43 protein-coding genes (1 of these 43 running past the window's edge) are annotated in these 57,671 nt (G+C 71.9%); 18 read left to right on the top strand and 25 right to left on the bottom strand.

Annotation, left to right across the window (positions count from 1 at the left end):
* Positions 1 to 32: 32 nt before the first annotated feature.
* The 3 genes from pyk to pta form a co-directional block, all read right to left on the bottom strand.
* Positions 33 to 1,463 (bottom strand): pyruvate kinase, encoded by a 1,431-nt coding sequence (gene pyk / locus ACGF3J_RS07970; RefSeq protein ID WP_161329145.1) that lies wholly within the window; start codon positions 1,461 to 1,463, stop codon positions 33 to 35.
* 74 nt (positions 1,464 to 1,537) lie between these two features.
* Entirely contained in the window at positions 1,538 to 2,770 is a 1,233-nt protein-coding gene (locus ACGF3J_RS07975) for an acetate kinase (protein WP_393853632.1), read from the bottom strand.
* On the bottom strand, positions 2,767 to 4,860 hold the full coding sequence (gene pta / locus ACGF3J_RS07980) for a phosphate acetyltransferase (RefSeq protein ID WP_161329147.1): 2,094 nt from the start codon (positions 4,858 to 4,860) through the stop codon (positions 2,767 to 2,769). Before pta ends, ACGF3J_RS07975 begins: the two co-directional genes overlap by 4 nt.
* Before the next feature lie 197 nt (positions 4,861 to 5,057).
* On the opposite strand from pta, the gene ACGF3J_RS07985 reads away from it, so the two are divergent.
* Positions 5,058 to 6,083, top strand: coding sequence for an ATP-dependent 6-phosphofructokinase (locus ACGF3J_RS07985; RefSeq protein WP_064729906.1), 1,026 nt, complete (start codon positions 5,058 to 5,060; stop codon positions 6,081 to 6,083).
* A gap of 59 nt (positions 6,084 to 6,142) precedes the next feature.
* Here ACGF3J_RS07985 and ACGF3J_RS07990 read toward each other — a convergent pair whose 3' ends face one another.
* The 4 genes from ACGF3J_RS07990 to ACGF3J_RS08005 form a co-directional block, all read right to left on the bottom strand.
* A complete protein-coding gene (locus ACGF3J_RS07990) occupies positions 6,143 to 6,856 on the bottom strand; it encodes a helix-turn-helix transcriptional regulator (RefSeq protein ID WP_161329148.1) in 714 nt (237 codons plus the stop codon).
* A 98-nt stretch (positions 6,857 to 6,954) separates the two neighbouring features.
* Positions 6,955 to 7,794, bottom strand: coding sequence for a carbohydrate ABC transporter permease (locus tag ACGF3J_RS07995; protein WP_161329152.1), 840 nt, complete (start codon positions 7,792 to 7,794; stop codon positions 6,955 to 6,957).
* A gap of 14 nt (positions 7,795 to 7,808) precedes the next feature.
* The gene (locus tag ACGF3J_RS08000; protein ID WP_161329149.1) at positions 7,809 to 8,771 is read right to left on the bottom strand and encodes a carbohydrate ABC transporter permease; all 963 of its coding nucleotides are present in this window, start codon (positions 8,769 to 8,771) and stop codon (positions 7,809 to 7,811) included.
* Positions 8,768 to 10,138, bottom strand: coding sequence for an extracellular solute-binding protein (locus ACGF3J_RS08005; protein ID WP_393853633.1), 1,371 nt, complete (start codon positions 10,136 to 10,138; stop codon positions 8,768 to 8,770). The genes ACGF3J_RS08000 and ACGF3J_RS08005 overlap by 4 nt, the downstream gene beginning before the upstream one ends.
* A gap of 212 nt (positions 10,139 to 10,350) precedes the next feature.
* On the opposite strand from ACGF3J_RS08005, the gene ACGF3J_RS08010 reads away from it, so the two are divergent.
* Positions 10,351 to 10,890, top strand: a complete 540-nt coding sequence (locus ACGF3J_RS08010; protein WP_393853634.1) for a hypothetical protein — start codon at positions 10,351 to 10,353, stop codon at positions 10,888 to 10,890.
* 31 nt (positions 10,891 to 10,921) lie between these two features.
* On the opposite strand, the gene ACGF3J_RS08015 is transcribed toward ACGF3J_RS08010, so the two are convergent.
* Together ACGF3J_RS08015 and ACGF3J_RS08020 are read right to left on the bottom strand one after the other, a co-directional pair.
* The gene (locus tag ACGF3J_RS08015) at positions 10,922 to 11,608 is read right to left on the bottom strand and encodes a response regulator (RefSeq protein WP_393853635.1); all 687 of its coding nucleotides are present in this window, start codon (positions 11,606 to 11,608) and stop codon (positions 10,922 to 10,924) included.
* Positions 11,609 to 11,774: 166 nt separating this feature from the next.
* Complete coding sequence (locus ACGF3J_RS08020) at positions 11,775 to 13,442, bottom strand: ATP-binding protein (RefSeq protein WP_393853636.1); 1,668 nt, start codon at positions 13,440 to 13,442, stop codon at positions 11,775 to 11,777.
* Between the two features lie 154 nt (positions 13,443 to 13,596).
* Here ACGF3J_RS08020 and ACGF3J_RS08025 point away from each other — a divergent pair, with 154 nt between their 5' ends.
* The 4 genes from ACGF3J_RS08025 to ACGF3J_RS08040 all read left to right on the top strand — a co-directional run bounded on the left by ACGF3J_RS08025 (position 13,597) and on the right by ACGF3J_RS08040 (position 18,283).
* The gene (locus ACGF3J_RS08025; protein ID WP_393853637.1) at positions 13,597 to 14,991 is read left to right on the top strand and encodes a cation:dicarboxylate symporter family transporter; all 1,395 of its coding nucleotides are present in this window, start codon (positions 13,597 to 13,599) and stop codon (positions 14,989 to 14,991) included.
* 166 nt (positions 14,992 to 15,157) lie between these two features.
* Positions 15,158 to 15,556 carry a MerR family transcriptional regulator gene (locus ACGF3J_RS08030; RefSeq protein WP_122616302.1) on the top strand — a complete coding sequence of 133 codons (399 nt, stop codon included), beginning with the start codon at positions 15,158 to 15,160 and terminating at the stop codon, positions 15,554 to 15,556.
* Positions 15,557 to 15,567: 11 nt separating this feature from the next.
* On the top strand, positions 15,568 to 15,882 hold the full coding sequence (locus ACGF3J_RS08035; RefSeq protein ID WP_161326099.1) for a thioredoxin domain-containing protein: 315 nt from the start codon (positions 15,568 to 15,570) through the stop codon (positions 15,880 to 15,882).
* Positions 15,883 to 16,030: 148 nt separating this feature from the next.
* Entirely contained in the window at positions 16,031 to 18,283 is a 2,253-nt protein-coding gene (locus ACGF3J_RS08040; RefSeq protein ID WP_393853638.1) for a HelD family protein, read from the top strand.
* Positions 18,284 to 18,340: 57 nt separating this feature from the next.
* Here the strand turns inward: ACGF3J_RS08040 and glgB are convergent, their stop codons facing one another.
* From glgB to ACGF3J_RS08060, 4 genes are all read right to left on the bottom strand, one after another.
* Positions 18,341 to 20,827 (bottom strand): 1,4-alpha-glucan branching enzyme, encoded by a 2,487-nt coding sequence (gene glgB / locus ACGF3J_RS08045; RefSeq protein ID WP_393853639.1) that lies wholly within the window; start codon positions 20,825 to 20,827, stop codon positions 18,341 to 18,343.
* A gap of 41 nt (positions 20,828 to 20,868) precedes the next feature.
* Positions 20,869 to 22,263: a maltokinase gene (locus ACGF3J_RS08050; RefSeq protein ID WP_393853640.1), complete on the bottom strand. Its 1,395-nt coding sequence runs from the start codon at positions 22,261 to 22,263 to the stop codon at positions 20,869 to 20,871.
* An 88-nt stretch (positions 22,264 to 22,351) separates the two neighbouring features.
* Entirely contained in the window at positions 22,352 to 24,052 is a 1,701-nt protein-coding gene (treS, locus tag ACGF3J_RS08055; protein ID WP_384502989.1) for a maltose alpha-D-glucosyltransferase, read from the bottom strand.
* Positions 24,049 to 26,091, bottom strand: a complete 2,043-nt coding sequence (locus ACGF3J_RS08060; protein ID WP_393853641.1) for an alpha-1,4-glucan--maltose-1-phosphate maltosyltransferase — start codon at positions 26,089 to 26,091, stop codon at positions 24,049 to 24,051. Before ACGF3J_RS08060 ends, treS begins: the two co-directional genes overlap by 4 nt.
* A gap of 414 nt (positions 26,092 to 26,505) precedes the next feature.
* On the opposite strand from ACGF3J_RS08060, the gene ACGF3J_RS08065 reads away from it, so the two are divergent.
* Positions 26,506 to 29,124, top strand: a complete 2,619-nt coding sequence (locus ACGF3J_RS08065) for a glycosyltransferase family 1 protein (protein ID WP_393853642.1) — start codon at positions 26,506 to 26,508, stop codon at positions 29,122 to 29,124.
* A gap of 37 nt (positions 29,125 to 29,161) precedes the next feature.
* Here the strand turns inward: ACGF3J_RS08065 and ACGF3J_RS08070 are convergent, their stop codons facing one another.
* From ACGF3J_RS08070 to glgX, 8 genes are all read right to left on the bottom strand, one after another.
* The gene (locus tag ACGF3J_RS08070) at positions 29,162 to 29,671 is read right to left on the bottom strand and encodes a DUF1990 family protein (RefSeq protein WP_161328042.1); all 510 of its coding nucleotides are present in this window, start codon (positions 29,669 to 29,671) and stop codon (positions 29,162 to 29,164) included.
* A gap of 71 nt (positions 29,672 to 29,742) precedes the next feature.
* A complete protein-coding gene (locus tag ACGF3J_RS08075; RefSeq protein WP_393853643.1) occupies positions 29,743 to 31,380 on the bottom strand; it encodes a M4 family metallopeptidase in 1,638 nt (545 codons plus the stop codon).
* A 305-nt stretch (positions 31,381 to 31,685) separates the two neighbouring features.
* Entirely contained in the window at positions 31,686 to 33,737 is a 2,052-nt protein-coding gene (locus ACGF3J_RS08080; protein ID WP_393853644.1) for a M4 family metallopeptidase, read from the bottom strand.
* Between the two features lie 291 nt (positions 33,738 to 34,028).
* Complete coding sequence (locus tag ACGF3J_RS08085; protein WP_393853645.1) at positions 34,029 to 35,798, bottom strand: ABC transporter ATP-binding protein; 1,770 nt, start codon at positions 35,796 to 35,798, stop codon at positions 34,029 to 34,031.
* Entirely contained in the window at positions 35,795 to 37,567 is a 1,773-nt protein-coding gene (locus ACGF3J_RS08090; protein WP_393853703.1) for an ABC transporter ATP-binding protein, read from the bottom strand. The genes ACGF3J_RS08085 and ACGF3J_RS08090 overlap by 4 nt, the downstream gene beginning before the upstream one ends.
* A 28-nt stretch (positions 37,568 to 37,595) precedes the next feature.
* Complete coding sequence (locus tag ACGF3J_RS08095; RefSeq protein WP_161328037.1) at positions 37,596 to 39,467, bottom strand: ABC transporter ATP-binding protein; 1,872 nt, start codon at positions 39,465 to 39,467, stop codon at positions 37,596 to 37,598.
* Positions 39,464 to 41,305 (bottom strand): ABC transporter ATP-binding protein, encoded by a 1,842-nt coding sequence (locus ACGF3J_RS08100; protein ID WP_393853646.1) that lies wholly within the window; start codon positions 41,303 to 41,305, stop codon positions 39,464 to 39,466. Before ACGF3J_RS08100 ends, ACGF3J_RS08095 begins: the two co-directional genes overlap by 4 nt.
* 102 nt (positions 41,306 to 41,407) lie before the next feature.
* A complete protein-coding gene (gene glgX, locus ACGF3J_RS08105; protein WP_393853647.1) occupies positions 41,408 to 43,675 on the bottom strand; it encodes a glycogen debranching protein GlgX in 2,268 nt (755 codons plus the stop codon).
* Positions 43,676 to 43,830: 155 nt separating this feature from the next.
* Here glgX and ACGF3J_RS08110 point away from each other — a divergent pair, with 155 nt between their 5' ends.
* The 7 genes from ACGF3J_RS08110 to ACGF3J_RS08140 all read left to right on the top strand — a co-directional run bounded on the left by ACGF3J_RS08110 (position 43,831) and on the right by ACGF3J_RS08140 (position 49,907).
* On the top strand, positions 43,831 to 45,057 hold the full coding sequence (locus ACGF3J_RS08110; RefSeq protein ID WP_393853648.1) for an Ig-like domain-containing protein: 1,227 nt from the start codon (positions 43,831 to 43,833) through the stop codon (positions 45,055 to 45,057).
* 140 nt (positions 45,058 to 45,197) lie between these two features.
* The gene (locus ACGF3J_RS08115; protein WP_161328033.1) at positions 45,198 to 46,397 is read left to right on the top strand and encodes an Ig-like domain-containing protein; all 1,200 of its coding nucleotides are present in this window, start codon (positions 45,198 to 45,200) and stop codon (positions 46,395 to 46,397) included.
* A 97-nt stretch (positions 46,398 to 46,494) separates the two neighbouring features.
* Positions 46,495 to 47,262, top strand: a complete 768-nt coding sequence (locus ACGF3J_RS08120) for an enoyl-CoA hydratase/isomerase family protein (protein ID WP_393853649.1) — start codon at positions 46,495 to 46,497, stop codon at positions 47,260 to 47,262.
* A 262-nt stretch (positions 47,263 to 47,524) separates the two neighbouring features.
* Entirely contained in the window at positions 47,525 to 48,028 is a 504-nt protein-coding gene (locus tag ACGF3J_RS08125; protein ID WP_161329538.1) for an ATP-binding protein, read from the top strand.
* A gap of 98 nt (positions 48,029 to 48,126) precedes the next feature.
* Positions 48,127 to 48,738 (top strand): ADP-ribosyltransferase, encoded by a 612-nt coding sequence (locus tag ACGF3J_RS08130; protein WP_161329537.1) that lies wholly within the window; start codon positions 48,127 to 48,129, stop codon positions 48,736 to 48,738.
* Between the two features lie 93 nt (positions 48,739 to 48,831).
* The gene (locus tag ACGF3J_RS08135) at positions 48,832 to 49,047 is read left to right on the top strand and encodes an EF-hand domain-containing protein (protein WP_161329536.1); all 216 of its coding nucleotides are present in this window, start codon (positions 48,832 to 48,834) and stop codon (positions 49,045 to 49,047) included.
* Positions 49,048 to 49,172: 125 nt separating this feature from the next.
* Positions 49,173 to 49,907 (top strand): NADPH-dependent F420 reductase, encoded by a 735-nt coding sequence (locus tag ACGF3J_RS08140; protein WP_393853650.1) that lies wholly within the window; start codon positions 49,173 to 49,175, stop codon positions 49,905 to 49,907.
* A 4-nt stretch (positions 49,908 to 49,911) separates the two neighbouring features.
* Here the strand turns inward: ACGF3J_RS08140 and ACGF3J_RS08145 are convergent, their stop codons facing one another.
* Positions 49,912 to 50,469, bottom strand: coding sequence for a glycoside hydrolase family 25 protein (locus ACGF3J_RS08145; RefSeq protein ID WP_386932069.1), 558 nt, complete (start codon positions 50,467 to 50,469; stop codon positions 49,912 to 49,914).
* 178 nt (positions 50,470 to 50,647) lie between these two features.
* Between ACGF3J_RS08145 and ACGF3J_RS08150 the strand changes: the two genes are divergently transcribed.
* Both ACGF3J_RS08150 and ACGF3J_RS08155 read left to right on the top strand, forming a co-directional pair.
* Entirely contained in the window at positions 50,648 to 51,382 is a 735-nt protein-coding gene (locus tag ACGF3J_RS08150; RefSeq protein WP_161329534.1) for a D-Ala-D-Ala carboxypeptidase family metallohydrolase, read from the top strand.
* 78 nt (positions 51,383 to 51,460) lie between these two features.
* The gene (locus ACGF3J_RS08155; RefSeq protein WP_393853651.1) at positions 51,461 to 52,054 is read left to right on the top strand and encodes a TetR/AcrR family transcriptional regulator; all 594 of its coding nucleotides are present in this window, start codon (positions 51,461 to 51,463) and stop codon (positions 52,052 to 52,054) included.
* A 12-nt stretch (positions 52,055 to 52,066) separates the two neighbouring features.
* Here the strand turns inward: ACGF3J_RS08155 and ACGF3J_RS08160 are convergent, their stop codons facing one another.
* On the bottom strand, positions 52,067 to 53,098 hold the full coding sequence (locus tag ACGF3J_RS08160; protein WP_393853652.1) for an SMP-30/gluconolactonase/LRE family protein: 1,032 nt from the start codon (positions 53,096 to 53,098) through the stop codon (positions 52,067 to 52,069).
* Positions 53,099 to 53,269: 171 nt separating this feature from the next.
* Here ACGF3J_RS08160 and ACGF3J_RS08165 point away from each other — a divergent pair, with 171 nt between their 5' ends.
* Positions 53,270 to 55,078 (top strand): flavin-containing monooxygenase, encoded by a 1,809-nt coding sequence (locus ACGF3J_RS08165; RefSeq protein ID WP_393853653.1) that lies wholly within the window; start codon positions 53,270 to 53,272, stop codon positions 55,076 to 55,078.
* Between the two features lie 32 nt (positions 55,079 to 55,110).
* Here ACGF3J_RS08165 and ACGF3J_RS08170 read toward each other — a convergent pair whose 3' ends face one another.
* Positions 55,111 to 55,890, bottom strand: a complete 780-nt coding sequence (locus ACGF3J_RS08170; RefSeq protein ID WP_393853654.1) for an SDR family NAD(P)-dependent oxidoreductase — start codon at positions 55,888 to 55,890, stop codon at positions 55,111 to 55,113.
* Between the two features lie 160 nt (positions 55,891 to 56,050).
* On the opposite strand from ACGF3J_RS08170, the gene ACGF3J_RS08175 reads away from it, so the two are divergent.
* Positions 56,051 to 56,677: a TetR/AcrR family transcriptional regulator gene (locus tag ACGF3J_RS08175; protein WP_393853655.1), complete on the top strand. Its 627-nt coding sequence runs from the start codon at positions 56,051 to 56,053 to the stop codon at positions 56,675 to 56,677.
* 68 nt (positions 56,678 to 56,745) lie between these two features.
* Here ACGF3J_RS08175 and ACGF3J_RS08180 read toward each other — a convergent pair whose 3' ends face one another.
* Positions 56,746 to 57,671, bottom strand: the 3' portion of a protein-coding gene (locus tag ACGF3J_RS08180) for an L-serine ammonia-lyase (RefSeq protein WP_161327127.1). It continues 442 nt past the right edge of the window; only the last 926 of its 1,368 coding nucleotides appear in the window; its start codon lies beyond the right edge, outside the window; it ends in the stop codon at positions 56,746 to 56,748.

Here is a 57,671-nt window from a genome sequence, read left to right on the forward strand (position 1 = left end):
CTAAGCGCCGTACAGAGGCCGTGCGCGCTGTCTCAGCCGCGCCGCGTCTCGCCCAGGTGCAGGACGCGGACCATGTTGGTGGTGCCGGGGACGCCGGGGGGCGAACCGGCGGTGATCACGACGATGTCGCCGTCGCTGAACAGGCCGAGCCGGGCCGTCTCCTGGTCCACCAGGTCGACCATCTCGTCGGTGCTGTTCACGAACGGCACCACGTGCGGCTCCACGCCCCAGCTGAGCGTCAGCTGGTTGCGGGTCGACTCGTCGGTGGTGAAGGCGAGCACGGGCTGGACCGCGCGGTAGCGGGACAGGCGGCGGGCGGTGTCGCCGGACTGGGTGAAGGCCACCAGGCCCTTGCCGCCCAGGAAGTCGGCGATCTCGGCGGCGGCACGGGCCACCGAACCGCCCTGCGTGCGCGGCTTCTTGCCCGGCACCAGCGGCTGCAGGCCCTTGGAGAGCAGCTCCTGCTCGGCGGCGGTGACGATCTTCGACATCGTCTTGACCGTCTCGATCGGGTACGCGCCCACCGACGACTCCGCGGAGAGCATGACCGCGTCGGCGCCGTCCAGGATCGCGTTGGCCACGTCGGAGGCCTCGGCGCGGGTCGGCCGCGAGTTGGTGATCATCGACTCCATCATCTGGGTCGCCACGATCACCGGCTTGGCGTTGCGCCGGCACAGCTCGATCAGGCGCTTCTGCACCATGGGGACCTTCTCGAGCGGGTACTCGACGGCCAGGTCGCCACGGGCGACCATGACGGCGTCGAAGGCCGCGACGACGCCCTCCATGTTCTCCACCGCCTGCGGCTTCTCCACCTTGGCGATGACGGGGACGCGACGGCCCTCCTCGTCCATCACGCGGTGCACGTCGTCGACGTCCTTGGCGTCCCGGACGAAGGAGAGGGCGACCAGGTCGCAGCCCATGCGGAGGGCGAACCGGAGGTCCTCCACGTCCTTCTCGCTCAGCGCGGGCACGTTGACCGCGGCGCCGGGCAGGTTGATGCCCTTGTGGTCGGAGATGACGCCGCCCTCGATGACGATCGTCTTCACCCGCGGGCCCACGACCTCGGTGACCTTCAGCTCGACGTTGCCGTCGTTGATGAGTACCTGGTCGCCCTTGGTGACGTCGCCGGGCAGGCCCTTGTACGTCGTGCCGCAGATCGTCCTGTCACCCGGCACGTCCTCGGTGGTGATGGTGAACTCGTCACCGCGCACCAGCTCGACGGGGCCCTCCGCGAAGGTCTCCAGGCGGATCTTCGGGCCCTGGAGGTCGGCGAGGACACCGATGGCCCTTCCGGTCTCCTTGGCGGCGGCCCGCAGGCGGTCGTACCGCCCCTGGTGCTCGGCGTGAGTGCCGTGGCTGAAGTTGAAGCGGGCCACGTTCATGCCGGCTTCGATCAGCGTGACGAGCTGCTCGTGGGAGTCGACCGCGGGGCCGAGAGTACAGACGATTTTCGAACGGCGCATGGGTGCCATCCTATCGGTTTGTTTCGGCGCGGAATATTCCGTCTGGCGGAAAATACAAAAGGGCGGGATGCCGCTCAGGTGAGATTCTCAGAACCCGCCGAACCACCTGAACCAATTACCAGCGCGTAGGTCTGTGTCGCGATCTCCATTTCCTCGTCGGTCGGTACGACGGCCACCGCCACCCGCGCGTCCGCGGGTGAGATCAGCCGCGCCCCGTCGCCGCGTACGGCGTTCAGCCCGCCGTCGACCGCCAGGCCCAGCCCTTCCAGGCCCGCCACGGCGGCCTCCCGCACCGGCGCCGCGTTCTCGCCGACCCCGGCCGTGAAGGCCACCGCGTCCACTCGTCCGAGAACGGCGTAATAGGCGCCGATGTACTTCTTCAGCCGGTGAATGTAGATGTCGAAGGCCAGCCGGGCCCGCTCGTCGCCGGCGTCGACGCGTCGGCGGATCTCCCGCATGTCGTTGTCGCCGCACAGCCCGATCAGACCGCTCCTCTTGTTGAGGAGAGTGTCGATCTCGTCCGCGGACATTTCGCCGACGCGCATCAAATGGAAGATGACGGCCGGGTCCATGTCTCCCGAGCGCGTACCCATCACCAGCCCCTCCAAAGGCGTCAGCCCCATGGAGGTGTCCACGCACCGCCCGCCCCGCACCGCCGAGGCCGACGCCCCGTTGCCCAGGTGCAGCACGATCACGTTCACGTCCTCGGGCGCCCGGCCCAGCAGGCGTGCCGTCTCCCGGGAGACGTAGGCGTGCGAGGTGCCGTGGAAGCCGTAGCGGCGGATGCGGTGCGCGTCGGCGGTCTCCACGTCGATCGCGTAGCGGGCCGCGGACTCCGGCATCGTGGTGTGGAAGGCGGTGTCGAAGACGGCGACCTGCGGCAGGTCGGGGCGGAGCGCCTGCGCGGTGCGGATGCCGGTGAGGTTGGCCGGGTTGTGCAGCGGGGCGACCGGGATGAGCCGCTCGATCTCCGCGAGCACGGCGTCGTCGATCACGGTCGGCTCGGTGAACCGCCGGCCCCCGTGCACCACGCGGTGGCCGATCGCGGCCAGCTCCGGCGAGTCCAGGCCGAGGCCGTCCTTGGCCAGCTCCGCCGCCACGGCCTTCAGCGCGGACTCGTGGTCGGGGATGGAGCCGCTCCACTCACGGCTCTCGCCGCCGGCCGGCGTGTGCTTCAGGCGTGAGGTCTCCTCGCCGATCCGCTCGACGAGGCCCACGGCCAGCCGGTCGCCGCCGCGCATGTCCAGCAGCTGGTACTTGACCGACGACGAGCCGGAGTTGAGGACGAGGACGCGCGTGGGACTCACTGGTCGGAAGCCTTCTCGGTGGGGGACTGCTGGGCCTGGATCGCCGTGATGGCGACGGTGTTGACGATGTCCTGCACGAGCGCGCCCCGGGACAGGTCGTTGACCGGCTTGCGCAGACCCTGGAGCACCGGGCCCACCGCGATGGCGCCGGCCGAGCGCTGCACGGCCTTGTAGGTGTTGTTGCCGGTGTTCAGGTCGGGGAAGATCAGCACGCTGGCCTGCCCGGCGACCTCCGAGCCCGGCAGCTTGGTCGCGGCCACCGACGGCTCCACCGCGGCGTCGTACTGGATCGGCCCCTCGATCCTGAGGTCCGGCCGGCGCCCGCGGACCAGCTCCGTCGCCGCGCGCACCTTGTCGACGTCGGCGCCGGACCCGGAGGTGCCCGTCGAGTACGACAGCATCGCGATCCGCGGGTCCACCCCGAACCGGGCCGCCGTGGCCGCCGACTGGATCGCGATGTCGGCGAGCTGCTCCGCGTTCGGATCCGGGTTGACCGCGCAGTCGCCGTAGGCCAGGACCTTGTCGGCCAGGCACATGAAGAAGACGGACGACACGATGGAGGCGTCCGGCTTGGTCTTGATGATCTCGAAGGCCGGCCGGATGGTCGCCGCAGTGGAGTGCACCGACCCCGACACCATGCCGTCCGCGAACCCCTCCTGCACCATCAGCGTGCCGAAGTAGTTCACGTCCGACACCACGTCGTACGCCAGCTCCACGGTCACGCCCTTGTGGGCGCGCAGCTCGGCGTACTTCTCGGCGAAGGCGTCCCGCAGCTCGGAGACCGCGGGGTCGGTCAGCTCGGCGCCCTCCAGGTCGATGCCCAGGTCGGCGGCCTTCTTGCGGATCTGCTCGACCGGGCCGAGCAGGGTCAGCTCGCACACGCCCCGGCGCAGCAGCACCTCCGCCGCGTGCAGCACCCGCTCCTCGGTGCCCTCCGGGAGGACGACCCGGCGCAGGTCGGACCGGGCCTGCTCCAGCAGCTTGTGCTCGAACATCATCGGCGTGACGCGGTCGCTGCTCGGGGCGGAGACCCGGCTGCTCAGCTCGGCCGTGTCGACGTACCGCTCGAACAGGCCGAGGGCGGTCTCCGCCTTGCGCGGGGTGGCCGCGTTGAGCTTGCCCTCCAGGGAGAACAGCTGCTCGGCGGTGGGGAAGCTGTTGCCGGTCACCGAGAGCACCGGGGTGCCGGGGGCGAGGCGGGCGGCGAGGGTGAGGATGCCGTCGCCGGGCACCTCGTTCAGGGTCAGCAGCAGGCCGGCGATCGGCGGGGTGCCCGCGCTGTGCGCGGCGAGGGAACCGATCACCAGGTCGGCGCGGTCGCCCGGCGTGATGACCAGGCAGCCCGGGGTCAGCGCGGCCAGCAGGTTGGGCAGCATGGCCCCGCCGAAGACGAAGTCCAGCGCGTCCCGGGCGAGACCGGAGTCGTCGCCGAGGACCACCTGGGCGCCGAGGGCGTGCGCGATCTGGGAGACGGTCGGCGCGGACAGCGCGGGCTCGTCCGGCACCACCCAGCACGGCACCGGCAGCCGGTTCGCCAGCCGCTCGGCGATCTCGTCCCGGTCCTCGCGGGCGACCCGGTTGGTCACCATCGCCAGGACGTCGCAGCCCAGGGTGTCGTAGGCGCGGAAGGCGTTGACGGTCTCGGCGAGCACGGACTCCGCGGTCTGCTTGCGGCCGCCCACGACCGGGACGACCGAGGCGCCGAACTCGTTGGCGAGCCGGGCGTTCATCGACAGCTCGTCCGGGAACTGGGTGTCGGCGAAGTCGGTGCCGAGGACGAGGACGACGTCGTAGTCCCGGGCGACCAGGTGGAAGCGGTCGACCAGCGCCGAGACCAGCTCGTCGGTGCCCTGCTCGGCCTGGAGGGCGGACGCCTCCTGGTAGTCCATGCCGTAGACCGTCGCGGAGTCCTGGGAGAGCCGGTAGCGGGAGCGCAGCAGCTCGAAGAGGCGGTCCGGCCCGTCGTGCACGAGAGGGCGGAAGACGCCGACGCGGTCGACCTGCCGGGTCAGGAGTTCCATGACCCCCAACTCGACGACCTGGCGGCCGTCCCCGCGGTCGATGCCGGTCACGTACACGCTGCGCGTCACGCGTGCTCTCCGTTTCGTCTGGTGTCGGTCTGGCGGCGGCTGACCCGGGCACAAAAATCGCCCACTGGGGTGAGCGGAACCCTCTTGACAATACCTCTCTCAGTAGCTAAGGCGCCCGTCAGTGCCCCTCGCTCCCCGGGCCGTGGAACAATTGCATCGGCTCACCGGTGTCCACAGCGAGCAGGAGACACAGCACGATGCGTATCGGAGTTCTCACCGCAGGCGGCGACTGCCCCGGCCTGAACGCAGTGATCCGGTCGGTCGTGCACCGAGCGGTCGACAACTACGGCGACGAGGTCATCGGCTTCGAGGACGGCTACGCGGGCCTGCTGGACGGCCGTTACCGCACCCTCGACCTGAACGCGGTCAGCGGCATCCTGGCCCGCGGCGGCACCATCCTCGGCTCCTCCCGGCTGGAGCGCGACCGGCTCCGCGAGGCCTGTGAGAACGCCTCGGACATGATCCAGAACTTCGGCATCGACGCGCTGATCCCGATCGGCGGCGAGGGCACGCTGACCGCCGCCCGGATGCTCTCCGACGCCGGCCTGCCGGTGGTCGGCGTGCCGAAGACGATCGACAACGACATCTCCTCCACCGACCGCACCTTCGGCTTCGACACCGCCGTCGGGGTGGCCACCGAGGCCATGGACCGCCTCAAGACCACCGCCGAGTCCCACCAGCGCGTGATGGTCGTCGAGGTCATGGGCCGGCACGCGGGCTGGATCGCCCTGGAGTCCGGCATGGCCGCCGGCGCCCACGGCATCTGCCTGCCCGAGCGCCCCTTCGACCCCGCCGACCTGGTCAAGATGGTCGAGGAGCGGTTCTCCCGCGGCAAGAAGTTCGCCGTCGTCTGCGTCGCCGAGGGCGCCCACCCCGCCGAGGGCTCCATGGACTACGGCAAGGGCGCGATCGACAAGTTCGGCCACGAGCGGTTCCAGGGCATCGGCACCGCGCTGGCGTACGAACTGGAGCGCCGGCTCGGCAAGGAGGCCAAGCCCGTCATCCTCGGCCACGTCCAGCGCGGCGGCGTGCCGACCGCGTACGACCGGGTGCTCGCCACCCGCTTCGGCTGGCACGCGGTGGAGGCGGCGCACCGCGGCGAGTTCGGCCACATGACCGCGCTGCGCGGCACGGACGTCGTGATGGTGCCGCTCGCGGAGGCCGTCACCGAGCTGAAGACGGTGCCGAAGGACCGGATGGACGAGGCGGAGTCGGTCTTCTAGGGCCTGTCCTACAGGCCCCGGCCGCCGGCCCGGACCGCCGCCCGGCCGCCCGCCGGCGTTCACGGGTGCCTTTCGACCGCCGACCAGAAGTGATCCACGATCCGGTCCAGGAAGTCGCGGCCCCCGGCGCCGGCGTCACCGCCGCCCCCGCCCCAGCTGAGGGTGGAGGCCATGTGCCCCTGGTAGTCCTGGTGCAGCACCTGGAGGACGTTCTCCAGGACGCGCCGGTCCAGCGGGGCCAGCTTGGCGACCGGGCGCACATAGCCCTGCCAGCGGGTGCTCACGGCACTCGTCAGCAGGTCGGCCAGCTTCTCCTCGCGGCCCGTGACGGTCACGAAGTCCGGCAGCGACAGCCCCAGCACGTCGGCCAGCTGGGCGGACTGGCGGTCGGTGCCGCGCCAGTCGTCGGTCTCCTCCATCCGCAGGTAGGCCGCGAGCGCGAGCCCCACGGTCCGCGCCACGTCCTCGGGCGCGAGACCGCGGGCGACCCGGTGCTCGCGCAGGGTCTGCGGTCGGCCGATCAGCTCACCGGGCGAGCACCACAGCACCCCGGCGAGCGCGGTCAGCTCCGGGTTCCCGGGGGAGACCGTCCCCCGCTCCCAGGCGACGACGAGGTCCGGGGTGACGTACGGAAGTCCGTACGAGACCCGTATGTTGTGGGCGACGTGCTCGGGGCCCATGTTGAGGGCGGCACGCAGCCGGCGGGCGGCGAGGGCGTTGAACGGAGGGCCCGACTGGTTCGGGCCGGATGAGGGTCGGCGCACGCGCCACACCGTAGGGGTCCGGGGCCGGGCTGACTACGGGCTGTTCAGCCAGCGATACGGATTGTAGGAACGTACGGAGGCGCGCGGACCCTGGTGTACTCCGTCGCCTACCCCTTGACCGCCCCGCCCAGCGCGAACCCGCCGCCCAGCCGCCGGGAGATCAGCACGTACAGCAGCACGACCGGCGTCGAGTAGACGATCGAGAACGCGGCCAGCTGCCCGTACGCCACCATGCCCCGGTTGCCGAAGAAGTCGTTGATGCTGACCGAGGCGGGCATCTGGTCCGGGGAGAGCAGCAGCATGAAGGGGACGAAGAAGTTCCCCCACATCATCACGAACGAGAACACCGTCACCACCGCCACCCCCGGCCCCATCAGCGGCAGCACGATCCGCAGCAGCGACTGGAACGAGGACGCCCCGTCCGTCCACGCCGCCTCCTCCAGTTCCTTGGGTACGCCGTCCATGAAGTTCTTCATCAGCCAGATGGCGAAGGGCAGCTGGGAGGCGGCGAAGAAGAAGACCGTCCCCTGCATGGTGTCGATCATGTTCACCCGCACGAACAGCGCGTAGACCGGCACCATGATCGCCGTGATCGGCAGGCTGGTCGCGAACAGGATCGTCAGCAGGAAGGGCCGGTTGAGCCGGGACCGGAAACGGGAGAGCGGATACGCCGCGAGCGCCGCGCACACCACCGTCAGCAGGGTCGCTCCGCCGCACAGGATCAGGCTGTTGAGCAGCGGGGTGAAGGTGATCTCCGGGGTGAGGATCGCGTCGAAGTTGTCCAGGGTCAGCCCGTCGGGGACCTTCACCCGCAATCCCGCGTCCGGGTCCACGGCGGACAGCACCACCCAGGCCAGCGGCAGGACGAAGGCCGCCGCCACCACCAGCAGACCGGTGTCGGCCGCCAGCCTGCGCCGTGTGCGGCGCCTGGCGGGCGGGCGCGTCATGAGGGCCATCGGGATCAGACCTCCGTCCGGAGCAGGCGCAGGTACACGACCGAGAACAGCGAGCCGATCAGCAACAGCAGCAGCGCCACCGCCGTGCCGTAGCCGATCAGGCTGTTCTGGAAGGCCTGTTCGTACATGAACAGCGGCAGCGTCTGGCTCTTGCCGCTAGGACCGCCCCGGGTCATCACCCAGATCAGCCCGAAGACCGACAGCGTCTGGAGGGTGTTCAGCATGAGATTGGTGGCGATGGAGCGCCGGATCATCGGCAGCGTGACGTGCCACATGCGGCGCCAGCCGCCCGCGCCGTCCACCTCGGCGGCCTCGGTGACCTCCTTGGGGATCTCGTTCAGGGCGGCCGAGTAGACCAGCATCGAGAACGCGGTGCCCCGCCACACGTTGGCGAAGGACACCGCCAGGATCGGCAGCGTGAACAGCCAGTTCTGCGACGGCAGATGGAGCCAGTCCAGGACGGCGTTGAGGGTGCCCTCGCGGCGGAAGAAGGCGTAGAGCAGGAAGCCCGCCACCACCTCCGGCAGCACCCAGGCGGTGACAACGATGCCACCGGTGAGCGTGCGGACCGGCTTCGAGGCCCGCTGCATCAGCGTGGCCAGGGCGAGCCCCAGGGTGTTCTGTCCGATCATCGAGGACAGCACCGTGAACACCAGGGTCAGCCAGACCGCGTTGAGGAACGCCTCGTCCTGGAACGCCCGCTGGAAGTTCTCGAAGCCGACGAAGGACTCCTCGGCCTGCCCGGTCAGCTGGAGGTCGGTGAAGGCGATGACCACGCAGTAGGCGATCGGGCCGGCGAGGAAGAGCAGCAGCAGGACGACGGCGGGGGAGACGGGCAGGGCGCGCAGCAGGGACCGGCGGGCGGTGCCGGACCGCCCGCCCCCGGCCTTCCCCGGGACGGGAGCGGGCGGGCCCGGCGGATCCTTGGCGACCTCCGGACCGGCGTGCCGCGGCGCGGCCGCGGTCACCTGCTCACCACCTGGTTGTCGGTGGCCTCCTTGAGTGCCTCGTCGTACCCGCGCGCCGCCTCCTCGACCGACAGGTCGCCGGTCGTCACGCCCTCCATCGCCTCCTGGATGGCCACCGACACCTTCGGGTACGCCGGGTAGGCGGGCCGGTAGTGGGTGCTCTCGACCAGGTCGGTGAAGAACTTGATGCCGGGCTGGGCGGCGGTGTACGCGGGATCGTTCGCGACGTCCTCGCGGACCGCGATGCCGGAGTTGGCGATGTACCACTTCTGGGCGTTGGTCTTGGTCTGCATCGTCTTGACGAAGTCGAAGGCCAGGTCCGGGTTGGCCGCCTTGGCCGGGATCGACCAGGCCCAGCCGCCGGACATGCTCACCTTGCCGGGCGCCTGGCCGTTCTGCGTCGGCATGGCCGCCAGGCCCAGCTCCTTCGACCACTCGGGCCACTCGTGCCCGCTGCCCTCCAGCCAGTCCTGCGGCAGCCAGGAGCCGTCCAGGGCGATGCCGAGCTTGCCCTGCGGCAGCAGCTCACCGCGGACGGCGGTGCCGAAGTTGGGGTCGAGCGCGTCGGAGACCTCCGGGCCGAGCTTCTCCTTGTACACGCTCTCGACGAAGGCGAGGGAGTCCTCGAACCCCTTCCCCGCGGTGATCCACTTCTTGCCGTCCTTGTCGTACAGCGGGTCCGTGGTCCCGTCGTTCGTGCCGTACAGCAGCATCTCGAAGCCCTGCATGGTGGCCGCTTCACCGGCCGGCTTGCCGGTGTACACGTTGATCGGGGTGACGCCGGGGACCTTCTCCTTGATGGTGCGGGCGGCGTCGAGTACCTCGGCCCAGGTCTTCGGCTGCCAGTCCGCGGGCAGCCCGGCCTTGGCGAAGACGTCCTTGCTGAACCACAGTCCGCGGGTGTCGGTGCCGTCCGGGACGCCGTACGTCTTGCCGTCCTCGCCCGCGGTCGCCGCCTTGGCCGTGTCGATGAACTGGTCCCAGTCCTTCCACTTCTCCAGGTACGGGTCGAGGGGCTTCAAGTACCCGCTGGTGATGTCGGAGTTGATGAGGAAGGTGTCCTCGTAGACCAGGTCCGGCGCGGTCTTGGGGGAGCGGAGCATCTGCTGGAGCTTGGTGTAGTACTCCGCGTCCGGGGCCTTGATGGGGACGAGTTCGACCTTCTTCCCCGGGTTGGCCTTCTCGAACTGCTTCTTGATGTCGGCGAGATACGTGTCCATCACCTTGATGGAGTTGTCCGTCGACTGTTTGAAGGAGACCTTCACCGTGTCCGGATCGCTGCCGGAGCCGCTTCCGCAGGCGGCGAGCGCCGTGGAGGTGAGCGCGGTGAGGGTGAACAGAGCGGTGAACCGGAAGCTGGGACGCACGGGCACGACCTCCTACGGGCACGACACTGTGGCCGGGACGGCTGCTCGGCGAACGTAAGAGGAGTGGTCTAGTCAGGTCAATGCTCCTGCGAGTGGGGATTCGGGGGAGCCTGGGGTGCGGCGGCGGGGGCGCGGGACCGTGCGGCTCCGCTGTCGTACGCCTCGACCGCCTCCTGCATAGTCATGGGGTACCGCTGGGAGAAGGGGTCGGAGTGCCGGAACAGGACGTCACCGTCGGGCAGTTGCTGCTCGCCGAGTACGAGAGCGTGAAGAGCGAGCAGAGGGCGAGGATCGGGTTCCGGGACAACCTCCTCTACGTGACACTCGCGGTCGTGGCGGCCGTGATCGCCGCGACGGCCCAGGCGAAGCAGCCGTCGATGCTGCTGGCGCTGCCGCCGGTGTGCGTCGTCCTCGGATGGACCTACCTCGTCAACGACGAGAAGATCTCCGCGATCGGGCTCTACGTCCGGGACGACCTGGGCCCCCGGTTGGCCGCCCTCGCGGCGCACGGGGCCGGTTTCACGACGTTCGGGTGGGAGGCGTACCACCGGGGCGACACCCGGCGCCGGTCCCGCAAGGCGATACAGACCGTGATCGACCTGACGGCGTTCTGCGCGGTACCGCTGGCCGCGCTGATCGTCTTCTGGTCCAACGGGGACGTCGGAGGCCTGCTCGTCTGGCTCTCGGCGCTGGAGGTGCTCGCGGTGGCGGGGCTCGCCTCGCAGGTGGTGCGGTACGCGAGGGCGGCGTGAGCGTGGGCAGGGGACTGCTGCGGCCGGCCCGCTACCGGCCCCGCACCCACCGGTAGACCAACTCCGGCCGCCCCACCTGCCCGTACTGCGGACTCCGCCCCGCCCGCCCCGCGTCCACCAGGTGTTCCAGGTAACGCCGGGCCGTGATGCGGGAGATGCCCACCGCCTCGGCCACCCCGGCCGCCGTCAGGCCCTCGTCGGAGCCGCGCAGGGCGCCCGTGACGCGTTCCAGGGTCGGTCCGCTCAGGCCCTTCGGCAGGGCGGCCGGGCCGGGGGCGCGGAGGGTGGCCAGGGCGCGGTCGACCTCGTCCTGGCCGCTCGCCTCGCCGGCCGTGCCGCGGAACTCCGCGTACCGCACCAGCCGGTCCCGCAGGGTGGCGAAGGTGAACGGCTTCAGCACGTACTGGACGACGCCCAGGGACACGCCCTCCCGCACGACCGTCAGGTCCCGCGCCGACGTCACCGCTATCACGTCGGTGTGATGCCCGGCCGCCCGCAGCGAACGGGCCAGCTGCAGCCCGTGCACGTCCGGCAGGTGCAGGTCCAGCAGGAGCAGGTCCACCGGCGTACGGTCCAGCATGCGCCGCGCCTCCGCCCCGGTGTGCGCCCTGCCGACGGCCGTGAACCCGGGGACCCGGCCGACGTACATCACGTGCGCGTCGGCGGCGACCGGGTCGTCCTCGACGACCAGGACCCGGATGGGCTGCTCCTCGGTCATGCGGAGCCTCCCGAGTCAGGTCTGCCCGCGACGGGTCCGGAGGGCACCGCCGGGCCGGGCCGCCGCGCGGCGTGCGATCCCGCGGGTGGCGTCGTGGGGCCGGGGCCCTGACCGCTGTACGAGGCCCGCGCGTCGGCGACGGTGCGCGCGAGAACCGGATGCGTGGTCATGCGACGCCTCCCGAGTCCGGTCTGCCGGCCACGCCGGCCGGTGTCGCCGTGCCGCTCCCGGCACCGCCCAGCGGCAGCCGCGCCTCGAAGCGGGCGCCGCCGCCCTCGGCCCCCGTGACCGTGAGGGTGCCGCCGTGCCGCCGTACCGCCTGGCGGACCAGGGCCAGGCCCAGGCCCCGGCCGCCCTCACCGGACGGCTTCGTGGAGAAGCCCCGCTGGAAGACCAGGTCGGCATGGGCGGGGTCGACCCCGGCCCCCGTGTCCGACACCCGCATCACCAGCTCGGAACCGTCCCCCGCCGCCTCGGTGTACGCCGCCACCGTCACCCGCGAGGGCACCGCGCCCTGCGCCGCGTCCACCGCGTTGTCCACCAGGTTGCCCAGGATCGTCACCAGGTCCCTGGCGGGCAGCGACGGCGGCAGCAGACCGTCGTCCAGCCGGCTCTCCCGTGCCACCACCAGCTCCACTCCCCGCTCGTTCGCCTGCGCCGTCTTGCCCAGCAGCAGCGCCGCCAGCACCGGCTCGCCGACCGCCGCCACCACCTGGTCGGTGAGCGCCTGCGCCAGCTCCAGCTCGGCCGTCGCGAACTCCACGGCCTCCTCCGCGCGCCCCAGCTCGATCAGCGAGACGACCGTGTGCAGCCGGTTCGCGGCCTCGTGCGCCTGCGAGCGCAACGCCTGCGTGAACCCGCGCTCGGAGTCCAGCTCGCCCGTCAGCGACTGCAGCTCGGTCACGTCCCGCAGTGTCACCACCGTGCCCCGCCGCTCACCGCCGGAGACCGGCGAGGTGTTGACGACCAGCACCCGCTCGGCCGCCAGGTGCACCTCGTCCACCCGGGGCTCCGACGCCAGCAGCGCCCCCGTCAGCTGCGCCGGCAGCCCCAGGTCCGCCACCGAGGCGCCCACCACGTCACCGGTCACGCCCAGCAGCTCCCGTCCACCGTCGTTGATCAGCGCGACCCGGTACTGCCCGTCCAGCATCAGCAGCCCCTCGCGCACCGCGTGCAGCGCGGCCTGATGGTAGTCGTGCATCCGGCTCAGCTCGTCCGCGTTCATGCCGTGCGTGTGCCGGCGCAGCCGCGCGTTGATCACGTACGTGCCGACCGCGCCGAGCAGCAGCGCCCCGGCCGCCACCCCCGTCAGGGCGGTGAGCTGCTCCTGCGCCCGCTTGCTGATCTCCTCGACCTTGATCCCGGCGCTGACCAGTCCGACCACCCGGTCCCCGTCCAGGACCGGTGTGACCGCCCGCACCGAGGGCCCGAGCGTGCCCGTGTAGGTCTCCGTGAAGGTCTCGCCCCGCTGCGCGCGCTCGATGTGCCCCTGGAAGGGGTGGCCGATTTGCGCCGGGTCCGGATGGGTCCAGCGGATGCCGTACGGATCCATGATCGTCACGAAGTCCACGTCGGTGTCCCGCATGACCCGCACCGCGTACGGCTGGAGCCGCGCCGTCGGATCCGGCGTGCCGATCGCCGCCACCACGGACGGCGAGTCCGCGATGGCCAGCGACACCGCCCTGGCCTGCCGCCCCGCCGCGTCCTGCGCCTGCCCCCGGTCGCTGATCCAGCTGAACAGCGCGTACCCGACCACGACGACCGCTATCAGCACGGCCTGCATGGCGAAGAGCTGCCCGGCCAGGCTTCGGGGTCTCGGGACGTGGAGGCGCATGCCGTCAGTCTCCCTCCTGGCCGGATTGTGAACTCAATGAACGCAAGGGTGACCGCCCTCACACGCCGGGAGATAGTCACCGCATCCCCGATACAAACCCCCGGACGTGAGCCGCACGCCGGTGATGCCGACGACGTCGTCAAGGAGGGCCGCCGTGACCAGCAAAGCCGCTACGGCACCTGCCGCACCCAAAGCCAAGCGGGACCGCACGCACTATCTCTACATCGCGGTGATCATCGCGGTCGCCCTCGGTATCGCGGTGGGTCTGATCGCTCCGGACTTCGCCACCGAGCTGAAGCCCCTGGGCACCGGCTTCGTGAACCTGATCAAGATGATGATCTCGCCGATCATCTTCTGCACGATCGTGCTGGGCATCGGATCGGTGCGCAAGGCCGCCAAGGTCGGCGCGGTCGGCGGGATCGCCCTGGTCTACTTCCTGGTGATGTCGCTGGTGGCGCTCGCCATCGGCCTGATCGTCGGCAACATCCTGGACCCGGGCACGGGTCTCGCGGTCACCGACGCCGTGAAGGAGACCGGCCAGGCGCAGGTCGACGCGGAGGCCAAGGGCACCGTCGACTTCCTGATGGGCATCATCCCGACCACCATCGTCTCCGCGTTCACCGCCGGCGAGGTCCTGCAGACCCTGCTGATCGCCCTGCTGTGCGGCTTCGCCCTGCAGGCCATGGGGTCCGCCGGGCAGCCCGTCCTGCGCGGCATCGAGCACATCCAGCGCCTCGTCTTCCGCGTCCTGGCCATGATCATGTGGGCCGCCCCGGTCGGTGCCTTCGGCGCCATCGCGGCCGTCACCGGATCGGCCGGCGTCGACGCGCTGAAGAGCCTGGCCGTGCTGATGCTCGGCTTCTACGTGACCTGCTTCCTCTTCCTCTTCCTGGTGCTGGGCGCGATGCTGCGCCTGGTCGCCGGCGTGAACGTCCTCTCGCTCTTCAAGTACCTGGGCCGCGAGTTCCTGCTGATCCTGTCCACCTCCTCCTCGGAGTCGGCGCTGCCGCGCCTGATCGCCAAGATGGAGCACCTGGGCGTCAGCAAGCCGGTGGTCGGCATCACCGTCCCGACCGGCTACTCCTTCAACCTCGACGGCACCATGATCTACATGACCATGGCCTCGCTGTTCATCGCCGATGCCATGGGTACGCCGATGTCCATCGGCGAGCAGATCCCGCTGCTCCTCTTCCTGCTGGTGGCCTCCAAGGGCGCCGCCGGTGTCTCGGGCGCCGGTCTCGCCACGCTGGCCGGCGGCCTGTCCTCCCACAAGCCCGCCCTGGTGGACGGCATCGGCCTGATCGTCGGCATCGACCGCTTCATGAGCGAGGCCCGCGCCCTGACCAACTTCGGCGGCAACGCGGTGGCCACGGTCCTGATCGGCACCTGGACCAAGGAGATCGACAAGGAGCGGGTCAGCGAGGTGCTCGCCGGGCGGGCCCCCTTCGACGAGAAGACCCTGCTGGACGACCACCACGGCGCCGACGACGCCGACGACGCACCGGACCTGCCCGAGCAGGGCGGCGAGAAGGAGCTGGCGCGGGCCTGACCCCGAGGCCCGGCCCGCACGCTCCGGGCGGCTGAGGTGCTCCCCCCGTTGCTCAGCCGCCCGGTCCCTTCCAGAAGCCGTTCGGTCCCCCTCCCGCAAGAGGCCCCGCGTCCCCCGGCGCCGGGCCTCTTGCCTTGACGTCCGGGTCAACGCCTACGTTCGTGCCATGCGAATCGGCGAGCTGGCCGCACGGGCCGGGACCACGACGCGGACGCTGCGGTACTACGAGTCGCGGGGGCTGCTGCCCGCGCGGCGCACCGGCAACGGGTACCGGACGTACGACGAGGACGACCTGAGGCTGCTGCGGCAGATCAGGACGCTCCAGGACTTCGGGTTCGACCTGGAGGAGACCCGCCCGTTCGTGGAGTGCCTGCGCGCCGGACACCCCGAGGGCGACTCGTGCCCGGCGTCGCTGGTGGTCTACCGGCGCAAGCTGGCGCAGCTGGACGCGCTGATCGAGGAGCTCACGTCGGTGCGGGCGCAGGTGGGCGCGCAGCTGGCGCGGGCCGAGGCGGCGGTTCCGGGGGGTCCGGAGCCCAAGTGCGAACTGGGAGGACACGCATGACGAGCAGCGGGGTGCCCGAGGTGACGGACGCGGAGTTCGACAGCGAGGTGCTGGGCAGCGAGCTGCCCGTGCTGGTGGAGTTCACCGCGGACTGGTGCCCGCCGTGCCGGCAGATGGCGCCGGTGCTCCGCGCCCTGGCCGAGGAGGAGGGCGAGCGGCTGCGCGTGGTGCAGCTGAACGTGGACCGGAATCCGGCGACGACGAACGCGTACAAGGTGCTGTCGATGCCGACCTTCATGGTGTTCCGCGGGGGTGAGCCGGTGAAGTCGATGGTGGGCTCCCGGCCCAAGCGGCGGCTGCTGGCGGAGCTGGCCGACGTGCTCTGACCGGGCCCCGACACGCACACGGCACGAAAAATCCCCCGAGCAATTGCGCTCGGGGGATTTCTCTGCGTATATTCGGGGATTCGTGACTTCAAGGAAATGAGGTCATGAAGAAGTTCAGTGAGCACAGTATATCCGGGCGGGAGTGGAATTGTCAAACACCGAATTTCCGGACGATGAATTGCGGCACGAGCAGGAATTCGTCGACGGACTCTACGCGCGCGTGGACGCGCTGCGCGGCGACACCGAGGTCTCGGTCACGGACGCACTCGCGCAGGGCAACACCCCCCAGCAGGCCAGGCTGGAGCGGGACATCCTGGTGGCCGAGCGCTCCGGGCTGCTCGCCGCGCTCAACGCGGTGGACGGCTCCCTCTGCTTCGGCCGGATTGACCTCGCCTCCGGGGACGTCCACCACATCGGCCGTATCGGGCTGCGCGCCGACGACGCCGAGCGCACGCCGGTCCTGATCGACTGGCGGGCCGACGTCGCCCGCCCCTTCTACCTGGCGACCGGCCACACCCCGATGGGCCTGCGCCGCCGCCGGCACCTCGCCACCGAGGGCCGCCGGGTCGCCGCCCTGCACGACGAGATCCTGGACCTCGGCGACGAGACGCGGACCGGTCACGAGGACCCGTCCGGCGACGCCGTACTGCTCGCGGCGCTGAACTCCGCGCGCACCGGCCGCATGGGCGACATCGTGCAGACCATCCAGGCCGACCAGGACCGCATCATCCGCGCTCCGCACCGGGGCGTGCTGGTCGTCGAGGGCGGCCCCGGCACCGGCAAGACCGCCGTCGCCCTGCACCGGGCGGCCTACCTGCTCTACGAGCACCGCGAACTGCTCGCCAAGCGCGCCGTCCTCATCGTCGGACCCAACCCCGCCTTCCTCGGCTACATCGGCGAGGTGCTGCCCTCCCTGGGCGAGACCGGCGTCCTGCTGTCGACGGTCGGCGAGCTGTACCCGGGCGTGCGGGCCACGGCGACGGACACCCCTCGGGCGGCGGCGGTGAAGGGCCGCGCGGACATGGCCGACGTGCTCGCCGAGGTGGTCCGGGACCGGCAGGCGCTGCCCGACCCGGTGATCGCGATCGAGCACGACCGCGAGATCCTGATGCTCGACGACGACCTGGTGAACGTCGCCCGTGAGCGCACCCGCGCCGCGCGGCTGCCGCACAACGCGGCCCGCGAGCACTTCGAGGGCCACATCCTCAACACCCTCACCGACATGGTCGCCGAACGCATCGGCACCGACCCCTACGACGGCTCCAACCTCCTCGACCCCAGCGACATCACCCAGATCCGCGACGAACTCGCCGAGAACCCCGAGGTCTGGTCGGCCATCGACCAGCTGTGGCCGCGCCTGACCCCGCGCCGCCTGGTCGCCGACTTCCTCGCCGCTCCCGAGCCGTTCCTGTCCGCCGAGGACGCGGCCGCCGTCCGCCGCCCGGTCACCCGGCACTGGACCGTCGCCGACGTGCCGCTGCTGGACGAGGCCGCCGAACTGCTCGGCGTGGACGACCGGGTGGCCCGCTCCCGCGCCGAGCGCGAGCGGGCGGAGCAGATCGCCTACGCGCAGGGCGTGCTGGACGTGTCGTACGCGTCCCGGACCTACGAGTTCGAGGACAAGCACGAGGACGACGCCGAGGTCCTGTCCGCGCACGACATCATCGACGCCGAACGGTTCGCCGAGCGCCAGGAGGAGGACGACCACCGCAGCGCCGCCGAACGCGCGGCGGCCGACCGCACCTGGGCGTTCGGGCACATCATCGTCGACGAGGCGCAGGAGCTGTCGCCGATGGCGTGGCGGCTGCTGATGCGGCGCTGCCCGACCCGCTCGATGACCCTGGTCGGCGACCCGGCGCAGACCGCGGAGGCGGCCGGTGTCGGTTCCTGGTCGAAGATCCTCGACCCCTACGTCGAGGACCGCTGGGAGCACACCCGGCTGGGCGTCAACTACCGCACCCCGGCCGAGATCATGGACGTGGCGGCGGCCGTCGTCCGGGCCGAGGACCCGGAGTTCGCGCCGCCGAGTTCGGTGCGCTCCACGGGCGTACGCCCCTGGGTCCGCGCCACCGGGGACCTCCCGGCCGCCGTCGCCGAGGCCGTCCGGGAGCTGACCCCCGAGGAGGGGCGCCTCGCCGTCATCGCCCCGCGCGAGCTGCACCGGGTCCTGGCCGCCCGGCTGGACGGCGTGACGCCGGGCGCCGAGCCGGACCTGACGCGGACGGTCGTCCTGCTCGACCCGCGCCAGTCCAAGGGGCTGGAGTTCGACTCCGTCCTGGTCGTCGAGCCGGGCAGCTACGGCACCAGCGACCTCTACGTGGCCCTCACCCGCGCCACTCAGCGGCTCGGCGTCCTGCACACCGGGCCGCTGCCGAAGGGGCTGGTGGACGCGGCCGGGTAGCGGCCGGGACCCGCCCGACGCACCGGGGCGGGAGGCCTGCCCGTCACCCTCCCGCCGTCACGCCGGACGCAGCCACACCGTCGCCAGGGGCGGCAGGGTCAGCCGCACGCTCGCCGGCCGGCCGTGCCAGCCCTGCGGCTCCGGCTTGACCGGGTCCGGGTTGCCCACGTCGCCGCCGCCGTAGCGCGCGGCGTCGGTGTTGAGCACCTCGTGCCAGGCGGGGATGTCGTCCGGGACGCCGAGGCGGTAGTCGGCGCGGACGACCGGGGCGAAGTTCGACACGGCGAGCAGCGGGGTGCCGTCGGCGTCCAGCCGCAGGAACGCGAGCACGTTGTCCTCGGCGGCGTCCCCGACCACCCAGGCGAACCCGGACGGGTGGGTGTCGAGCCGCCACAGCGCGGGTGTGGTCCGGTAGACGGTGTTCAGGTCCCGCACCAGGTCCCGCACGCCCCGGTGGTCCGCCGCCGCCCCGTACTCCGGGTCGAGGAGCCACCAGTCGGGGCCGTGCGCCTCGGACCACTCGGCGCCCTGCGCGAACTCCTGCCCCATGAAGAGCAGTTGCTTGCCGGGGTGGGCCCACATGAAGGCCAGGTACGCCCGCTCGTTGGCGCGCTGCTGCCACCAGTCGCCGGGCATCTTCGACACCAGCGACCGCTTGCCGTGCACCACCTCGTCGTGGGATATCGGCAGCACGTAGTTCTCGCTGTAGGCGTACACCATGGAGAAGGTCATCTCCCCGTGGTGGTACCTGCGGTGCACCGGCTCGTGGCCCATGTACTGGAGCGAGTCGTGCATCCAGCCCATGTTCCACTTCAGCCCGAACCCGAGCCCGCCGAAGCCGCTCGGCCCCTTGTGGTGGGTGGCCCGGGTGACCCCGTCCCAGGCCGTCGACTCCTCGGCGACGGTCACGACGCCCGGCACCCGCCGGTACACGGTGGCGTTCATCTCCTGGAGGAAGGCCACCGCGTCCAAGTTCTCGCGGCCGCCGCGCTCGTTGGGCGTCCACTGCCCCGGCTCGCGCGAGTAGTCCAGGTAGAGCATCGAGGCGACCGCGTCGACCCGCAGCCCGTCGATGTGGAACTCCTCGCACCAGTACACGGCGTTGGCGACGAGGAAGTTGCGCACCTCGCGCCGCCCGAAGTCGAACTCCAGCGTCCCCCAGTCCGGGTGCGCGGCCCGCAGCGGGTCGGAGTGCTCGTACAGCGGGCGCCCGTCGAACTCGGCCAGCGCCCAGTCGTCGCGCGGGAAGTGCGCCGGCACCCAGTCCATCAGGACACCGATGCCGGCCTGGTGCAGCCGGTCGACCAGGTACTTGAAGTCGTCGGGGTCGCCGAGGCGGGAGGTGGGCGCGTAGAAGCCGGTGACCTGGTAGCCCCAGGAACCGCCGAAGGGGTGCTCGGCGACCGGCATCAGCTCGACGTGCGTGAAGCCGAGGTCGGCGACGTACGCGGGGAGCTGTTCGGCGAGTTCGCGGTACGTCAGTCCCGGCCGCCAGGAGGCCAGGTGGACCTCGTACACCGACATGGGCGCCTCGTGCGCGGGCGCGTCGGCGCGGCGGGCCAGCCACTCCGCGTCGCCCCAGGTGTAGTGCGAGGCGTGGACGACGGACGAGGTGGCCGGCGGGACCTCCGTGGCGCGGGCCAGCGGATCGGCGCGGAAGGTGCGCGAGCCGTCGGCGCGGGTGATCTCGAACTTGTACAGCTCGCCCGCGCCGACGCCGGGCAGGAACAGCTCCCACACGCCGGTGGCGCCGAGGGACCGCATGGGGTGGCCGGTGCCGTCCCAGAAGTTGAAGCCGCCGGCCACCCGGACCCCGCGCGCGTTCGGCGCCCACACCGTGAAGCGGGTGCCCGCGACGCCGTCGTGGGTCATCGGGTGCGCGCCCAGCGCCCGCCACAGCTGCTCGTGCCGGCCCTCGCCGATCAGGTGCAGGTCCAGCTCGCCCAGCGTGGGCAGGAAGCGGTACGGGTCCTCGACCTCCTGCGCCGTGTCCTCGTACGCCACGCGCAGCCGGTGCAGGGGGACCTCCCGCAGCGGCAGCAGCCCGGAGAAGAAGCCGTCCCCGTCGTTGTGCAGCTCGACGCGCAGGTCGCCGGAGAGCACGGTCACCTCGCGGGCGTACGGCCGCAGGGTCCGGAAGGCGACCCCGCCGGGCACCCGGTGGGCGCCGAGCACGGAGTGGGGGTCGTGGTGCGTGCCGGCCAGCAGCCGCTCCCGGTCGACGGCGTCCAGGGAGGGGGAGACGGCGATCTCGGCGGCGGGAGCGGTGACCTTCCGGGCGGATGGCTTCTTGGCGGCGGGTTTCCTGGCGGCGGCCTTCTTCGTCACGGCCTTCTTCGCCACCGCCTTCTTCGTGGCGCTCTTCTTCGTCGCGGTCTTCTTCACGCCGGTCTTCGCCGTCCCGGCCCCCTCGGTCGTCTTGGCCGTCTTCTTCGAGGGCGTCTTCTTCGCGGCGGCCTGCTTGTCGGTCGTCTTCTTCGCGGCCGCCTGCTTGGCGGCCGTCTTCTTCGGGTCGGGACCGCTGGACGAGGGGCGGGGGGTCACGGGTGGAGCCTCCTGGGCGAGTGGGAGCAACAGCGGGGGCGTCAGGCCGGTTCGGGTGCCGAAAGGCGGCGGACCGCGGCCAGCGGCACCGGGAGCCAGTCGGGACGGTGCCGGGCCTCGTACAGGACCTCGTAGACCGCTTTGTCGGTCTCGTAGGCGCGCAGCAGCACCGGATCGGTGCGCGGGTCGCCGCCGCCGGCCTCCGCGTACCCGGTGCAGTAGGCCGCCCGGCAGCCCGCGGCCCACCCCGGTACCGGGGCCTCGGCCGAGTGCGCCGCGTAGTCGAAGGAGCGCAGCATCCCGGCGACGTCCCGCACCGTCGGCTGCGGCAGCCGACGCTCGGCCAGCGGTTTCGCGGGCTCCCCCTCGAAGTCGATCAGCGACCACTGTCCGGTGGGCGAGCGCAGGCACTGGCCGAGGTGCAGATCGCCGTGGACGCGCTGCGCGGTCCAGGTGCGGCCCTCGGCCGCCAGGTCGCCCAGCGCGGTGAAGGTGGTGCGCAGGGCGGGCGCGTACGGCCGCAGCGAGGGCACCGCGCGTGCGGCATCCTCCAGCCGCGTGATCATGCCGTCGGCGAGCTGCCGCACCTGGGCGTGGCCGAGGGTGACGGTCGGCAGCGCCCGGGCCAGGGCGGTGTGCACCTCGGCGGTGGCCCGGCCGAGCGCCCGCGCCTCGGCGGCGAAGTCCTCGCCCTTGGCCAGTTCGCGCAGCGCCAGCTCCCAGCCGTCGGTCGCGCCCTGCAGGTACGGCTGGAGCACCCCCAGCACCCAGGTCCGGCCGTCCAGGTCGGCCGTCATCCAGCCCGCCGGCGCGGGAACCCGGGCGCTGCCCTCGCGGGCCAGCGCAAGCGGCAGCTCCAGGTCGGGGTTGACGCCGGGCAGGATCCGGCGCAGCACCTTGAGAATGAACGTATCTCCAAACACGACCGACGAGTTCGACTGCTCGGCGGTCATCAGCCGTGGCACCAGGCCGGCGCGTATCTCGCGGTCCCCCTCCCGCTCGAAGCGGAGCCCGCCGATACGGGCCCCGGTGCGCATGGCCTCCAGGAGCACCTCGGCGGGCCGGGTGTCGTACAGGGCGTCGTAGGCGGTGCGCCCGGCCGTCGGGCCCTCGGTCACGTGTCCGATCAGCGCGGGCGCCAGCCGGGGCGGCAGCGCCTCGCGCGTGCCTATGAGCAGCTGGTAGCAGTCGCCGGGTTCCTCGGGCGCGCCCGCGGCCGGGACGGACTGCTGGTGGGCACGGACCAGGACGTGGTGGAGGCCGAGACGGGAGTCGGCGGGGAGCAGGTCGGTGGCGGCGACCAGCGAGAAGCCGGTGACCGGGCGCCCCTTGCCGGCGAACCAGCGCTGCCGTGGCAGCCAGTCCCGCAGAAGTGGATCAAGAGACGCTAGGAGGCCCGGCGGGCTCGTGACGGTGCGTGTGACGGCTTCCGGCATGGCGTAGCGTCCTTTCCCCGGATCGTCGGGGTGTTACTGATGCGTGCCCCGGGCGGGGCGGTGGAAACCGTCCCGCCCGGGGGCTCGGTCAGACGGCGTCCTTGCGGAGCCGGAACCAGTAGAAGCCGTGGCCCCCGAGGGTCAGCAGGTACGGCAGGTCGCCGACCGCGGGGAAGCGGACTCCGCCGAACAGCTCGACCGGGTGGCGTCCCCCGAAGGCGCTGAGGTCGAGTTCGGTGGGCTGCGCGAACCGCGAGAAGTTGTGGACGCACAGCACCAGGTCGTCCTCGTACTCCCGCAGGAAGGCGAGTACCGCGGGGTTGGAGGAGGGCAGTTCCGTGTAGGTGCCCAGGCCGAAGGCCGGGTTCTGCTTGCGGATCTCGATCATGCGCCGGGTCCAGTGCAGCAGCGACGAGGGCGAGGCCATGGACGCCTCGACGTTCGTCACCTGGTAGCCGTGGACCGGGTCCATGATCGTCGGCAGGAACAGCCGTCCCGGGTCGCACGACGAGAAGCCGGCGTTGCGGTCCGGGGTCCACTGCATCGGGGTGCGCACGGCGTCGCGGTCGCCGAGCCAGATGTTGTCGCCCATGCCGATCTCGTCGCCGTAGTAGAGGATCGGCGAGCCGGGCAGGGAGAGCAGCAGCGCGGTGAACAGCTCGATCTGGTCGCGGTCGTTGTCGAGGAGCGGGGCCAGGCGGCGGCGGATGCCGATGTTGGCGCGCATCCGCGGGTCCTTGGCGTACTCCGCGTACATGTAGTCGCGCTCCTCGTCGGTGACCATCTCCAGGGTCAGCTCGTCGTGGTTGCGCAGGAAGATGCCCCACTGGCAGCCCGACGGGATGGCCGGGGTCTTGGCGAGGATCTCGGAGACCGGGTAGCGCGACTCTCTTCTGACCGCCATGAAGATGCGCGGCATGACCGGGAAGTGGAACGCCATGTGGCACTCGTCGCCGCCCGCGGAGTAGTCGCCGAAGTAGTCGACCACGTCCTCGGGCCACTGGTTGGCCTCGGCCAGCACCACCGTGTCCGGGTACTGCGCGTCGATCTCCTTGCGCACCCGCTTCAGGAACTCGTGGGTACGCGGCAGGTTCTCGCAGTTGGTGCCCTCCTCCGCGTACAGGTACGGCACCGCGTCCAGCCGGAACCCGTCGATGCCCAGGTCCAGCCAGAACTTCAGCCCTGAGATCATCTCCTCCTGCACGGCCGGGTTCTCGTAGTTGAGGTCCGGCTGGTGGGAGAAGAACCGGTGCCAGAAGTACTGCTTGCGCACCGGGTCGTAGGTCCAGTTCGACGCCTCGGTGTCGACGAAGATGATGCGGGCGTCCGCGTACTGGGTGTCGTCGTCGGCCCAGACGTAGTAGTCGCCGTAGGGGCCGTCGGGGTTCTTGCGGGACTCCTGGAACCACGGGTGCTGGTCGCTGGTGTGGTTCATGACGAAGTCGATGATGACGCGCATGCCGCGCTGGTGGGCGGCGTCGACGAACTCCACGAAGTCGGCGAGGTCACCGAACTCGGGGAGCACCGCGGTGTAGTCCGAGACGTCGTAGCCGCCGTCGCGCAGCGGGGACTTGAAGAAGGGCGGGAGCCAGAGGCAGTCCACGCCCAGCCATTGCAGGTAGTCCAGCTTGGCGGTCAGGCCCTTGAGGTCGCCGACGCCGTCGCCGTTGCTGTCCTGGAAGGAGCGGACGAGGACCTCGTAGAAGACGGCTCGCTTGAACCAGTCCGGGTCGCGGTCCTTGGCCGGGGTGTCCTCGAAGGTGTCCGGCACGGGCTCGTTGACGATCATATGGTGGGTGACCCTCCGATCTGCGGGTGGGACGGTCGCAGAACCGTGCAGACGTGGGCGGGCGAACGGCCCGGCTCCAGGCGCACATAGTTGGCCCTGCCCCAGTGGTAGGTCTCGCCGGTCAGCTCGTCGCGCACCGGCACCGACTCGTGCCAGTCCAGGCCGAGTTGCGGCATGTCCAACGAGACCGTGGCCTCCTGGGTGTGGTGGGGGTCGAGGTTGGCGACCACCAGAACCGTGTTCGAGCCCTGCCGCTTCGAGTAGGCGATCACCTCCTCCTTGTCCGTGGGATGGAAGTGCAGATCGCGCAGTTGGTGGAGTGCCGGGTTCGCACGCCGGATGGTGTTGAGCTTGGTGATGAGGGGGGCGATGGTGCGGCCCTCGCGGGCGGCGGCGGCCCAGTCGCGGGGTTTGAGCTGGTACTTCTCGGAGTCGAGGTATTCCTCGCTGCCCTCGCGCAGGGGGGTGTGCTCGCACAGTTCGTAGCCGCTGTAGATGCCCCAGGTGGGGGAGAGGGTGGCGGCGAGGACGGCGCGGACCTCGAAGGCGGGGCGGCCGCCGGTCTGGAGGTAGGCGTGCAGGATGTCGGGGGTGTTGGCGAAGAAGTTGGGCCGCATGTAGGAGGCGGCGTCCCCCGTCAGTTCGGTGAGGTACTCGGTCAGTTCCTGCTTGGTGTTGCGCCAGGTGAAGTAGGTGTAGGACTGCTGGAAGCCGATCTGGGCGAGGGTGTGCATCATCGCGGGGCGGGTGAAGGCCTCGGCCAGGAAGATGACGTCGGGGTCGGCGCGGTTGATCTCGCCGATGACGCGTTCCCAGAACACGACGGGTTTGGTGTGGGGGTTGTCGACGCGGAAGATGCGCACCCCGTGGTCCATCCACAGCCGCAGGACGCGGACCGTCTCGGTGATCAGGCCGTCGAGGTCGGCGTCGAAGGCGACGGGGTAGATGTCCTGGTACTTCTTGGGCGGGTTCTCGGCGTAGGCGATGGTGCCGTCGGGGCGGTGGTGGAACCAGTCGGGGTGTTTGTGGACCCAGGGGTGGTCGGGGGAGCACTGGAGGGCGAGGTCGAGGGCGACTTCGAGGCCGTGCTGGGCGGCGGTGCGTACGAAGTGGTCGAAGTCGTCGAGGGTGCCCAGGGCGGGGTGGATGCTGTCGTGGCCGCCTTCGGGGGAGCCGATGGCCCAGGGGACGCCGACGTCGTCGGGGGTGGCGGAGAGGGTGTTGTTGCGGCCCTTGCGGTGGGTGGTGCCGATGGGGTGGACGGGTGGGAGGTAGACGACGTCGAAGCCCATCGCGGCGATGGCGGGCAGCCGGCGGGCGGCGGTGCGGAAGGTGCCGTGGGGCTGTTCGGGGGTGCCCTCGGAGCGGGGGAAGAACTCGTACCAGGCGCCGTACAGGGCGCGTTCGCGTTCGACCAGCAGGGGCAGCGGGTCGGAGGAGGTGACCAGTTCCCGCAGCGGATGGCGGGCCAGCACCGCGTCCACCTCCGGCGTCAACGCCGCCGCCAGCCGGGTGGCGGCCGGCCGGGACTCGTCCCGCAGCGCCTCGACGGCGGCCAGCAGCACCCGCCGGTCCTCGGACCCGGGCACGTCGGCGGCGGCGCGTTCGTACAGCCGGACGCCCTCGTCGAGGACCAGGTCGGTGTCCATCCCGGCCGGGATCTTGATGCGCGCGTGGTGCCGCCAGGTGGAGACCGGATCGCCCCATGCCTCCACGGTGTACGACCACGTGCCGGGCTCGCCCGCGGTGACCCTCGCCCCCCAGCGGTCGGTGCCGGGCGCCAGCTCCCGCATCGGTGTCCAGGGCCCCGGCCGGCCCCGCGGATCTCTGAGGACGACGTTGGCGGCGACCGCGTCGTGGCCCTCGCGGAACACGGTGGCGGAGACCTCGAAGGACTCGCCGGTGACGGCCTTGGCGGGCCGGCGTCCCTGCCGGACGACCGGGCGGACGTCCAGGACGGGGATGCGTCCGACGGAGGTGGTCCGGTCCGCGCCGGTGCTGTCCGGCTCGGTCGGTGACGAGTGGTGCGTGGCGGGCATGACCGCTCCTGTCCGCGTCAACATGGGTGGGCGGATGACTCTGGGGAGGTGGGTCCTGCGGGTTCGTGCGGGGCGTACCGCAGGAGCCTTCCCACACTCTTCTGGTGGGCAATCCGGCACTTTGTTAACTACTCGTGCGTATGTCGACATACATGACGCGCCGACACGCACGACGGGCCTGTCCCCACGCCTTCCCGGATGCCGTTGCCGCAATCAGCGCCTTCGCGACATGTGCAGCCTTTCGCGCGGGAGCGAAGTGCCACAAGAAGGCCGACAGGAGGAGATCCGGCCATATCGGCGGGCCGGTCCGCATTAGCCCGTCCGGCGTTTCCCGGCGCGGCCGTTCAGGCCGAATCGGAGGCCCACGGGCGAAGCCCCCACCGACGGACACATCGCCCCGGTAACGTCGTGGGGGTGAAGGCGATCCGTCGACTGACCGTCCGTCCCGTTCTCCCCGACCCCCTCCGGCCGCTCAGTGACCTGGCCCGCAATCTGCGCTGGTCCTGGCACCCGGAGACCCGTGACCTCTTCCAGTCCGTCGACCCCGCGTGCTGGGCCTCGTCCGGCCGCGACCCGGTGAGACTGCTCGGCACCGTGCCGCCCGCGCGCCTCGCGGAGCTGGCCGAGGACCGGCGCTTCCTGCGCCGGCTGACCTCGGTGGCCGACGACCTCGACCACTACATGACCGGCGACCGCTGGTACCAGGCCCAGTCCGGCCGACTGCCCGCCGCCGTCGCCTACTTCTCGCCCGAGTTCGGCATCACCGCCGCCCTGCCCCAGTACTCCGGGGGGCTCGGCATCCTGGCCGGTGACCACCTCAAGGCGGCCAGCGACCTGGGCGTGCCGCTCATCGGCGTCGGCCTGCTCTACCGGCACGGCTACTTCCGGCAGTCCCTCTCCCGGGACGGCTGGCAGCAGGAGCACTACCCCGTCCTCGACCCCCACGAACTGCCCCTCGCCCTCCTCAAGGAGCCCGACGGCACCCCCGCCCACGTCGCCCTCGCCCTGCCCGGCGGCCGGGAGCTGCGCGCGCGCATCTGGCTGGCCCAGGTCGGCCGGGTGCCCCTGCTGCTCCTCGACTCGGACGTCGAGGAGAACGACCTCGGCGAACGGGGCGTCACCGACCGGCTCTACGGCGGCGGCAGCGAGCACCGGCTCCTCCAGGAGATGCTGCTCGGCATAGGAGGTGTCCGGGCGGTGCGCACGTACTGCCGGCTCACCGGCCACGCCGGTCCCGAGGTGTTCCACACCAACGAGGGCCACGCCGGCTTCCTGGGTCTTGAACGCATTGCCGAACTCTGCGACGAAGGCCTTGAGTTCGGCTCGGCGCTGGAGGCGGTGCGGGCCGGGACCGTGTTCACCACCCACACCCCCGTGCCGGCCGGCATCGACCGCTTCGACCGCGAGCTGGTCGCCCGCCACTTCGGCCCCGACTCCGAACTGCCGCGCATCGACGTGGAGCGCATCCTGCGGCTCGGCATGGAGACCTACCCAGGCGGCGAGCCCAACCTGTTCAACATGGCCGTGATGGGCCTCAGGCTGGCCCAGCGGGCCAACGGCGTCTCCCTGCTGCACGGCGGTGTCAGCCGCTCCATGTTCGCCGGACTCTGGCCCGGATTCGACGCCGACGAAGTGCCGATCACCTCCGTGACCAACGGCGTGCACGCCCCGACCTGGGTGGCGCCCGAGGTGTTCCGGCTCGGTGCCCGGCAGATCGGCGCGCAGCGGGCCGAGGACGCGATGGCCGTCGGCGGCTCGGACCGCTGGGACTCGGTCGCCGACATCCCCGACCAGGACATCTGGGAGCTGCGCCGCACCCTGCGCGAGCAGTTGGTCGAGGAGGTGCGGGAGCGGCTGCGCGCCTCCTGGCGGCAGCGCGGCGCCGGGACCGCCGAGCTGGGCTGGATCGACGACGTCCTCGACCCGGACGTGCTCACCATCGGCTTCGCGCGGCGCGTCCCGTCGTACAAGCGGCTGACGCTGATGCTGCGCGACCGCGACCGGCTGATGGACCTGCTGCTCCACCCCGAGCGGCCGATCCAGATCGTCGTCGCCGGCAAGGCGCACCCGGCCGACGACGGCGGCAAGCGGCTGGTCCAGGAACTGGTGCGGTTCGCGGACGACCCGCGCGTGCGGCACCGCATCGTGTTCCTGCCCGACTACGGCATGGCGATGGCGCAGAAGCTCTACCCGGGCTGCGACATCTGGCTGAACAACCCCCTGCGGCCCCTGGAGGCGTGCGGCACCTCCGGCATGAAGGCGGCGCTCAACGGCTGCCTCAACCTGTCGGTCCTCGACGGCTGGTGGGACGAGTGGTTCCAGCCCGACTTCGGCTGGGCGATCCCCACCGCCGACGGCGCGGGTACCGACCCGGACCGGCGCGACGCCATAGAGGCCGCCGCCCTCTACGACCTGCTGGAGCAGCGGGTGACCCCCCGCTTCTACGAGCGGGCCGCGAGCGGGCTGCCGGACCGGTGGATCGAGATGGTCCGGCGGACCCTCAGCCTGCTCGGGCCGAAGGTGCTGGCCGGCCGCATGGTCCGCGAGTACGTCGAGCGGCTCTACGCCCCGGCCGCCGAGGCCCACCGCGCGATGGACCCGGACTCCGCCCGCGGCCTCGCCGAGTGGAAGACCCGGGTACGGGCCGCCTGGTCCGGCGTGAGCGTCGACCACGTGGAGACGGGCTCCACCACCGCGCTGGCGGAGCTGGGCTCGACGCTCGGGCTACGGGTGCGGGTGAAGCTGGGCGATCTCGCGCCGGAGGACGTCGAGGTGCAGGCGGTCTCCGGGCGGGTGGACTCCGAGGACCGGATCACCGACGCGTCGAAGGTGCCGCTGAAGCCGGTGGGCGGGCCCGACCTGGAGGGCCGCTGGGTGTACGAGGGCCCCCTGGCCCTGGACCGCACCGGCCCGTTCGGCTACACGGTCCGCGTGCTGCCCGCGCACCGACTGCTGGCCTCCGGCGCGGAGACGGGGCTCGTGGCGGTGCCGTCCGACGACCTGGCCCAGGCGGCGGGTCTGCTGATGAGGTGAGCCCCGGCGGCCGGGCGGCGGCGGCCGGGCAGGGCGTTCAGTCCTCCTCGTCGCCGCCGCTCAGCCGACGCAGCACGCTGCCGCACCGCCGGGCGTAGGCGTGCTGGAAGGCGCGGGCGGCCGGGCCGCCGGCCTTGGCGTACCACTTGGCGGGCCGGCTGAAGGCGCTCACGGTCAGCCACACGGTGCCGTCACCCGTGCGGTCCACCACGAAGGCCTCCTCGCCGGACTCGGGGTGACCGGGCAGCGTGCCGTAGGCCCAGCCGGCCCGGCGGGGTTCGTCCAGGGTCCACACCACCCGGCAGGGCGCCTTGATCATCCCGGCGAGGGTGACGGTGACGTCGACGCCCGGCGCGGCACGTTCCGCGCTCGCGTCGATGCCGACGCCCATCTCCCGGTGCATCTGCCAGGTGAGTACGGCCTCCACGGCCCGCTGGAACACCGGTTCGCCCTCACCGAGGCGGGTGCGTACGTGCATATGGCGGAAGCCGGGCGGGCAGTGGCCCTGCTCGCGGGTGGCGCCGACGTCGTCGTACGTGAAGGACATGGGCACCAAGACTAGGACGGCACCCGGGAACCGCTGGTCCCGGGTGCCGTCCGCCGCGTGTTGGGACGGGGTCAGCTCACGTTGATCGCGGTCCAGGCCGCGCCCACCGTCTTGTACTCGGTGCTGTCCGCGCCGTACAGGTCGGACGCCGCGCTCAGGGTGGCCGTGCGGGCCGCCTTGTAGTTCGTCGTCGACGTCATGTACGTGGTCAGCGCCTTGTACCAGATCTGCAGCGCCTTCTCGCGGCCGATGCCGGTGACGGTGGAGCCGTCGGAGGTCGGGGAGTCGTACTGGACCCCGTCGACCGTGCGCGCCCCGCTGCCCTCGGCCAGCAGGAAGAAGAAGTGGTTGGCCGGGCCCGAGGAGTAGTGCACGTCGACGCCGCCGAGGCCGGAGGACCAGTAGTCCTTGGACGCGCCGTCCTTGCTGGGCTTGTCCATGTAGCGCAGCGGGGTGCCGTCGCCGTTGATGTCGATCTTCTCGCCGATGAGGTAGTCGCCCTTGTCGGCGGAGTTCTTCGCGAAGTACTCCACTCCGGTGCCGAAGACGTCGCTGGTCGCCTCGTTGAGGCCGCCGGACTCGCCGCTGTAGTTGAGGCCCGCGGTGTTGGAGGTGACGCCGTGGCTCATCTCGTGCCCGGCGACGTCCAGCGAGGTGAGCGGGTTGGTGTTGCCCGTGCCGTCGCCGTAGGTCATGCAGAAGCAGGCGTCGGACCAGAAGGCGTTGACGTAGTTGTTGCCGTAGTGGACGCGGGAGTAGGCCGCCTTGCCGTCGTTCTTGATGCCGCTGCGCCCGAAGGTGTCCTTGTAGAAGTCCCACGTGGTCTGCGCGCCGTAGGCGGCGTCGACGGCGGCGGTCTGGTCCTGGGCGTCCGCGGAGGCGGTGCCGGTGCCCCACGCGTCGTCCGCGTCGGTGAACAGGGTGCCGGTGCCGGACGTGCCGCGGGCCAGGTTGTACGTCTTGTGGCCGCCGCGTCCGGTGTCGTACAGCTGGTAGGACGAGCCCGACTTGGTGGTGCCGAGGGTCACCTCACCCGAGTACAGGCTCTTGCCGGAGCCGGTCTCGATGCCCTGGTACTCGTAGAGCTTGGCGCCGGTGGCGGCGTCGGTGATCACGTGCAGCTCGTTCGGGGTGCCGTCGTCCTGGAGGCCGCCGACCACGGTCTCGTAGGCGAGGACCGGCTTGCCGGTGGCCGCCCAGACCACCTTGCGGGGCGCGGAGTCGGCCGCCGCCTTCGACGACCCGGCGTCCTTGGCCGCGGACAGCGCCTGGGCCTCGGCCCTGGCCGCGTCGACCTTCGGCGTCACGGTGGCGACCTTGACGGCGGCCTTCGTCGCTCTGGTCACGCCCTCGGCCGCGCCGGACTCCGAGCGGTGCACCACGAGGTCGCCGCCGAGGACGGGCAGTCCGTCGTAGGTGCGCTCGTAGCGGGTGTGCACGGTGCCGTCGCGGTCCTTGACCACGTCCTTGACGACCAGCTTCTCCTTGGCGCCGAGGCCTATCTCGCGTGCGGTGCCGGCCGCGCCGGCCTGCTGCTCCTGGATGAGCGCGGTGCGGGCGGTGTCCGACAGCAGGAGGGGCGCGCCCGGGAGGGCCGGGCTCGCGGTGGCGCTGCCCGCGCCCAGTGCGGTGCTGAGCAGTGCGCCGGCGGCGACCGCGGTGGCGAGGGCGAGTGTGGTGCGCTTGTGGCGCGCGAAGTGGGGGGACACACAGACTCCTTCGGTGGGGGATCCGGTCGGCGTGGGGTGTCCGGCCGGAGTTGACTGCGAAGTTGTGCGGTGGATCACCGAAGACTGACACCGAGGGCGCGTACATGTCAGGGGGGTCGAATGATGTTGGCCGAAAGTTGACGGCCGGGTGAATGTTGCGGGCGTGTGAACCCGCGTGACCTCGGCAAAGCGGCAACCTTCAGTGCGTATGGCCTTGGCAAAAAGAGGGCGGACGCGGGAGGGCGCCGCCCCGGGGATTCGAACCACCGGGACGGCGCCCTGACCGTGGGGACCCGCGTGCGGGCCTACGGGAAGGTGAGTTTGAAGGAGTCGATGTACCCGGTGTCGCGGGCCGCAACGTCCTGGACGCGCAGCTTCCAGGTGCCGTTGGCGGTCTCCGAGGATGCGTTCACCGTGTACGTCTGGTTCACGTTGTCCGCCGAGTCCGAGGAACTGGAGTTCTTCAGGCGGTACGCGGTCCCGTCCGGGGCCAGCAGGTCGACCACCAGGTCGCCGCGCCAGGTGTGCACGATCTCCACCGCTGCCTGGAGGTTGGCGGGCGCGTTGCCCGCCCGGCCGGTCACGGTGACCGACGAGGTGACGGCCGCGCCGTTGTCCGGGATCGCCACGTTGGCGGCGTTCTCGAAGGAGGTGCCGCCACCGCCGCCGCCGGAGCGGGCGCCGACGTTGATGCCGGCCCAGGCGTCCTGCACCCGCTTGTACTCGGTGCTGTCGGTGCCGTACAGCTCACCGGCGGCCGCGAGGGTGCCGGTGCGCGCCGCCGCGTAGTTGGTGTTCGAGGTGAACTTCGTGGTCAGCGCGCGGAACCAGATCTTCGCCGCCTTGTCGCGGCCGATGCCGGTGACCGGGAGACCGTCCGAGGTGGGCGAGTCGTAGGTGACACCGTTGATGGTCTTGGTGCCGCTGCCCTCGCTCAGCAGGTAGAAGAAGTGGTTGGCGGGGCCCGAGGAGTAGTGGACGTCGATGTTGCCGATGCCCGAGTACCAGGCGTCCTTGGAGGCGCCGTCCTTGCTCGGCTTGTCCATGTAGCGCAGCGGCGTGCCGTCGCCGTTGATGTCGATCTCCTCGCCGATGAGGTAGTCACCGACGTCGCTGGAGTTGTTCGCGTGGAACTCGACGGCCGCGCCGAAGATGTCGGAGGTGGCCTCGTTGAGGCCGCCGGACTCGCCGCTGTAGATCAGGCCCGCGGTGTTGGAGGTGACGCCGTGCGTCATCTCGTGCGCGGCCACGTCGATGGACGTCAGCGGGTTGGCGTTGCCCGAACCGTCGCCGTACGTCATGCAGAAGCAGCTGTCCGACCAGAAGGCGTTGACGTAGTTGTTGCCGTAGTGGACGCGCGAGTAGGCGCCCACCCCGTCGCCGCGGATGCCGGACCTGCCGTGGACGTTCTTGTAGTAGTCCCAGGTCAGCGCGGCCCCGTAGTGGGCGTCGGCGCCGGCGGTCTCGGCGTTGGAGGCCTGGCCGTTGCCCCAGACGTCGTCGGGGCCGCTGAAGAGCGTCCCGGTGCCGGAGGTGCCGCGGTTCAGGTTGTACGTCTTGTGGTTGCCGCGCGCGGTGTCGGTCAGCGTGTACGACGACCCGGACTGCGCGGTGCCCAGCGTCACCGTGCCGCTGTACATGGTGTTGCCGGTGCCGTTGTGGATCGCCTGGTACTCGAAGAGCTTGGCGCCGGTGGCGGCGTCGGTGATCACGTGCAGCTCGTTCGGGGTGCCGTCCTCCTGGAGGCCGCCCACGACCGTCTCGTACGCCAGCACCGGGGTGCCCTGCGCCGCCCAGACCACCTTGCGCGGGGCCCGGTCGGCCTCCGCCCCCTCGGCGCCGGCGGCCTTCGCGACGGACACGGCCTGCTGCTCCGCCTTGCCGGCGGATATCCCCGGCGTCACCGTGGCCGGCCTGATCGCCTTGGACGTGGCCTTCACGACCCGCTCGGTCTTCCCGGCGTCGCTGGTCACGACCAGGTCGCCGCCGAGGACGGGCAGCCCGTCGTAGGTCCGCTCGTAGCGGGTGTGCAGCGTGCCGTCGCGGTCCTTGACCACGTCGCGGACGACCAGCTTCTCCTTCGCGCCCAGGCCCAGGTCGCCGGCCGTCTCGGCCTTGGTGGCGTTGGCGTCGCGGATCAGCTCGGCGCGCTGGCCCGGGGTCAGCGTGACCGACTCGGCGCCCGGTGCGGGGGCCTGGGCGGGCGCGGCGGTGGCGGCGCCGGACTGCACCGCGGTGGCGATCAGCGCGGCGACACCGGCCAGCGCGACCGCCGCGGCACGCCGGTGCGCGACGCGGCGGGAGGGGGTGTGGGACGTGGTGTGGGAGGTGCGTCTGTGGGGAGAACTGCTGCTCAACACCGACTCCTTCTGCGTGGCCACGGGGTGCGCGGCCAGGGGAGACCGGTCGGCGGGTGGCCGGCCGGGCGGAACTGTGCGGTACGCAGAGATCACGTGCGGGAGCTGGTCGCCGCACAGCGCTCGTGAGGAAGCTGTGGGGGCGCTGTGAAGGGACCGACGGAAGAGTGGCAGGAGTACGCCCTACTTGTCAGGAGCGCGTCAGCAAGTTGGCTGGAAACGGTTCGTTGACCGGGAGTTCACGTTCGATAAACGGAACCGTCGCGTGCGGCCCGGCTACTGACTGCCCGGTCAGTCCCCGGCCGCCCGGCCGGACGGCTCCCCGTGCCAGGAACCCCACAGCGCCGCGTACGCCCCGCCGGCCGCCACCAGCTCCTCGTGCGTGCCCAGTTCGGTCAGCAGGCCGCCCTCCATCACGGCCACCCGGTCGGCGTCGTGCGCGGTGTGCAGCCGGTGCGCGATGGCGATGACCGTACGGCCCTTCAGCACCGCGGCGAGCGCCTGCTCGGTGTGCCGGGCCGTCGTCGGGTCGAGGAGGGCGGTGGCCTCGTCCAGGATCAGCGTGTGCGGGTCGGCCAGCACCACCCGGGCCAGGGCCAGCTGCTGGGCCTGCGAGCCGTCCGTGCGGTGTCCCTTGGCGCCCAGCTCGGCATCGAGACCCCCGGGCAGCTCCCGCACCCACGGCTCGGCGCCCACCGCGGCGAGCGCCGCCCACAACTCACCGTCCCCGGCACCCGGTTCGGCGATCAGGAGATTGTCCCGGACCGTGCCCAGGAACACGTGGTGCTCCTGGGTGACGAGCACGACCTGACGGCGCAGCCGCTCCGGACCGAGCGCGACCACGGGCACCCCGCCCACCGTCACCGAGCCCTCCGTCGGCGCGTCGACGCCCGCGAGGAGCCGACTCAGCGTGGTCTTCCCGGCGCCCGACGGACCGACGACCGCCAGCCGTTCACCCGGCCGCACCGTCAGGTCCACGCCGCGCAGCACCTCGCCGCCCCGCTCGTAGGCGTACCGCACCCCCCGGACGTCGATGCGGTCGTCCGCCGGAACCGCCGACCCGTCCGCCGCCGACCGCGGGGCGCGGGCCAGCCCCTCCACCCGGGCGAAGGACGCCGCGCCCGCCTGGAGCTGCTCGGTCCGCATCAACACCTCGTCCAGCGGCCCCGCCAGCTGCTGGAGGTACACGGCGCACGACACCACCGTCCCGAGGCTCACCGACCCGTGCGCGTGCAGGAACCCCCCGCACAGCAGGACGCCCGCCACCGGCAGCACGTAGGAGACGTCCACCGCCGGGAAGAACACGCTGCGCAGGAAGAGCGTGCGCAGCCGGGTGCGCAGCGAGACCTCCAGCGCCTCCCGGTTCGCCGCCACGCGCCGGCCCGCCAGGTGGAACGCCTCGACCGTACGGGCCCCCGCCACCGTGGCGGTGAGGGTCTCCGCCACCTCCGACGTCGCCGCGCCCTCGGCCAGGTACGCGGCCCGCGCCCGGCGCAGGTACCAGCGCAGCGCGACCCAGGCCGGCGTCAGCCCCAGCACCCCGACCGCGCCGAGCAGCGGGTCGAGCACGAACACCGCGCCCGTCAGGAACAGCGCCTGCACCGAGTTGACCAGGAGATCGGGCCCGGCGTCGCGCAGTGTCGTGCCGACGGTGGTCACGTCGGCGGTGCCGCGGGTCGTCAGGTCGCCGGTGCCGGCCCGCTCCACCACCGACGCGGGCAGCGCGAGCGCCCGCTCCACGTACTTCTCCCGCACCCGGGCCAGCGTCCGCTCCCCGAAGCGGTGGCCGACGTAACGGGCCCAGCGGGCCAGCAGCAGCTGGGCCAGCGAGCAGAGCAGAATGGCGAGAGCCATGCGGTCGACGGCCCCGACCCCGGCCCCGGCGCGCACCTGGTCGACGATCCGGCCCAGCAGCCAGGGACCGGCCAGACCGGCTGCGGCGGCGAGGCCGTTGAGGCCGAGGACGGTGGCCAGGGCGCGGCGGTCCTCGGCCAGCAGCCGGGCCGCGGCCCGCCGGACGTCGGCGCGTTCGGCGACGGGGAGCTGTCCCGCGGACGTCATCGGACCGCCTCCTCGTCCCGCGCGACCAGCGCGCGGTATCCCGGTTCCGTGGTGAGGAGTTCGCGGTGGGATCCGGTGGCGGCCACCTTGCCGTCGACCAGGAACACCACCGTGTCGGCGCGGTCCAGCATCAGCGGGGACGTGGACGCGACCACGGTCGTGCGGCCCGCGCGGGCGTCCCTCAGACGGGCCGCGACCGTTGCCTCGGTGTGGGCGTCCAGGGCGGAGGTCGGTTCCACGGCGAGGAGCACCTCCGGTGCGGTGTGGAGGGCGCGGGCGAGGCGGATGCGTTGGCGTTGTCCGCCGGAGAGGGTGTTGCCCTGGGCGGCGACGGGGGTGTCCAGTCCGTCGGGGAGGGACTGGAGGATGTCGTCGGCGGCGGCTGCGTGGAGGGCTTTGAGGTGCGCCGAATCGTCTGCCGGGTGCTGGTGTCGGGCGGCTGCGGGTTCGTCGTGGCTTGTCGCGCAGTTCCCCGCGCCCCTTGGGGGCGTGTCCTGATCGCCCATTACTTCGCGCAGGGCGCCCGCGAACAGGTCGGCCTCCGCCTCGGCGACCAGGATGCGGGAGCGGATCTGGGGGAGGGGGATGTCGGACAGCGGGACGTCGCCCCAGGTCGCCTCCGACGGGGTGTAGCGGCCCAGGCGGTCGATGACCTCGGCGGCGTCGGTGGGGCGGGAGCCGGCCAGGGCGGTCAGCCGGCCCGGGAGGACGCGTACGCCGGAGGCCGGGTCGTGCAGGGCCGAGGGCTCGGCGGGGGCGTCGCGGGTGCCGGTGACCGGCTCGGGCTCCAGGCGCAGGAAGGCGACGACGCGGCGGGCGGCCACTACGCCCCGGCTGAGCTGGTGGCCCATCTCGATCAGGAACGACACCGGCCAGCCCAGCGCGACCACGTAGCCGTACACCGACACCAGCTCGCCCACGCTGATGTGCCCCTGCACGGCCTGCCGGGCGCCCAGCCAGGTCACCAGCGCCAGGAACAGCACCGGCAGCCCCACCCCGAGGGCCTGGATCCAGCTGGTCACCGCCCCGACCCGGTAGCCGCGCTCGCGCAGCCGCTCCGAGTCCCGGCGGAACGCGTCCGCGACCAGGCCCTTGCCGCCCAGCCCGTTCAGCACCCGCAGCCCGCCCGCGAGGTCGCCGATGCGCGCGGTGAGCACCGACTGCCCCTCCCGGTACGCCGACTCCCGGCCCTGGAGGCGTTCCATGAGCGGACCGAGCAGCAACGCGAGCACCGGCACCCCGATGAGCACCACGAGGGCGAGCCGAGTGGACACCGAGAGCATCAGCGCGCCGACCGCCGCGTAGGCGACGACCGCCCCGACGCCCGGACCCACGGCCGTCAGCGAGGTGCTGATGGTCTGCACGTCGCCGACGCCGATGGTGACGACCTCCCCGGCGCCCACCTGTCCGCGCAGCGCGGCACCGAGCCGGGTGGCGTGCCCCACGACCACCTTGACCGTGCGGAAGTTGGCGTCCATGCGCACCCGGGTCATCACGCGGTGCCGCATCAGGCCCAGCCACGCGTTGAGGGCCCCGACGCCGACCAGCGCGCCGGTCCAGCCCGCCAGCGCGCCCGTGTCGCCGGGCTCCAGGCCGTGGTCGACGGCCCGTGCCATCAGGTACGGCGTCGCCGCCAGCAGCACCATCCAGGTACTGGCGAGCACCGCGCCCGCCGCGCAGCGCGGCCACTGCCTGCCGACCAGCCAGGCGAGGTAGCGCCAGCCGCCCCGGCGCTCCGGGGTGCCCGGGTCCTCGTACGCGTCGATCACCACGGCCGCCGCCGGCGCCGGACCGCCCTCACGCGAGACTGTCCCGCCACGCCCGGTGCAGATCCGCGAACCGGCCCGTGCCGCCGATCAGTTCGTCCGGGGGGCCGTCCTCGACGATCCGGCCGTGCTCCATGACCAGCACCCGGTCCGCGATCGCCACGGTCGACAGCCGGTGCGCGATCACCACCGCCGTACGGCCCTTCAGCACCGTCGTCATCGCCCGCTGCACCGCACGCTCGCCGGGCACGTCCAGCGAACTGGTCGCCTCGTCCAGGATCAGCACCGCCGGATCCGCGAGCAACGCCCGGGCGAACGCGACCAGCTGCCGCTGACCGGCGGAGATGCGGCCACCGCGCTTACGGACGTCGGTGTCGTAGCCGTCCGGCAGCGCGGCGATGAAGTCGTGGGCGCCGATCGCCTTCGCGGCCCGCTCGATCTCCTCCCGCGTCGCCTCCGGCCGGCCGATCGCGATGTTGTCGGCGACCGTGCCGGAGAACAGGAACGCCTCCTGCGTCACCATCACCACCCCGCGCCGCAGCTCGGGCACCGCCAGGTCGCGCAGGTCGACGCCGTCGAGCAGGACCCGTCCGGCGGAGGGGTCGTAGAACCGGGCGAGCAGCTTGGCCAGCGTCGACTTGCCCGCGCCGGTCGACCCGACCACGGCGACCGTCTGCCCGGCCGGGAGGGTCAGCGCGAAGCGCGGCAGCACCTCGCCGCCGGTGCGGTAGCCGAAGCTCACCGCGTCGAAGACCACCTCGCGGCCCGGGTGTTCGGAGACCGCCGGGGGCAGCTCCTTCGGCGCGGCCGGTTCGGGCACCGAGGGCGTCTGGGCCAGCAGCCCGGCGATCTTCTCCAGGGAGGCGGCCGCCGACTGGTACGAGTTCAGGAACATGCCGAGCCGGTCGATCGGGTCGTACAGCCGCCGCAGGTACAGCACCGACGCCGCCAGCACACCGAGCGCCAGCGTGCCGCCCGCGACCCGGTAGGCGCCCCACAGCACGATGCCCGCGACGGCCGTGTTGGCGACCAGCCGGGACCCGACGACGTAGCGGGCCATCTCCAGGAGGGCGTCGCCGTTGGTCCGCTCGTGGCGCCGGTTCAAGGCCGCGAAGTCGGCGTCGTTGGCGGCCTCCCGGCGGAAGGCGCGCACCGGACGGATGCCGTTCATCGTCTCCACGAACTTCACGATCACCGCCGCGATCGCCGTGGACCGGTGCCGGTACACCCGCGCGGCGCGCCGCTGGTAGAGCCGCACCAGCGCGTACAGCGGCACGAACGAGGCCACCGCGACCGCGCCCAGACCGAGGTCCAGCCAGAGCAGCAGGGCCGCGATGTAGACGAAGGAGAGGATGACCGTCACCAGCTCCTGGAGTCCCTCGTCGAGCAGTTCGCGCAGGGATTCCACGTCCGTGGTGGAGCGGGAGATGAGCCGGCCCGAGGTGTAGCGCTCGTGGAAGTCGACGCTCAGCGCCTGCGCGTGCCGGAAGATCCGCCCGCGCAGGTCGAGGAGGACGTCCTGGCTGACCCGGGCGGCCGCCGCGATGAACGCGTACTGGAGGCCGCCCGCCGCCAGCGAGCACAGCAGGAAGCCGGCGCCCACCGCGACCAGCGGTCCGTGGTCGTCGTCCCGCAGCGCCGGCACCGCGTGGTCGATGGCGTACGCCACCAGCAGCGGGCCCGCCTGCACCGCCGCCTGCTGGAGCAGCAGGAGGACGGTGGTCAGGGCGACGCGGGCCCTCAGGGGCGCCAGCAGGGAGCGCAGCAGGACGCCGGTCGCGCCGGGCGGGCTGGGCAGGACGTCCTGGTCGAACAGGTCGCCGTCCGCGCGTGCCCCGCTCCCGGCCGGGTCCACGCCGTCCGGCTGCTCCCGGTCCGGCGCGGTGGCCGTGGGCGCGGTCATCGGGCGTCCTCCTTCTGGAGTCCCCCGGGCGCGTCGGGCATCTCGTGCCCGTCGAGCCCGGACATCAGGTGGGCGTACTCGGCGTTGCCGCGCAGCAGTTCGTGATGGGTGCCGACGGCGGCGATCCGGCCCCCGGAGAGCAGGGCGACGCGGTCGGCGAGCATGACGGTGGAGGGGCGGTGGGCCACGATCAGGGCGGTGGTGTCCGCGAGCACGTCGCGCAGGGCCGCCTCCACGGCGGCCTCGGTGTGCACGTCGAGGGCGGACAGCGGGTCGTCCAGGACGAGGAACCTCGGCCTGCCGACCACGGCCCGGGCGAGCGCGAGGCGCTGGCGCTGGCCGCCGGAGAGGCTGAGGCCCTGCTCGCCGACCTGGGTACCGGTGCCCTGGGGAAGCGCGTGCGCGAAGTCGGCCTGCGCGACCGACAGCGCCCGGTCCAGCGCCTCGTCGCCGGCGCCGTCGCCCGCGCCCATCAGCACGTTCTCGCCGACGGTGGCCGAGAAGAGGGTGGGCTCCTCGAAGGCCACGGCGACCATCGAGCGCAGTTCCTCGCGGGACAGCGCGGTGATGTCCTCGCCGTCCAGCGTGATCCGTCCGCCGGTCACCTCGTGCAGACGCGGGACGAGCGCGGTCAGCGTCGTCTTGCCGCTGCCGGTGGCGCCGACCAGGGCCATGGACTCGCCGGGGCGGATGTGCAGGTCGACGTCGGTCAGGAGGGGCGGGGAGCCGGGGGCCGCGTCGGGGTACCGGAACCGGACGTGCTCGAACCGGAGGCCGTCGGCCCGCTCGGCCGCGGGCGGTCGCGCCGCGGTGGGGGCGGTGTCGCCCTGCGTCTCGACATCGGCGTCCATCACCTCGAAGTACCGGTCCGTCGCCGTCGCCGCCTCCTGGCTCATCGCGAGCAGGAAGCCGATGGACTCCACCGGCCACCGCAGGGCCAGCGCGGTGGACAGGAACGCCACCAGTGTCCCCGCCGACAGCGACCCGTCCGCCACCTGCACCGACCCGACCACCAGCGCCGCCCCGATCGCGACCTCCGGCAGGACGACGATGACGGCCCAGATGGACGCCAGCAGCCGCGCCTTGCGCAGCTCCGTCCCGCGCAGCGTGTGGGACAGCTCGTGGAAGGCCCGCGCCTGGCTGCGGTGCCGGCCGAACCCCTTGATGATCCGGATGCCGAGCACGCCCTCCTCGACCACGGTCGTCAGATCCCCGACCTGGTCCTGCGCCTTCCGCGCCACCTCGGAGTACTTCTTCTCGAAGATCACGCAGGTGACGATCACAGGGATGGCGGGCCCGAGGACGACCAGGCCGAGCGTCCAGTCCTGGACCAGCATGATGCCCACGCCGACCAGGATCGTCACCCCGTTGACCAGCAGGAACGTCAACGGGAAGGCGAGGAACATGCGCAGCAGCATCAGGTCGGTCGTCCCGCGCGACAGCAACTGCCCCGACGCCCACCGGTCGTGGAAGGCCACCGGCAGCCGTTGCAGACGCCCGTACAGGTCCGCGCGCATCGCCGCCTCCACGCCGGCCAGCGGACGGGCCACCATCCACCGCCGCAACCCGAACAGCAGCGCCTCCGCCAGCCCGAGCAGCAGCAGGTACAGCGCCCCGAGCCACACGCCGGCCGGATCGCGGTCGGCGACCGGCCCGTCCACCATCCACTTCAGGACGAGGGGGATCACCAGCCCCACGCAGGAGGCGGTGATCGCGACGCACGCCGCGGTCGCCAACCGCACGCGCACGGGGCGTACGTACGGCCACAACCGCGACAGCGAGCGCACGGTGGAACGGTTGCCGGAGGAGTCCGGGGCGGGAACGGGTGTAGTGGGCATCAGCAGCGAGCCTACGGTTCACCACTGACACTGCCCAGCGAGTTTCTCGCGCGCACGGGGGTCGTACGGGGGCATCCCCCGCCGGACCGTCCGCCGTCCGCGCTACCCCGCCCGCAGCAGCAGGACCGTCCGCCCCGCCACCCTGACCGGCGCTCCCGCCGGATAAGCGGTTTCCGGCGCCCCGGTCTGGTCCTCACGGCCGGTGTCGACGAGCAGTTCGTACCGCTGGGCCCACGGCGGCCCCGGCAGGACGAAGTCGGCCGGCGTCTCACCCGCGTGGAGCACGGCCAGGAAGCTGTCGTCGGAGATCGCCTCGCCCCGCTCGTCGCGGCCCGGGATGTCCCGCCCGGACAGGTACATGCCGAGCGTGGCGGCCGGGGCGTACCAGTCCCGTTCCGTCATCTCCGTGCCCCGGGCGGTGAACCAGGCCAGGTCGCGCAGGCCGTCCGCGGAGTGCGCGCGGCCGGAGAAGAAGGCCCGGCGGCGCAGCACCGGATGCCGGTGGCGCAGGGCGATCAGGCGGGAGGCCAGCTCGAACAGGGGGCGCCACTCCGGGTCCTCCAGCAGGCTCCAGTCCACCCAGCTGATCTCGTTGTCCTGGCAGTAGGCGTTGTTGCTGCCGCGCTGGGTGCGGCCCATCTCGTCGCCGGCGACCAGCATCGGCACCCCGGTCGACAGCAGCAGCGTGGTCAGCAGGTTGCGCAGCTGGCGCCGCCGCAGTGCCCGTACGTCCGCGTCCTCCGTCTCTCCCTCCGTACCGCAGTTCCAGGACCGGTTGTCGTCCGTGCCGTCCCGGTTGCCCTCGCCGTTCGCCTCGTTGTGCTTGCGCTCGTAGCTCACCAGGTCCCGCAGCGTGAAGCCGTCGTGCGCGGTGACGAAGTTGACCGAGGCGTACGGCCTGCGCCCGCCCCACGCGTACAGGTCGCTGGAGCCCGACAGGCGGTAGCCCATCTCCCGCACGTCCGGCAGCGCGTGCCGCCAGAAGTCCCGCACCGCGTTGCGGTAGCGGTCGTTCCACTCCGTCCACAGCGGCGGGAACGCGCCCACCTGGTAGCCGCCCGAGCCGACGTCCCACGGCTCGGCGATCAGCTTCACCCGGCGCAGCACCGGGTCCTGCGCGATCACCGCGAGGAACGGGGAGAGCATGTCGACGTCGTGCATCGAGCGGGCCAGCGCCGCCGCCAGGTCGAAGCGGAAGCCGTCCACGCCCATCTCCGTCACCCAGTACCGCAGCGAGTCGGTGATCAGGCGCAGGACGTGCGGCTGGACGACGTGCAGCGTGTTGCCGCAGCCCGTGTAGTCGGCGTACCGGCGGGCGTCGGCCTGGAGGCGGTAGTAGCCGCGGTTGTCGATGCCCTTCAGGGAGAGCGTCGGACCCAGCTCGCCGGCCTCCGCCGTGTGGTTGTAGACCACGTCGAGGATCACCTCGATGCCCGCCGCGTGCAGCGCCCGCACCATCCGCCGGAACTCGCCGACCTGCTCACCGGTGGTGCCGGAGGCGGCGTAGGCGGCGTGCGGGGCGAAGTAGCCGATCGAGTTGTAGCCCCAGTAGTTCTTCAGCCCGCGGTCCAGCAGATGGCTCTCGTGCGCGAACTGGTGCACCGGCAGCAACTCCACCGCCGTCACGCCCAGCCGCGTCAGATGCTCGATCGCCGCCGGGTGCGCGAGGCCCGCGTACGTCCCGCGCATCTCCTCGGGGATACCCGGGTGCAGCTTGGTGAAGCCGCGCACGTGCAGCTCGTAGATGACCGAGTCCGCCCACGGCGTCTTCGGCCGCCGGTCGTACGTCCACTCGTCGTCGGGACCGCCGTCGTCGACCACGACACCCTTCGGGACGTACGGCGCCGAGTCCCGCTCGTCGCGCACCGTGTCCGCCACCCGCTGCTCCGGCCAGTCCCGCACGTGCCCGTACACCTGCGGCGGCAGCCCGAAGTCGCCGTCCACGGCGCGCGCGTACGGGTCGAGCAGCAGCTTCGCCGGATTCCAGCGGGCACCGGTCCACGGGTCCCAGCGGCCGTGCACCCGAAAGCCGTATCGCTGCCCCGGCAGGACGCCCGGCACGAAACCGTGCCAGATCTCGTGGGTCAGCTCGGTCAGCCGCACCCGGCGCTCCCCGCCCCCGGGCCCCGGCCCGTCGAACAGGCACAGCTCCACCGCCTCCGCCCCGCCGGCCCACAGCGCGAAGTTGGTCCCCGCCACCTGGCCGGGGCCGGTCCGGAAGCGTGCGCCCAGTGGCACCGGGGTGCCCGGCCAGGCCGGCACGGTGGGCGGCGGTGCGGCACGTCGGGCGCCGTTGACCACGACGGAGGGGCGCGCGTCGTCGGCGGCCCGATTCCCGGCCACCGCCTCCTGCTCGGCTGCGCTGGACACCTGTCAGCCTCCCACGGCTCATGGAACGACGTCCGGCAAGAGGGCGTGCGGCGTCCCGGCCGCTGCTCCCCGTCGCGTCGTCCTCCCCACAGTTCTGCCCACCGGTTGGCTCGCACTCACGTTTCCCCAGGGCGGGCCGGTCGTTACGGGTGGATGTGAGGCACGTACATGGGCGCGCACGGCGCGCGGGGGCCGCTCTGGCCGCCGTACTGACATGGGCAGGACTGCTGGCCGGGGCCGCCGGATGCACCTCGGACGGCGGCGGCATCGGCGGGGTGTTCGGCAAGCCACCCGCCGCCGAGGACGTCATCCGCGTCACCCCGGACGACGGGAGCAAGGCCGTCCGGCCGGAGAAGAAGCTGTCGGTGCGGGTGCCCGACGGACGGCTGGAGTCGGTGAAGGTCGTCAGGTCGCAGGACGCGCAGGAGACACCGGTGCCCGGCCGGATCTCCGACGACGGACTCAGCTGGCGCCCCCACGACGACCGGCTCGCCCTCGCCGCGAAGTACACGGTCGACGCCGTCGCCCTCGACGGCGCGGGACACCGCTCCGCCCGGCACACCACCTTCACCACCTACGTCCCCGAAGAGCGCTTCATCGCGTACGTCGCCCCCGAGAACCGCTCGGTCGTCGGCACCGGAATGATCGTCTCGCTGGAGTTCAACCGGGAGATCACCGACCGCGCCGCCGTCGAACGGGCCGTCTCGGTGACCGCGAAGCCCGCCGTCGAGGTCCGCCCCCACTGGTTCGGCAAGGAACGCCTCGACTTCCGCCCCGAGGAGTACTGGGAGCCCGGCACCGAGGTCACCGTCGACCTCGGCCTCCGCGACGTCGAGGGCGCGCCCGGCGCCTACGGACTCCAGCACAAGAAGATCTCCTTCACCGTCGGCCGCGGCCAGGTCTCGCGGGTCGACGCGGCCGGCCGGACCATGGAGGTGCGCCGGGACGGCTCCCTGCTCGCCACCGTGCCGATCACCGCGGGGGCCCCGTCCACCCCCACCTACAACGGCAAAATGGTGATCACCGAGATGCTCGACGTCACCCGCATGAACAGCCGCACGGTCGGCTTCGGCGGCGAGTACGACATCCCGGACGTCCCGCACGCCATCCGCCTGACCAGCTCCGGCACCTTCCTGCACGGCAACTACTGGGCGCCGGAGGACACGTTCGGCCGGGCCAACGTCAGCCACGGCTGCATCGGGCTGCGCGACGACAAGGGCGGCGGCTCCGACACCCCGGGGGGCTGGTTCTTCGACCGCAGTCTCATCGGCGACGTCGTCGAGGTGGTCAACAGCAAGGACAAGACGGTCGCCCCGGACAACGGGCTCGGCGGCTGGAACATGGGCTGGAAGAAGTGGACCGCCGGGAGTGCCGTGAAGTGACCCCGGCGCCCGGCGCCAACTCGGTACGGAACAGTGACATTTCACCAGTCCCCTGACCCCCTGGCCTGCGGTTACGATGCGCCGGTGCGCGCGGGCGCACCGGGGTGCGGGCCGGACCAGGCCCGGCGAGGGGAGACAAGTTGAACGTGCGTCCGATATCGGGGGCGGTGCTCGCCGTGCTGATGCTGGCGGTCACCGCGTGCGGCGGGGGCGGATCGGGCTCGGGGGGCGGTGCCGGGAACGGCAAGGGCAAGGACTCCACCGCGGCACAGAGCAAGCAGTCCGAGGCCGTCGTCACCATCGCGCCGAAGAACGGGGCCAAGGCCGTCGACACCAGCGGCGCGCTCAAGGTCGCGGCCGCCGACGGCAAGCTCACCGAGGTCGTGGTGAAGGACGCCGAGGGCGCGAAGGTCGACGGGAAGATATCCGGGGACGGCGCCACCTGGACGCCGTCCACCCATCTGGCCGCCTCCACCACGTACACCGTGCACGCGGTCGCCAAGGACGCCGAGGGGCGTTCGGCGGCCGAGGACTCCCGCTTCACCACGCTGACGCCCGAGAACACCTTCGTCGGCACCTTCACGCCGGAGGACGGCTCGAAGGTCGGCGTCGGCATGCCGTTCTCGATCCGCTTCACCCGGGGCATCACCAACCCCGAGGACGTCGAGAAGGCCATCCGCATCAAGACCGAGCCGGCCGTGGAGGTCGCGGGCCACTGGTTCGGCAACGACCGACTCGACTTCCGGCCCGAGAAGTACTGGAAGCCCGGCACCAAGGTCACCGTCGACCTCAACCTCGACGGGGTCGAGGGCCGCGAGGACGTCTACGGCAAGCAGGCCAAGACCGTCTCCTTCACCGTCGGCCGCAGCCAGGTCTCCGTCGTCGACGCCAAGAAGCACACGATGAAGGTCGTCCGGGACGGCAAGACCCTCAGGAACATCCCGGTCACCACCGGCTCGCCCGGCTACGAGACCTGGAACGGCCAGATGGTCATCACCGAGCGGCTCGCGGTAACCAGGATGAACGGCGAGACGGTCGGCTACGGCGGCGAGTACGACATCAAGGACGTCCCGCACGCGATGCGCCTGTCCACCTCCGGCACCTTCATCCACGGCAACTACTGGGGCGGCGACGCCTTCGGCAACCGCAACGCGAGCCACGGCTGCATCGGGCTGCGCGACGTGCGCGGCGGCTGGGACGAGAAGGCGCCGGCCGCGTGGTTCTTCGAGAACTCGCTGATCGGCGACGTGGTCGTGGTGAAGAACTCCGAGGACGCGACCATCGCCCCGGACAACGGCCTCAACGGCTGGAACATGTCCTGGGAGAAGTGGAAGGCCTGAGCCTGCCGGCAGCAGAGCGCGTACGGCCCCGGTGTCCGCCTCCGTGTGAGGTACGGCACCGGGGCCCACATCGTTAGTCCCCGTTAACCTGCTGGGCATGACCGTGAATCTGGAAGTCGCCGACGGCGTCGGCACGCTGCGCCTGGACCGCCCGCCCATGAACGCCCTGGACGTCGCCACGCAGGACCGGCTCAAGGAACTCGCCGAGGAGGCCACCCGCCGCGACGACGTGCGCGCCGTGGTGATCTACGGCGGCGAGAAGGTGTTCGCGGCGGGCGCGGACATCAAGGAGATGCAGGCGATGGACCACGCGGCGATGATCGTGCGCGCCCGTGCCCTGCAGGACTCCTTCACCGCGGTGGCCCGCATCCCCAAGCCGGTGGTCGCGGCCGTGACCGGCTACGCGCTGGGCGGCGGCTGCGAACTCGCGCTCTGCGCCGACTTCCGCATCGCCGGGGAGAACGCCAAGCTGGGCCAGCCCGAGATCCTGCTCGGCCTGATCCCGGGCGCCGGCGGCACCCAGCGGCTCTCCCGGCTGGTCGGCCCCTCCCGGGCCAAGGACCTCATCTTCACCGGCCGGCAGGTGAAGGCCGAGGAGGCGCTGACGCTCGGCCTGGTCGACCGCGTGGTCCCGGCCGGGGAGGTCTACGCGCAGGCGCACGCCTGGGCCGCGCGGCTGGCCAAGGGGCCGGCCATCGCGTTGCGCGCGGCGAAGGAGGCCGTCGACACGGGCCTGGAGACGGACATCGAGACCGGCCTCGCCGTCGAACGCAACTGGTTCGCCGGTCTGTTCGCCACCGAGGACCGCGAACGCGGCATGCGCAGCTTCGTGGAGGACGGCCCCGGAAAGGCGAAGTTCGGCTGACAGGCTTGCAATTGACGCGATGTCTGATCCGGGTCCCTCGATGGGGCGGTTTATGGCAGCCTTAACGCACCATTAAGCGTGTCGTGTCGAGGGAGGCCGCCGCTTGTCTCCGGCCGAGTCGTCCGCCCAGGTCAGTGGGGCCTTTCCCGGTACTGAGCTGCCTCTGGCATATGCCGAGCGCCCCGCGTCGGGCCACGCCCGCGCGGGGGCGTATTCCCCGGGAACGGCCCCGGAGCCCCCCGGGGGCGGCCATGATGGGGGCATGGCGGGGCTGGAGGGTACGGAACAGCCGCGGGGAGCCGGACGTGCGACCGCGGCGCGCTGGTCGCCGGCGGTGGAGGACGAACGCGCGCACCAGGCGCTGGAGCTGTTCGGCAACCCCACGGAGCACGAGGTTCCGTTACCGTCCCGGCCCGAGTCCGCCGCCACCGCCCGCCGGCTGGCTCAAGTGGTGGCCCTGCGCCAGTGGCAGCTCGGCCCCAAGGTCACCGAGGACACCGTCCTGCTCGTCTCCGAGCTGGTCGGCAACGCCGTCCGGCACACCGGCGCCCGGGTGTTCGGTCTCCACATGCGCCGCCGCCCCGGCTGGATCCGCGTCGAGGTCCGCGACCCCTCCCGGGGGCTGCCCTGTCTGATGCCGGTGCAGGAGACGGACATCAGCGGGCGGGGCCTCTTCCTCGTGGACAAGCTGTCCGACCGATGGGGCGTCGACCTGCTGCCGCTCGGCAAGACGACGTGGTTCGAGATGCGGGTCGTGGACCGGTGAGTGGTCATCTGCCGCCGGTAGCAACCCCGTTCGCCGGACACGCCACCTACGGGTGAGAATGCGGAACGGGCAGCTCCGGTAACGGGATCGTGGACCTCATGATCACCACTCGTCTGCGCCGCAGGGCCGCCGCCGCCGTCCTGTCGCTCGCCGCCGTCTTCGCCACCTCGGCCGCCACCGTCCCCGGCTCGGCCGCCACCGCGACGGCGCCCGCCAAGGCCGCACCGGCCTGCCCCCAGTTCGACGACAGGACCAAGGCCGCCGCCGACCGCGGCGTCGACGTCGAGCGCATCACCCCCGAGCCGGTCTGGCGCACCACCTGCGGCACCCTCTACCGCAGCGACAGCCGGGGCCCGCAGGTCGTCTTCGAGGAGGGCTTCCACGCCAAGGACGTGTACAACGGCCAGTACGACGTCGAGAAGTACGTCCTGGTCAACCAGCCCTCGCCGTACGTCTCGACGAGCTACGACCACGACCTGTACAAGACCTGGTACAAGTCCGGCTACAACTACTACATCGACGCCCCCGGCGGCATCGACGTCAACAAGACCATCGGCGACAAACACAAGTGGGCCGACCAGGTCGAGGTCGCCTTCCCCGGCGGCATCCAGCGGCAGTACATCGTCGGGGTCTGCCCGGTCGACCGGAAGACCAAGACCGAGATCATGAACGACTGCGAGAGCAACCCGCACTACCGGCCCTGGCACTGACGCCGGAGTGCGGCCAGCTAGTCTGACTCGCGTCAGATTCGTCCACGGGGCGAGCAGAGCAGACCAGCTGAGCAGGGAATGAGGGGCGGACCGGTGGCGGACATCGAGGAAGCACGCAGGCAGTTCGACCGGATCGACACGGACGGTGACGGTTTCATCACCGCGGCCGAGTTCAAGAAGGCGCTGGCCCAGGGCGGCGACTGGAACGTCACCGAGTCGGTGGCCGAGGCGATCATCGCCAACCGCGACCTCGACGGCGACAAGCTGATGTCGTTCGAGGAGTTCTGGGCCCCCCTGAACAAGTCCTGAACCCGCGACACCCGCACCACGGGGGCGCCTCCCGGCCGGGCCGGAGGCGCCCCCGACGCGTACCCGCGGTTGCTGCGGCCGGGTGAAGCCGGGGCGGCACCGGAATAGGCCGCCGGGGACCGGGGTTGACCGGCTCGTCGGCGCGGTCGGCGCGCCGTCGACCCGGAACACCACCCCGAAGGGCCAGGCGACTCGGCATCATGAAGATCGGCATCATCGGCGCGGGCAACATCGGTGGCAACCTCACCCGGCGGCTGACCGCCCTGGGGCACGACGTCTCCGTGGCCAACTCGCGAGGACCCGAGACACTCGCCGCACTGGCCGAGGAGACCGGCGCCACGCCGGTCCTCGCCACGGAGGCCGCGCGCGGCGCCGAGGTGGTGGTCGTCACCGTTCCGCTGAAGGCGGTCCCGGATCTGCCGTCGGGCCTGTTCGACGGGGCGGCCGAGGGCGCGGCGGTCATCGACACCGGCAACTACTACCCGCAGCGGGACGGCAGGATCGCCGGCATCGAGGACGAGGGGCTCACCGAGAGCCGCTGGACCGAGGGCCACATCGGGCATCCGGTGATCAAGGCGTTCAACGGCACCTACGCCCAGGACATCCTCGACCGCCCCCGCCCGGCGGGCGCCCCCGACCGCCTCGCCCTGCCGGTCTCCGGCGACGACGGGGCGGCCAAGGCGAAGGTCCGCGCCCTGATCGACGAGCTCGGCTTCGACACCGTGGACACCGGAGGCATCGACGACTCCTGGCGCCAGCAGCCCGGCACCCCGGTGTACGGTCTGCGCGCGGGTGCCGACGGAGTCACCAAGGCGCTGGCCGAGGCGTCCCCGGAGCGCCCGGCGGACTTCCGGGGCTGACCTCTCAGGCGCTCTGCGCCCACTCCTTGAGGGCCGTCTTGCTCGCGAAGTCCCCGACGTTGGTGTCGATCGGGTCGTCCGTGTACTGGTGGAAGCGCCAGTCCGCCTGGATGCGCGGCTTGCCCGCCGTCACATAGTCGGCGATCCAGAGGCCGTCACCGGCGTACGAGGTCGTGTCGACGTTGAGCCAGAAGTTCCTGTTGCAATACAGGATGACCCGATTGTCCGGCCGCAGCGCCCGGACCTTCCGGATGAAGCTGTCCTTCTCCGCGTTGCTCGCGTGGGTGCCCTCGCCCGTCGTCTCCCAGTCGACGGCGAGGATGTCGCCCTTGCGGTCGGGGGCCTTGGAGACGAAGTACGAGGCCTGGGCGTCGAGGTTGCCCGGCCACAGGAAGTGGTAGAAGCCGACGACGAGCCCGGCGTCGCGGCCTCGCTTCGTCTGCGCCGCGAGCTTCGGGTTGACGTAGGTGCGGCCCTCCGTCGCCTTGACGAAGACGAAGGAGAGGCCGTCCGTGCCGTAACTGGACGACTGGTACGCGCTGACATCGATGCCGCGCAGCATGGGGCCTCCCTGAGGAGCTGTGGGGGGAATGGGAGTTGGTTATTCCCCACCATGGCACGGGTGATCCCCGGCCGAGGCGGAAACGTCGACTTGCCTTCTCCTGCGCGCTGTTGACGCGCGTAGCCCCGTCCCGCACGCTGGTCCGGTCCATGTTCGGCTCGACGGTCGGGAGGCCGGGATGTTCAGACGCGCGGCACGCCTGCTTCTCTCATTTGTCATGCTCATGGCTGGTGCGGCGGTGGGTGTGGGAGCCACCGCCACCGCCGCTCAGGCGGACTCCTGCTACACCTGGAACCGCACCCTCTCCCAGGGGTCGTCCGGCGGCGACGTCACCCAGCTCCAGATCAGGGTCGCGGGCTGGGTCACCTCGGGGGAGCGGCTCTCCTACGACGGCCAGTACGGCGCGCGCACCACCGCCGCCGTCAAGAAGTTCCAGTCCGCGTACGGACTGGCCGCGGACGGCGTCGCGGGACCGGCCACCTTCAGCAAGATCTACTCGCTCCAGGACGCGGACTGCACGCCCGTCCACTTCAGCTACGCGGAACTCAACAAGTGCAACTCCGACTGGTCCGGCGGCGCGGTCTCCGCCGCCACAGCCAAGTCGAACGCGCTGAAGACCATGTGGAAGCTGGAGGCGATGCGGCACGCCCTCGGGGACGTGCCGATCACCATCTCCAGTGGCTTCCGCTCCCGCGCCTGCAACAACGCCGTCGGCGGCTCGGCCACCAGCCGGCACCTCTACGGCGACGCGGCCGACCTCACCGGATCACCCAGCTTCTGCCGCCTGGCGCAGCAGTCCAGGACCCACGGCTTCTCGGAGATCCTCGGCCCGGGCTACCCCGGCCACAACGACCACACCCACGTGGCCTTCGACCCGTCGCCGTACTGGTCGGCGCCGAACTGCGGCATCTGACGGACCGGGGCCGGGCGCGGCAGCAGGCACGGCGTGCGGTCACGGCCGGCCCCGGCACCCGCCCGATACGCTCTCGGGGTGACGCAGCAACGCACCCGCGACGAACGGCGGCCCGCGAACGAAGGGCGCAGGGCCGCTGCCCGCAACCGGGCCGCGCTCATCGCCGCTGCCCGGGAGATCTACGCCGATTCCGGGCTGAACGCCCCGCTGTCCGCGATCGCGCGTCGGGCCGGCGTCGGTCAAGGGGTGCTGTACCGGCACTTCCCCGACCGGGCCGCCATGGCGACGGCGGTCCTGGAGGAGAACGTGCGGCAGATCGAGCAGGCCGCGGCGGAGCCGGGAGCGGACATCGTCGGAGTTCTGGGCGTTCTGACGTGGCACCAGACGCAGTCGGCGGCCTTCATCAGCCTGCTGCACGCGGACAGGGCGGGCGAGGTGTCCGCGGTCCCGGAGTACGCCTCCGCCCTGTCCGAGCGGGTCGAGCGGGCCCTGCGTGAACACCTGCCGGCCGGGCATCGGCTGGGCGGCGAGCGGGAGGACCTCATGGTCGCCGTCGCGATGGTCTCCGGTGCCGTCACCGGCCCCACCCGTGAGCACAGGGAGCGCCGGGCGCTGGCGGCCTGGCGGCTGCTCGGTGTCGAGGTGGGCGCGGTGCGGCCCTACGAGGGGTGACCGGCGGCGCGGTCAGCCGCCGTTGGACTGCCGTACGCCCCGCCCCAGTGCCTCGAAGCGGTACAGGTAGCCGCCGGCGGGGCCGCTGACGGTGAGGTAGGCCTCGGTGCCTCCGGGCGTGATCGCCACGTTGGTCGCGGACTGGAGGCCGGCGGCGGCGCGGGCGGGGACCTCGACGGTCGCCAGGCGTTCACCGTGCGGGCTGTACACGGCCATCGCGGGGCGGCCGTGCAGGGCCTGGTAGAGGTTTCCGTCCGCGTCCACGGCGATCGAGTCGGTCTGGGCGAGGCCGCCGTCGACCCGGACGGCGGTGTGCCGCGAGGCGACACCGCCCTCGTCGTCCAGGAGAAGGTAGGAGATCCGGTTCTCGGTCAGCTCGCTGAACCACAGTCCGCGGTACCGCGCGTCGAACGAGATCCCGTTCGGCGCCGCCAGCCCGGCCGCCAGCACCGTGGCGTGCTTCCCGGTCCGGTCGATGCGCACCACGCGGCCCTTCGGCTCTCCCTCGGACATCCCGCGGGAGTCGCTGACGTACAGGTTTCCCTCGCGGTCGAAGGCGAGGTCGTCGGGGTTCATCGGGGCGCCGTCGACCTCGCCGGAGAAGAAGGTCCGCGGGTCGCCGCCGTCCGGGGCCAGGCTGACGATGTCGCCGTGGGAGAAGTCCGTCAGGTAGATCCGTCCGTCGTACGGGCTGAACTGCGCTGACGTGTAGGTGCCGCGGTCGTCGGTGTGGACGGCGCGCGACGTCTTGCGGTGGACGTCGACGCGCAGCACCTTGGGCTCACCGGCCGGGGCGGTGACGTCGACGACGAGCAGGTCGCCGTTCTCGTCGAAGGTGGGCCCCTCCAGCAGGGTCATGCCGGTCTCCTCGTGGGTCCGCGTCAGCCGCATGGCCTTCTCCGCGCGGACGGTCCTGCCCTCGCCGGTCGAGGCCGCCGGCGTGTCCGCGGCCGGGCCCGTGGTGGTGGCGGTGCCGCACCCGGTGAGGGCCAGCAGGCCGGCCGCTCCGAGCGCGGTCAGGGATCGGATCGGGCGTCGTCGCATGGGGTCACTCTTCCTGTCCGGGGGATGCGGAAGCTGTCTCGATCGCAACCGGACAACACTGTCCGGTACTTGCTACGGTAGTGCATGCCTGCTCAAGTCCGTTGCTCCTGCGCACACTTCACGGGCGGTGCGGGCGTCTGGCAGTGAACCGGAAGGATCGAGGCCCCCCACATGACGAACACCGACGCGCTGTCCCCCGACGCGCTGGCCGAGCTGAGGCGGCGCTACCGCCTCGAACGGGAGCGCCGGGTAAGGCCCGACGGCGCCCGGCAGTACCTCGCCGCGGAGGCCCGGTTCGGCTACTACGCCGAAGACCCCTACGCGGGCGGGAAGTCCGGGCGCGAGCCGCTGCGGGACACCGTGGACGTCGTGGTCGTCGGCGGCGGGTTCGGCGGCATCCTCGCGGGTGCGCGGCTGCGTCAGCGGGGCGTCGGCCGCATCCGGATCGTCGAGAAGGGCGGTGACTTCGGAGGCACCTGGTACTGGAACCGGTACCCGGGCATCCACTGCGACGTCGAGTCGCACGTCTACCTGCCGATGCTCGACGAGACCGGGTACGTACCGGAGTGGAAGTACGCGCCCGGCGAGGAGATCCGCCGCCACGCGGTGCGGATCGCCGAGAAGTCCGGCCTCTGCGCGGACGCCTTGTTCTCCACGGCGGTGACGTCCCTGACCTGGGACGACACCTGTGGTGCGTGGACCGTCACGACCGACCGGGGCGACGAGTTCCGCGCGACGTACGTCGTCACGGCCACCGGCACCCTGACCGAGCTCAAGCTGCCCGGCATCCCCGGGATCGAGGAGTTCGAGGGTCACACCTTCCACACCTCGCGCTGGGACTACGCGTACACGGGAGGGACCCCCCAGGGCGGTCTGACCCGTCTCGCGGACAAGCGGGTGGGGGTCGTGGGCACCGGCGCCACCGGTATCCAGGTCGTCCCCGCGCTGGCCGAGGACGCCGGACACCTCTTCGTCTTCCAGCGCACGCCGTCCACGGTGGACGTCCGCGGCAACCGGCGCACCACCGCACGGGACGTCGGCGCGGACCGCGACGGCTGGGCGCGGGAGCGCCGCGACAACTTCCTGCGCATCGTCTCCGGCGAGCACGTGGACGACGACCTCGTGGCGGACCGGTGGACCTCGTCGGCCGGCCTCCTGGAGAAGCTCCTGCCGAGTTTCCGGCGGCAAGGGGACCCGGCGGCCTTCGAGGCGGCCTACGAGGCCGCGGACGCCGCGAAGATGAACGAGATCCGTGCCCGCGTCGAGCAGGTCGTCACGGACCCGGACACGGCCGAGCGGCTCAAGCCCTGGTACCGGTACGCCTGCAAGCGTCCCACGTTCTCCGACCTGTACCTCCAGGCCTTCAACCGGGACAACGTCACCCTGGTCGACACCGCCGACACCCAGGGCATCGAGCGGATGACCGCACGCGGTGTAGTGGTCGGCGACACCGAGTACGCCCTCGACTGCCTGATCTTCGCGACCGGATTCTCCGTCGGGAACTCCGGCGTCCACTCCGGCCGGCTGCCCGTGCACGGCAGGGACGGGGTCCCGCTGCGGGACGCCTGGCGGGAGCGGGGGCCGCGCACGCTGCACGGGTTCACGACCAACGGCTTCCCGAACCTGATCCAGCTGGGGGGCGTCCAGGGTGCCGCCAGCGTCAACTTCACCCACGTGCTGGACGAACACGCCGTGCACGCCGCGGCGTTGGTGGCCGCCGCCGAGGACCGGGGTGCGGTGATCGAGCCGTCCCGCGAGGCCGAGGACGCCTGGCTCGCGGTGCTGGCCGAGCACGCCCCGGACCACGAGTGGTTCCACGCCGAGTGCACCCCCGGCTACTACAACGGCGAGGGGCGCGGCCGTCCCAACGGCCCGACCGCCTACCCGCACGGCGCGTTCGCCTTCCACGAGCTCTTGAAGGCGTGGCGCGAGACGTCTCTGGACGAGGTCCTCACGCCCGGTGGGCGGGCGCGGACCTGAGCCTGCGTTCCGGCCGGGGACGCGGAGGCCGGTCAGACGGCGGACCAGCCGTCGTCGACCGGCAGGATCGCGCCGTTGACGTTGCTCGCGGCGTCCGAGGCGAGGAAGAGGATCGCGGCCGCCTGCTCCTCCGGCCGTGACACCCGGCCGAGGTTGACGAAGTGCGGACCGATCGCCGCCGGGCCGTGGGCCGTCGGGTCGGCCCGCACTCCGATCGCGGTCGCCGTGCCGCCCGGGCAGATCGCGTTGGACCGGATGCCGTTGCTGCGGTACATCACCGCCAGCGATTTCGTCAGTCCCACCACGCCGTGCTTGGACGCCGTGTACGCGGCACCCGCCGCGCTGCCGCGCAGGGCGGCCTCGGACGCGGTGTTCACTATGGCGCCCCGGCCCGCGGCCAGCATGTGCGGCAGTACGGCGCGGGTGAGCAGGAAGGGGGCGGTGAGGTTGACCCGGATGAGCCGTTCCCATTCGGCGTCGCTCACGTCGGCCAGGGCCGACATGCTGTCCATGATCCCCGCGTTGTTGACCAGGACGTCCACGCCGCCGAACCGCTCGACGGCCGTCGCCGTGACGCGGTCCACCACGCTCTGCTCGCTGAGGTCGCCCGTGACGGCCACCGCCGTGCCGCCCGACCGCTCGATCTCCTCGACGGTCGCCGCGGCCCCGTCGGCGTTGAGGTCGGCCACCACGACACGGTCGCCCTGGGCGGCGAAGGCGAGGGCGGCCGCGCGGCCGATGCCCGATCCGGCTCCGGTGACGATCACGCCGCGTCCGTTCGGATGGCCGGTGTCGGCGGTGTCGCCGTTCATGAGGTGCTCCGTCCACTGAGGTGCCTGTCGGTGCGGTGGGACGCTGCGCCACCGCACCGACACCCTAGCCCCTTTATGTCTCTGAGTGACATAAAGTCGTGGCGTCCCGAACCGAAGGGGGAGAATGGACGCGGCATCGACCACAGGGGCCGGAGGACAGATGACCGCAGCGAGCGGACGGACGGGACGGCCGCCGTTGACCGAGGAGCGAAAGACCGCCATCCGGCTGGAGATCGCCAGGGCGGCGGTCGACCTGTTCGTCGACCAAGGGGTCGCCGCGACCACCGGAGAGCAGATCGGACGGGCGGTCGGTGTCTCGGCCCGCACCGTCTGGCGCTACTTCCCCACCAAGGAGAGCTGCGTACGGCCGCTGCTGGCGACCGGCGTCGACACGATCGCCGAGGCCCTGCGGCACTGGGAACACGGGCGCCCCCTGCCGGAGGCCTTCGGCGAGTTGTGGGCCGGCGACGCCGCCCTGCCCGGCCCCGACGTCGGCGCCCTGCTCCGCCTGGCCCGGACCGAGGCGGGCTTGCGCGCGGTCTGGCTGCAGACCCACGACGAGGCCGAACCCGTCTTCGCGCGGGCCCTCGCCGAGCGGGCCGGACTCCCCGCCGACGACGTACGGCCGGCCGTCTGGGCCGCCATGCTCAACGCCGCCCTGCGCGCGGCGGTCGAGCACCACGCCTTTCGCGCCGCCGGGCCGGGCGCCGACGCCGCGTCCGCGCGGGCGGACCTGGCGAGAACCGTGCGGACCGCGCTCGCCGTCGCGGCGGCGGGCATCGTCTGACGCGGCGGGACCGGGGGACGGAGAGCCGTGCCCCCGTCACACGGAGCGGAGCCGCGCCGCTCCGGCCGTCAGCACTCGATGATGTTCACCGCGAGCCCACCCCGCGCCGTCTCCTTGTACTTCACGGACATGTCGGCGCCGGTGTCCTTCATGGTCTTGATGACCTTGTCGAGGGAGACCTTGTGGGAGCCGTCGCCGCGCATCGCCATCCGGGCCGCCGTGACCGCCTTCACCGCGGCCATGCCGTTGCGCTCGATGCACGGGATCTGGACGAGGCCGCCGACCGGGTCGCAGGTGAGGCCGAGGTTGTGCTCCATGCCGATCTCGGCGGCGTTCTCCACCTGCTCGGGGGAGCCGCCCAGCACCTCGGCGAGGGCGCCCGCCGCCATCGAGCAGGCGGAGCCGACCTCGCCCTGGCAGCCGACCTCGGCGCCGGAGATGGAGGCGTTCTCCTTGAAGAGCATGCCGATCGCGCCGGCCGCGAGCAGGAAGCGGACCACGCCGTCCTCGTCGGCGCCGGGCACGAAGTTGACGTAGTAGTGCAGGACGGCCGGGATGATGCCCGCCGCGCCGTTCGTCGGGGCGGTGACGACCCGGCCGCCGGCCGCGTTCTCCTCGTTCACGGCCATCGCGTAGAGGGTGATCCACTCCATGGCCAGGGCCTGCGGGTCGCCCTCGGAGCGCAGCTTGCGGGCGGTGTTGGCGGCGCGGCGGCGGACCTTCAGGCCGCCGGGGAGTATGCCCTCGCGGGTCATGCCGCGGTCCACGCACGCCCGCATCACGCGCCAGATCTCCAGCAGGCCGGCGCGGATCTCGTCCTCGTCGCGCCAGGCCCGCTCGTTCTCCAGCATCAGGGCGGAGATCGACAGGCCGGTGTCCCGGGCCAGGCGCAGCAGCTCGTCGCCGGTGCGGAAGGGGTACTTGAGCACCGTGTCGTCGAGCACGATGCGGTCCGCGCCCACCGCGTCCTCGTCGACGACGAAGCCGCCGCCGA

Source organism: Streptomyces sp. NPDC048171, from assembly GCF_043202655.1.
Lineage (GTDB): Bacteria > Actinomycetota > Actinomycetes > Streptomycetales > Streptomycetaceae > Streptomyces.

Coding starts and splice junctions, on each gene's coding strand:
- ACGF3J_RS08160 (WP_393853652.1), bottom strand. CDS start 53,098: ATGCGACGACGCCCGATCCGATCCCTGACCGCGCTCGGAGCGGCCGGC.
- ACGF3J_RS08095 (WP_161328037.1), bottom strand. CDS start 39,467: ATGACCGCGCCCACGGCCACCGCGCCGGACCGGGAGCAGCCGGACGGC.
- ACGF3J_RS07985 (WP_064729906.1), top strand. CDS start 5,058: ATGCGTATCGGAGTTCTCACCGCAGGCGGCGACTGCCCCGGCCTGAAC.
- ACGF3J_RS08100 (WP_393853646.1), bottom strand. CDS start 41,305: ATGCCCACTACACCCGTTCCCGCCCCGGACTCCTCCGGCAACCGTTCC.
- treS (WP_384502989.1), bottom strand. CDS start 24,052: ATGATCGTCAACGAGCCCGTGCCGGACACCTTCGAGGACACCCCGGCC.
- pyk (WP_161329145.1), bottom strand. CDS start 1,463: ATGCGCCGTTCGAAAATCGTCTGTACTCTCGGCCCCGCGGTCGACTCC.
- ACGF3J_RS08175 (WP_393853655.1), top strand. CDS start 56,051: ATGACCGCAGCGAGCGGACGGACGGGACGGCCGCCGTTGACCGAGGAG.
- ACGF3J_RS08125 (WP_161329538.1), top strand. CDS start 47,525: ATGGCGGGGCTGGAGGGTACGGAACAGCCGCGGGGAGCCGGACGTGCG.
- ACGF3J_RS08150 (WP_161329534.1), top strand. CDS start 50,648: ATGTTCAGACGCGCGGCACGCCTGCTTCTCTCATTTGTCATGCTCATG.
- ACGF3J_RS08085 (WP_393853645.1), bottom strand. CDS start 35,798: ATGACGTCCGCGGGACAGCTCCCCGTCGCCGAACGCGCCGACGTCCGG.
- ACGF3J_RS08050 (WP_393853640.1), bottom strand. CDS start 22,263: ATGCCGGAAGCCGTCACACGCACCGTCACGAGCCCGCCGGGCCTCCTA.
- ACGF3J_RS08030 (WP_122616302.1), top strand. CDS start 15,158: ATGCGAATCGGCGAGCTGGCCGCACGGGCCGGGACCACGACGCGGACG.
- ACGF3J_RS08060 (WP_393853641.1), bottom strand. CDS start 26,091: ATGCCCGCCACGCACCACTCGTCACCGACCGAGCCGGACAGCACCGGC.
- ACGF3J_RS08015 (WP_393853635.1), bottom strand. CDS start 11,608: ATGACCGAGGAGCAGCCCATCCGGGTCCTGGTCGTCGAGGACGACCCG.
- ACGF3J_RS07995 (WP_161329152.1), bottom strand. CDS start 7,794: ATGACGCGCCCGCCCGCCAGGCGCCGCACACGGCGCAGGCTGGCGGCC.
- ACGF3J_RS08120 (WP_393853649.1), top strand. CDS start 46,495: ATGACCGTGAATCTGGAAGTCGCCGACGGCGTCGGCACGCTGCGCCTG.
- ACGF3J_RS08130 (WP_161329537.1), top strand. CDS start 48,127: ATGATCACCACTCGTCTGCGCCGCAGGGCCGCCGCCGCCGTCCTGTCG.
- ACGF3J_RS08020 (WP_393853636.1), bottom strand. CDS start 13,442: ATGCGCCTCCACGTCCCGAGACCCCGAAGCCTGGCCGGGCAGCTCTTC.
- ACGF3J_RS08070 (WP_161328042.1), bottom strand. CDS start 29,671: ATGTCCTTCACGTACGACGACGTCGGCGCCACCCGCGAGCAGGGCCAC.
- ACGF3J_RS08170 (WP_393853654.1), bottom strand. CDS start 55,890: ATGAACGGCGACACCGCCGACACCGGCCATCCGAACGGACGCGGCGTG.
- ACGF3J_RS08145 (WP_386932069.1), bottom strand. CDS start 50,469: ATGCTGCGCGGCATCGATGTCAGCGCGTACCAGTCGTCCAGTTACGGC.
- ACGF3J_RS08165 (WP_393853653.1), top strand. CDS start 53,270: ATGACGAACACCGACGCGCTGTCCCCCGACGCGCTGGCCGAGCTGAGG.